Here is a 56390-nt window from a genome sequence, read left to right as displayed (position 1 = left end):
GGGCATCACCTCGCCAACGGAAGAGAAAGCGGCTTTGAAACGGGCGCTGATTGATAATGCCCGGCGTCGGGTGTTGCTGGCGGACAGCAGCAAATACGGCGCCTGGTCATTGTTCAACATTGCCCGTCTTGATTCTCTGACCGATATCATCACCGATGCGCAGCTCAGTGATGATATCCGCCAGCAGCTTGCGGCATTGCCTGGGCAGCTAACCATTGCTGGTTAACGGCGCGTCTTTTAGGGCAGTCGTGAAATATTCTCTTTGATCACGGCGACGGAGTGGTTAAATTTCGCCACTTCGTCACCTTCCAGCTGTAACTCAATAATCTGCTGAACCCCACTTTGCGCCAGAACCGCAGGCACGCCGATGGCCACGTCATTCACGCCGTATTCCCCTTCCAGCACGCAGGAAATGGCCAGCGCGCGGTGGCTGCCGGTAAAGATATTGCGGCAGATTTCGGCAATAGTCCCGGCAATCCCGTACTCGGTGCAGCCTTTACGGGCGTAAATCTCAAACCCGTGTTTGCGTACCTGCTCGGCGAGGGCATCGCAATCCAGTGGTTTACCGGTTTTACGCAGCCAGACGTCGGCAATCGGCGAACCGTACACCGAGGAGTGCGACCACACCGGGAACTGGGTGTCGCCATGTTCACCCAGAATAAAGGCATCAATACTCTGGGCGCCAATGTCGAGGGTTTGCGCCAGAGCGCGACGCAGACGGGTGGTATCAAGCCAGACGCCGGTGCCGATCACCTGATTGCGCGGCAGACCGGAGAGCTTCCATACCTGCCAGGTGATGATATCGCAGGGGTTGGTGGCGATAAGAAAAATACCCTTAAAGCCATTTTCCATCATCGGCGGGACGATATTTTTGACGATCCGCGCGGTGTTCTGTAACTCATCAAGCCGCGTCTGGCCGGGCTTAAGCGGGCCGCCTGAGACGGTGATAACTGCAATATCCACATCAGCGCAGTCGGTTGCATCACGACTGGAGATAGTCATCATGCCGGGCATATAGGCGGCAGCGTCCGCCAGATCCTGCACGTGTCCTTCGACCCGGTCACGGTTGAGGTCCACCAGGATCAACTCTTCAGCAATATTTTGATTGAGCAGGGCGTAAGCGGCGGATGCGCCAACGTTGCCGGTACCGATAATCATCACTTTGCGGGCTTTGGTATTCATTTCAATTCCGTCGTCTGGATTAATCTGAGCGTAAAGTACCGCCTGAGCAGAACCCTGTGCAATGTGGAGGGGGATTTATAAGTTAATTATATGGTTAAGCGGGCAGAGTTTGCGCGTAATTTAACAGAACAATAACAGGAGGATGCCATGTACACCGTGATACCCGCTTCGGCTGCGCAGCCAGAAATTCGCACCCTGATTGCCGCGCTAGATGCCTGGCAGTCGCAGCTTTACCCCGAGGAGAGTAATCATCTGCTCGATCTCGCCACGTTGCCCGCATCGACCCTGATCCTGCTCGCCATCCGCCATACCGGCGGTGAGTTCATCGGCTGTGGCGCGGTGGTGCTTAACGGCGATGGCACGGGCGAGATAAAGCGCGTCTATATTGACGCCCGTCACCGGGGGCAAAAGTTGGGTGAGCAACTGATGGCTGAGCTGGAGAAAACGGCGCTGGCGCGCGGTTGCCATACGCTGCGGCTGGAGACCGGTAACCAGCAACCGGCGGCGGTACGTCTGTATACGCGCTGCGACTACCAGATACGCAGCGCCTTTGCCCCTTACCAGGACGATCCCTTAAGCATTTTTATGGAGAAGGGTCTGACTGAGGATGTTCGTTTAACAATTCTATAAATGCATCGAGATGGCGGGTTTTGGCCCCGCGTCGCCAGACCAGCCAGGTGGTCAGCCAGCGCCAGTTTTCCGCCAGCGGCCAGGCGCCGACCTGATGATGACCGGGCATACTTTCCAGCATGCTGCGCGGGATCAGCGCCAGTCCTGCCCCGGCGATAACGCAGGCCAGCATACCGTGATAGGACTCCATCTCATGGATTTTGCCGGGCGTAGCCTGGTCGGCATGAAACCAGCTTTCGAAATGGCGACGATAAGAGCAGTTGGCGCGAAAGGCATAAATACTGGCCCCGTTGACCTGGGCTGCCCGGCTGACGGGTTCATGACCGTGAGGGGCGACGATCATCATCTCTTCGCGATAGACCGGAATGCCCTCCATGCCGGGGTGCATAATTGGCCCGTCAACAAAAGCGGCGCTGAGGGTGCCGTCCAGCACGCCGTCGATCATTTTGCCGGAAGGGCCGGTGGCCATATCAAACTGTATACGGGGATAACGCTGATTGTAGCGGGCAAGAGTCGCCGGAATACGCACGGCGGCGGTGCTCTCCAGCGAGCCTAAGGAGAATAATCCCTGGGGTTCATCGCCAGCGACCACCATCCGCGCTTCGTCGACCAGGGCCAGGATTTGCTGGCTGTAGCGTAAAAAGCTGTGCCCGGCGGGGGAAAGGCGCAGACGTTGGTTTTCGCGGATAAACAGATCCACCCCCAGGTCGGCCTCCAGCTGGCGGATACGGGTGGTCAGGTTTGACGGCACGCGATGCACTTTCTGCGCCGCCTGAGTAATACTGCCCGTCTGCGCCACGGCGTTAAACATCTCAAGCTGCGTTAAGTCCATGCCATTCTCTCATCGTGAACGGATTGCTTAATATTATTCACTTTTCATAAAGAGTAAACCCGGCGAGGATAATCTCAGTCCTGAACCAAGAGAGATAACCATGTCAATATCACCTGCTACCCATGCCATTTCCGTCAACCCGGCAACCGGAGAAACCCTGTCCGCTTACCCCTGGGCCAGCCGCGAAGATGTTGACGCGGCCCTTGAACTTGCCGCCCGTGGTTTTCAACAGTGGCGCTTGCAACCTGTCTCCCGGCGCGCCGAACTGCTGCGCAATCTGGGTACGGTGCTGCGTGATCACGCTGAAGAGATGGCCCAACTGATCGTCAGGGAAATGGGTAAGCCCGTTGCTCAGGCGCGGGGCGAAGTGAGTAAATCCGCCAGTCTTTGCGACTGGTATGCCGAGCACGGCCCGGCCATGCTGCAACCTGAGCCGACCCAGGTGGAAAACAATAAAGCCCGCATTGAATACCGGCCGCTTGGACCGATTCTGGCGGTGATGCCGTGGAACTTCCCGCTATGGCAGGTGCTGCGCGGGGCGGTGCCGATTCTGCTTGCAGGTAACAGCTATCTGCTTAAACATGCGCCGAATGTGTTGGGCTGCGCTGAGCTTATCGGGAAGATCTTCGCCGAAGCGGGCATTCCCGAGGGCGTGTTTAATTGGGTGAACGCCACCAATGACGGCGTAAGCCAGGCCATTAACGATCCACGTATTGCGGCTGTTACCGTTACGGGCAGCGTGCGTGCGGGAGCGGCAATTGGCGCGCAGGCCGGTGCGGCACTGAAAAAATGTGTGCTGGAACTGGGCGGATCCGATCCCTTTATCGTGCTTAATGACGCCGATATTGAGCTGGCGGTTAAAGCTGCGGTGACCGGGCGTTATCAGAACACCGGGCAGGTCTGTGCCGCGGCCAAGCGCTTTATTGTGGAAGCGGGAATTGCGGATACCTTCACTGAGAAATTTGTTGCCGCGGCAGTTGCTCTGCAACAAGGTTCGCCGGAAGACGAAAGCAACTACCTTGGGCCGATGGCGCGCTTTGATCTGCGCGATGAACTTCATGCCCAGGTTCTGGCAACCGTTAATGAAGGGGCAACCCTGGCGCTTGGCGGCGAGAAACCGGCGGGGGCAGGGAACTTCTATCCGGCAACCGTACTGACCCATGTCACTCCGCAGATGACGGCGTTTCGTCAGGAGATGTTCGGCCCGGTTGCGGCAATTACCGTCGCCCGTGACGCGGAACATGCCCTGGCGCTTGCCAACGACAGCGAGTTTGGCCTCTCTGCCACCGTCTTCACTGGCAATCAGGCGCTGGCCGATGAATTTGCCGCCCGACTGGAGTGCGGCGGGGTATTTATTAACGGTTACTGCGCCAGCGATGCGCGGGTGGCCTTTGGCGGGGTGAAGAAAAGCGGCTTCGGTCGTGAACTGTCACACTTCGGTCTGCATGAGTTCTGTAATGTGCAAACCGTCTGGAAAGACCGCCTCTGATCCAGAGCGCGCCCTTAGCGGGCGCGCACTTGAGGCCTGTCATGGTTCTGTCATTATTCTTTCGTAGACTCACGTAAATCGTAGGGTTATAGAAGAATATCATGAACTTAAATCAAATTTTTCGCCGCATTTTTCGGCGTATCACACCACGGGATTTTGGCTTGCTGGCCGGTATCTTCTGGGTTATTGGCCTGTTTTCGGCGCTGCAAATCGCCACCTCTATTCTGCTTTCCACCTCCCTTAACGACGCACGTTATAACGAACAGCTAAATCAACAGACCCACCTTCAGCAGGTCAAAGTCGATCAGGCGCGCGTTTCGCTGCTGGCCGCCAGTGACTTGCTCAATCGGGCGGGCGTCTATTTTATGCAGGATAAAGAGACCGGATCTGACGGTAGCTGGCATAGTCTGATGGATGAAACCCGGCAGGCGCTGGCCACCTCACAACAGGCCTGGCAGGCATGGCTTGCGCTTAACCCGCCAAAAGATGAGGCGCTGATCAACAGCTACCAGCTCTTTTACGGGGCCATTAAGGAGCAGGCGGACGGGCTGGTGAAAACACAGTCTATTGATGCCTTTTTTGCCGTGCCTGCCCAGGCGTTTCAGGCCGATTTTAATGACAATTACGCCCGTTTCCTGCAAGGGAGCGAAAAGCAGGCCGAGCAGGGGCGACAGGCGCTGATGGGCAATCTGGCGCAACTTCAGCATATTTTTGTGCTGGTGCCAGGGGTGCTGGTGCTGATAGCCGTGGTGGTCTGGGTTGCCATGTCGCGTTGGGTAATTACCCCCCTGCGGCGGCTGATTGCCCATATTAATACCCTGGCGGCGGGAGATCTCTCCGCTGCGTTACCGGACGTTAAACGCTTTAACCGCGAAATCGATCAAATTGGCCTGAGTATCGGCACCATGCAACAGGGGCTGCAACAGCTGGTCAGCCAGGTGAGCCACGCCACTACCTCGATGGTGAGCAATATCGACAGCCTGGCTGAGGGAAACCAGAAGCTTTATCAGCAATCAACCCGTCAGGCGCAGGAGCTGGCGGATGTCACCTCGCATATCGCCAGTCTTGAATCCCATGTTGAGGGCAATACCGGCTACGCCGAGCTTGCCAGTCAACGCGCCGATGAAGCGCGGCAGGTCGCTGCCGGGGGCGACAGCATGATGGATACCGTTAACCAGTCGATGCGTGCCATTGTCGATCGGGCGTCGGAGATGCGTGGCATTGTTGAGCTGATTGACGGCGTGGCGTTTCAGACCAATATTCTGGCGCTGAACGCGGCCATTGAAGCGGCGCATGCCGGTAACCACGGTCGTGGTTTTGCGGTGGTGGCGAAAGAGGTCGGGCTGCTGGCGCGTAAAAGCAGCCACTCGACGCAGACAATCCAGCAGATGATTAACCATTCCCTGCAGGGCATTGATGACGGCTCTCAGGCGGTGAACAAGCTGGAAAATAATCTGCAAAAAGTCACCGGCCTTGTGGCGAATCTGAGCGGTTTGCTGAATGACATTTCATCCGCCACCTTAAGCCAGGGGGAAAGTATTCACCATATGACCCGGCGGCTGCACTCCCTTAATCACGTGGCGCAGCGTACCGGTGAGCTGGTGAGCTCGGCCACCGAGGCTTCAGTACAACTGCATGAGGATTCGCATCGCCTGATGCAGGCCGTTTCCCGTTTTCGTCTCCCGGCCTGATATTTGCTATACTCGCAGCCCGATTATGGCCCGGGGATAAGGACGGAACGTGGCGAAAGTGATGGGAAATGAGATGCTGGATGCACTGCTTGAGCAAGTGCGTCCGCTGCTGGGTCGCGGGAAAGTCGCCGATTATATTCCTGCGCTGGCAAAGGTCAGTGGTGACAAACTGGGGATCGCCATCAGTACGGTGAACGGGGAACACTACCAGGCGGGCGATGCGGATGAACGTTTCTCCATACAGTCGCTTTCGAAAGTCCTGAGTCTCGCGGTGGCGATGAACCACTATGAAGAAGCGGAAATCTGGACGCGGGTGGGCAAAGATCCCTCCGGGCAACCCTTCAATTCCCTGCTCCAGCTGGAAATAGAGCAGGGCAAACCCCGTAATCCCTTTATTAATGCCGGTGCGCTGGTGGTCTGTGATATGTTGCAAAGCCGCCTGAGCGCCCCGCGTCAGCGTATGCTGGAAATTGTCAGACGTCTCTCTGGTTCACCAGATATCAGCTTTGACAGCGTAGTGGCCCGCTCTGAGTTTGAACACTCCGCGCGTAACGCGGCTATTGCCTGGCTGATGAAATCCTTCGGCAACTTTCATAATGACGTTACCACCGTACTGCAAAATTACTTTCACTACTGCGCCCTGCGCATGAGCTGCGTTGAGCTGGCGCGCACCTTCCTGTTTCTCGCCAGTCAGGGTCAGGCGTCGGCAAGTCAGATCCCCATGCTAAGCGCGCAACAAACCCGTCAGGTCAATGCGCTGATGGCGACCAGCGGTATGTACCAGAACGCCGGTGAGTTTGCCTGGCGCGTGGGGCTTCCGGCCAAGTCGGGCGTCGGGGGTGGGATTGTCGCCATTGTGCCGCATGAAATGGCGATCGCCGTCTGGAGCCCGGCACTGGACGAAGCGGGTAATTCACTGGCGGGCATCGCGCTGCTTGAAGCCCTGACCCAACGGCTGGGGCGCTCGGTTTACTGATGGATAATCACGATCTGCTGTTTGCCCGGCTGGCGCGCTCGACCTTTCGCTCGCGTTTTCGCCTCGGCGTGAAAGAGAGACAATACTGCGTGGACAAAGGCGCGCCCGTGATCGCCAGCCACGCGGCTGATTTTGTCGCCAGACGTCTTGCCCCGGCATTTCCTCCCAATGACGGCAAACAGACGCCAATGCGCGGTCATCCAGTGTTTATTGCCCAGCACGCGACCGCAACCTGCTGTCGGGGTTGCCTGGCGAAATGGCATAATATTCCGCCGGGTATTGCCTTAACGACCGAGCAACAAAGTTACGTAGTCGATGTCATTTACCACTGGCTGGTGCTGCAAATGAATTCATCGCGCTAATCATTCGTGGTATTAAGCCTGTTAGCAGGCTGTTATTAAAGCATTGCATGTTAAGCTCTGTGATAATTTTGCCACGCCTGAATGATTTGCATCGTCAATGAATGGATTGATATCTAATGCGTGCTTTGCTTGCTGAACCTTTCCGTCCCTTTCGGGAAGGCAGACCCGTTGTTAATGCAGCGCTTATTTTTATTGCCACTACGCTGTTTTATTTTATTGGCGCGATGCTGCGTCTGGTCGATGAACTGTCACTGTTCTGGCCGCTGAATGCCGTTATGGCAGGGCTTTTTGCACGCTATGCTTTTCTGAATCGCTGGTATCTCTACCTGCTGAGTTATCTTGCCATGCTGGCCTATGACGGCATCACCGCCAGTTGGGGAATGGCAAGCATACTGATTAACCTTTCTAATATGGTGTTTATCCTGAGCATGGCGACGCTGGTCCTGCGGGAAAAGCGGCGGATACGCCAGACGCCACAACCCATAAATGCCCTTAATCTTTTTAGCTACTGCCTGATCTCGGCGTTGCTGTGTGCATTGGTAGGGGCGACGGCTTCGGTCGGGATCGGTGGTCAGGGCTTTATCAGTTTGTTTTACGACTGGTTTAGCGAGCAATTCTCCACCGGGGTGTTGATTATGCCCTGTATGTTAACCTTCAGCTGGCCACGCGTTATCCCGGTGCTGAAAGGCCGTCATCTGCTACCGGTACTGGCGCTGGTCGCCTCGGTCGCGGCGTCGGTATGCATTGGCGGCGCAGGCAGTCTGGCGTTTCCTCTGCCGGCCCTTATCTGGTGCGCAGTGCAATATCCTATTCCGGTGACCTGCCTGCTGACGCTAATTACCGGGGGGCTGGAAATCATTTTAATGGCCAATGGCATCATCAATATCTTTGTTGCCTCACCGCTACAAATGCCTCGGATGTTTTCCGCCCGACTGGGTATCGCCACAATGGCGATTTGCCCGGTGATTGTCTCGGTCAGTGTGGCGACTATTAATCGCCTGATTCGCCAGGTTTCCCTGCGCGCCGATTTTGATTTTCTGACCCAGGTCTATTCGCGTTCCGGTCTGTATGAAGCCCTCAATCGTGACAGCTACGGCTTTGCCAAAAAACACCTGACGGTGATGCTGCTTGATATCGATTTTTTTAAAAGCGTCAATGACAGCTACGGCCATGAATGTGGCGATAAGGTACTGAAATCCTTTGCCCGTAAAGTACAGCAGGAGATTGGCGAGCAGGGCATGGTGGCGCGGATGGGCGGCGAAGAGTTTACCGTCGTGACTGCCACCCGCGATCCGGGTGAAGGCTATATCCTCGCGGAGAAAATTCGCCGCTCGGTAGAATCCCATCGCTTTATGTGGCAAGAACACGCCCTGAGACTGACGGTAAGCATTGGTATCAGTAACAGACAGGCGCATTCAGACTCAGTGACGGACGTCTTCAATAAGTTACTGGCGCAAGCGGATGAATATCTCTATCGCTCCAAGAAAGCGGGGCGTAACTGCACCAGTATGGCGATACCTGACGCGAAGACGAGCAGGGCAGTTATCAGCGGCCTGGATTGATTGCTAAAAAACGTACAGAAAGGTGAACTATAAGGGGAAACAATATCGATAACTTATTAAATTGCTTGCTACTAATTTTTAACGTCAATACTATGACGCAGTATAGGTTTTGGAATTAAATCGCGTCATGAATGGATCTGATCATTTGAAAAAAAGTTCACGGATAGCTGGCAGAAGTTTTGTCAGAAGAATGTACCTGATGCGTATCCTGGGAACATTTTTATGTTTCTTTCCCATCCTTTCTGTTTTGCTCGAGTTGCAACGGCCGCTGTGGCTGATGCTGTTACTCGGGGCCAATGCTTTTGTCTGGCCTGGCGTCGCTTATTTACGCGCGCGCTACTCGCCAACCCCTCTGAGTACTGAACACTACAACCTCATTTTTGATGCCGGTGTCGGTGGTTTCTGGATCGCGATGATGGCCGTCAATCCACTGCCTTCGGTGGTGATTGCCACTATTCTGCTCTCTGACCGCCTCTCCGCCGGGGGCTTTGAGCTGATGCGCAAAGCCGGGCTGGTGATGGTGGCTGTTTTCGCAGCCAGTTGGATTGCGCAGGGAATGCACCTTGAACCCATAGTGACTCAGCGCACGATGCTCGCCACCCTGCCACTGGTGGCTGTTTATATGCTGGCCCTCAGCGTGCTAACCGATACCATTGCCGTCAAGTTGCGCAGGAAAAGCCGCGAACTTGAACGGATAGCGATGATGGATCCGCTACTGGATATTGCCAACCGCCGTTTGCTGGAACAACGTATTCAGTACGAGCTTGAGCAGTTCAACCAGTCGCCGCGTCACTCGTCGCTGATGTTTATCGATATCGATAACTTTAAAGAGGTGAACGACCGTTTTGGGCATGAGGTGGGGGATGCGTTGCTGGTCTCAGTGTCAAAAATTCTTCATGCGGCGACCCGCAAAACCGACACGCCAGCGCGACTGGGGGGCGATGAGTTTGTGATTTTATTACCCAATACCACGCCGGAAGAGGCGCTGGTGGTGGCAACGCGCATTCTTGAAGCCGCAGCCTTAACCACCGTCAAGCCCGATCATAGCTTTCGCTGTACCCTCAGTATTGGTATCGCCAGCGCGGCGCCGGGGATGCACAGCGTGACGCACTGGCTTAAAGCGGCAGACGATGCCCTGTATAAAGCCAAACGGCTGGGTAAAAACCAGATCTACGCACACTGACAAACTTGCTGAATACGCTACGCTTTATGCTGAACCCGCGAAATTGACGCTGGACGTTTTTTAGACTCGCGGCCCATATCAGGTAAAAAATAGCGAGAAAGCAATCAATGAATACACCTGCCATACCTGCCAATGAGGAAGATCGTCTGCGGTCGCTCTACGACTCAGGCCTGCTCGATACCGGTATCAGCGAACTCTTTGACCGTCTGACACAGTTAGCGAAGCGACTATTCAATGTGCCTTATGCGCTGGTCACGCTGGTGGCGAAAGAGACGCTGCAGTTTAAAACCAGTGATGGCCTGGCTTACGAAAATTTCCCTCGCGATCTCTCTTTTTGCGGCCATGCCATCCTCAACGCCGCGCCGCTTATTATCAACGACTGCCAGAACGATACGCGTTTTGCCGATAACCCGGTGGTCAGTGGGGAGCCGGGTCTGCGTTTTTATGCAGGCTATCCCTTAAGTTTACCGGATGGGGCCATTGCCGGGGTCTTGTGTCTGGCTGATATCCAGCCGCGAGAGTTCACGCCGGGCGAGCTGGAAATCCTTAAAGATCTCGCATCGATTGTTGAAAACGAATTCGCCGTCCTGAGCGCCACCAGCACCGATGAACTGACAGGGCTTTTTAACCGCCGCGCCTTTGGTAGCCTGGTGAAATTTGCCATTTCCAGCGCCCGACGCCGGGCTGAACCCCTGACGCTGGCCCGGCTGGATTTAGCCGAATTGAAAAAGATCAATGCCGACTGGGGACGAACCGGAGGGGATGACGCTTTGCGCTCTCTGGCTGCGGTAATGCGGGCTAATTTACGTGACGCCGACCTGCTGGTGCGCTATGGCAGCAATGAATTCGTTATCCTGTTTTCCGATACGGATGAGAAAGGGGCGTGGATTGCGGTTAAGCACCTGGTTGAGCAGACTAAGGCCTGGAATCTGACGTCAGGTAAACCCTGGTCGCTGAGCTTTAACTGGGGAGTCAGCGAGTTTGACCATAACGGCGCAGGCGATGTTCAGGCCTGGCTGAACGATGCGAACGTGAAAATGATGGATATGAAAACCCATACCAGTCGAAAACCGCAGTAAGCACCTAAAAAACACGAATTCTGGTTGTTGTGTTAATCAGATGTAACCGCGATAGTGGTTGTTTTTAAGGACTAAAAATGACCACATCTTCTTCCCCACGCGCGCTCAGCGCTGATGAAATTTTGCTGCATATCGATGAACTCTGCGAAGTCCTGGAAAACTGCGTCCAGGGCGGCGCCTCCGTCAGTTTTATGCTGCCTTTTGATCGCGAGAAATCGCGCCCGTTCTGGCAACAGGTTGCCCAAAGCGTCGCCCGCGGCGAGCGACTGGTGCTGGTCGATGAAATTGACGGCCAGGGGATTGTCGGCACCGTACAACTTATTCTCAGTCAACCGGACAACCAGCCCCATCGTGCGGATGTGGCCAAACTGCTGGTGCATGACCGTGCACGACGCAAAGGGATCGCCGGTCGGTTGATGACGGCACTGGAAACACTCGCCCAGGATCAGGGCAAAACGGTACTGGTGCTCGATACCAGCACCGGCAGCGGGGCCGAAACCTTCTATTCGCAATGCGGTTGGCAAAAGGTTGGGGTGATCCCGCGTTATGCCCTGATGCCGGACGGGGAAATGACAGGAACGACGGTTTTTTATAAGTTTTTGTGATGAGGGTAGAATTTGTCTGCTCACTTTGATCAAAACAGGGGTTCATGGTTTAAAAGTCTGGTAAGTTATTACACCAATCTTCCTGGGTTGTATGACTAATCAAAAAAGGAACTCATTGTGAACACTCTAAACCGCCGCGATTTTCCCGGTGCAACTTACCCTGAGCGTGTGATTCAATTTGGTGAAGGCAACTTTCTGCGTGCTTTCGTTGACTGGCAAATCGATCTGTTAAACGAACACACTGACCTGAACGCGGGCATTGTGCTGGTGCGTCCGATCGACAGCACATTCCCCCCTTCACTGAGTACTCAGGACGGGCTGTACACCACCATCATCCGTGGTCTCAACGATGAGGGTGAAGCGGTCAGCGACTCTCGCCTGATCCGTTCCGTAAACCGTGAAATCAGCGTTTACAGTCAGTACGATGAGTTCCTGAAACTGGCGCACAATCCGCAGATGCGCTTTGTTTTCTCGAATACCACTGAAGCCGGTATCAGTTACCATGCCGGCGACAAATTCGAAGATGCGCCCGCCGTCAGCTATCCGGCCAAACTGACCCGTTTGCTGTTCGAACGTTTCAGTCACTTTGCCGGTGCTGCGGATAAAGGCTGGGTAATTATTCCGTGTGAACTGATTGATTATAATGGTGATGCCCTGCGTGAACTGGTGCTGCGTTACGCTCAGGAGTGGGCGCTGCCTGCGGCCTTCACCCAGTGGCTGAATGAAGCCAATACCTTCTGCTCAACGCTCGTTGACCGTATCGTCACCGGTTATCCGCGTGATGAAGTGGCGCAAATTGAGAGCGAACTGGGTTACCACGACAGCTTCCTCGATACCGCCGAACACTTCTATCTGTTTGTGATTCAGGGGCCAAAATCCCTGGCGCAGGAACTGCGTCTGGACAGATACCCGCTGAACGTGCTGATTGTGGATGACATCAAACCCTACAAAGAGCGTAAAGTGGCGATCCTCAATGGGGCGCACACTGCACTGGTTCCGGTCGCGTTCCAGGCGGGTCTTGATACCGTCGGCGAAGCGATGAATGACGCCGAAGTCTGTGCCTTCGTAGAGAAAGCGATTTACGAAGAGATTATCCCGGTGCTCGACCTGCCGCGTGATGAGCTGGAATCCTTCGCCAGCGCAGTAACGGGCCGTTTCCGCAACCCGTATATCAAACACCAACTGCTTTCGATTGCGCTCAACGGGATGACCAAATTCCGCACCCGTATTCTGCCGCAACTGCTGAAAGGGCAGGCGCAAAACGGCAAGTTACCGGCTCGTCTGACTTTTTCCCTCGCGGCACTGATTGCGTTCTACCGTGCTGAACGTCAGGGTGAAGCCTATCCGGTACAGGATGATGCCCACTGGATTGAGCGTTACCAGCAGCTGTGGAGCCAGCATGGTGATCGTCAGATCAGCACCAGCGAACTGGTCAAATCTATTTTAGCCGTCAGCGAGCACTGGGAGCAGGATCTGACCCAGGTTGCAGGATTGGTAGAACAGGTTTCACTGGACCTGGATGCCATTCTGTTACGCGGGATGCGTGAAGCAGTAAAACCGCTGTGCTAATCAGCGCAGTATAGCGAGTCAAAGGGGCAGCCAGTTTATGCTGCTCCTTTCTTTTACCTCATAATTAGTTACAACATACTATTCAGTTTGTTTAGAACCAGGAACCTCAACATCGGCGCATCTTCTTAAAAGTCAGGCAGGCTCGCCGTTGTGGCCTATAATTTACTCTGCCACACCCGTGTCGACCCGGTCGGCCAGGGAAACGTTGTTGTGACCATAACAGGTACAACCCGAACGAAGAGAGGGGGCAAAATGGACAAACTGGAAAAAAGGTTACCGCTTGTTGTTGGCCTGGTATTCAGTATCTCGCTTATTGCCACGGCCTGGGATATCTCATTCGTTAGTGCATTACCCTGAGTAAAAGCCTGATGGGGGCCAGCCCCTTCAGGCTTTATCTGCATTGATTGTCTCTTATGCGACTCTTTTTTACATAATGCGGCTATCACCTGATAATTGCTGCCTGTCCTCACGAATAAAGGCAATAAATGCTTTCAATCCTGCCGGAATATGTCGGTGACCGGGGTAATACAAACACAGGCCCTTAAAAGGCAGTGTCCACTCATCCAGCACGCTAACTAATTCCCCCGTTTGCAGCAGATCCTGAATATACAATTCGGGGAGAAAGCCCACCCCCAGACCCGCCTTTACCGCGCTGATTGACGTAAAGAGATCGGTGGTGGCAAGCCTCGCCGGCACAGTGATGGCAAATTGCTGACCGTGGCGTTCCATTTCCCAGCGATAAACACCGCCATGTGACATGCGCATGCAAATCCCCTGATGTCGGGTAAGTTCTTCCGGAGTCTGGGGGACGCCATGCCCGGCAAACCAGGCGGGCGTTGCGACAACACGCATACGGATGTCAGGCGTCAGCGGGACGGCAATCATATCCTGCGGGACAGACTCGGCCAGGCGAATACCCGCATCGTAGCCTTCCGCAACAATATCAATCATTCTTGCTTCACTGGCGACCTCAAGGCGTATTTGCGGGAAACGGCCAAGAAAACGGATGATCAAATCATCAAGAAACAGCCGTCCTGCCGCCTGGGGCACGTTAAGGCGCAGGGTACCTGAAGGCTCTTGCGGCTGGCTATGAATTTCATCGGCAGCGAGCTGGATGACCTGTAATGCCGGGCCGACACGATCGACAAAGCGCTGCCCGGCCTCCGTCAACGCCACGCTGCGTGTTGTGCGGTTAAATAACCGGGTCTCCAGGCGCGACTCCAGCCCGGCAATCGCATTACTGACCGCCGTTGCAGACATGCCTAATTCCTGCGCGGCTGCGCGAAAACTGCCCTGGCGGATCACCGCCATTACCACTTCCAGCTCTACCAGTCCTGAACGATGCATAGATTATCCCGATTTTCGAAACAACCCTTGCAGGATAGCGTGGATTATCGGCGCGATAAAGTTGTGCAACACTGAGGCCATCAATCAGGAGGTCAGTATGCAACAGCTCGAACAGCACTTTATTAACGGTAAATTTATCACCGCCCAGGGCAACGAGTATTACGATCTATTTAATCCGGCTAGCGCGCAGGTTATTGGCCGCGTGCGGCTGGCGAATGAGGCGGATGCTATCGCTGCCATTGCCGCGGCAAAAGCCGCTTTTGTCGGTTGGTCGCAAACCAGCGTCGCCGAACGTCTCGATGTCCTTGGCAGAATTCGTGATGCCATGGCGAGCTATCAGGATGAACTGCTGGAGAGCATTATTGTTGAATACGGCGCCCCGGTTTCACGTGCTAACTGGATGGCGCATTATCCGGTCGATGTGATTGAACAGGTGATGCGCGATGTGCAGCAGTTTGCCTTCACTACGTCGGTAGGGAAGGCGCAGGTACATATGACTGCGCTGGGGGTGGCCGGGCTTATCACACCCTGGAACAGTAATGCCGGATTTATCTGTGGCAATCTTGCCACCGCGCTGGCGGCGGGGTGCACCGCAGTGATTAAGCCCAGTGAAATGAGTGCCTTACAAACGCAGGTGGTGATGAAAGCACTGGATGCCGCCGGGCTTCCGCCAGGTATCTGCAACATTGTGACCGGGCGGGGTGACGTTGTGGGAGAAGTAATAAGCCGCCATCCGGATGTGGCAAAAATCTCCTTTACCGGTTCTACGCTCACCGGCAAAGCGATTTTGCGAAATGCTGCGGAAAGTTTTAAACGTGTGACCCTTGAGCTGGGTGGCAAATCGCCAACTATCATCCTTGATGATGCGGATCTGGCTACGGCTGTTCCCCTCGCACTGGAGGCCGGATTTATGAACAGCGGCCAGGCCTGTATCGCCGGAACGCGGATCCTGGTGCCGCGTTCACGTAAAACGGAGTGTGAAGTGGCACTGCAAGCGGCGGTGCGTCAAATTCAGTCAGGCGACCCAATTGACCCCCGCACAACTATTGGCCCGATGGTCAGTGATAAACAGTGGCAACGGGTGCAGGGCTACATTCGTATCGGCGTAGAGGAAGGGGCAAAGTTACTGGCGGGAGGAGAAGGGCGTCCGGAAAACAGCGGTCAGGGCTGGTTTGTTAAACCGACGTTATTCACTGATGTCAGCAATCAGATGCGCATCGCCAGAGAAGAGATTTTTGGTCCGGTATTATCAATCATCACTTATGAAAATGACGACGATGCCGTCGCCATTGCTAACGATACGGAATACGGGTTGAGCGCTCTGGTGCTGGGCGGTGATGCCGATCGCGCACAAGCCGTCGGGGCACGCATTCATGCCGGACGGGTGCAAATTAACACCCTCACTCACGAAGGTGGCGCGCCATTCGGCGGCTTTAAGCAATCTGGCATCGGGCGTGAGGTTGGGCGCTGGGGGATTGCGGCATTTATGGAGCCGAAAACGATCGTAAGCTGATCTGAAATGACGCCGGTTGCCCGGCGTCCGTAGCATCATTATTTAGTGAGCGTTATGCATCCGCAACTGGAAGTAGCGTACGGAATCACGCAGCATTTCACTCTGCTCAGTCATCGACTGCGCCGCAACGGCAGCCTGTTCGACCAGAGAGGCGTTTTGTTGGGTAACGGTGTCCATCTGATCGATGGCCATGCTGATTTCCTTAATACCCTGATGCTGCTCGGTGGAGGCAGCGGAAATCTCGGCCACAATATCGGTCACTTTATTTACCGAATTTACGATCTGCTCCATCGCCCGGCTGGCGGTATCCGCATAGCGTGAGCCGTCGGTGATCTTATCGACCGTCCCTTCAATCAGCTGTTTGATCTCTTTGGCGGCAGAGGAACTTTTCTGCGCCAGATTGCGAACTTCACCGGCAACCACCGCAAAGCCTTTGCCTTGCTCACCCGCGCGGGCGGCTTCAACTGCAGCATTCAGCGCCAGAATATTAGTCTGGAAGGCGATCCCTTCAATCACCGAGATGATATCGACAATTTTTTGTGAGCTGTGGGCGATTTCATGCATGCGTTTAAGCATGTCATCCACCTCTTTGCCGCCTTTGACCGCCGTCTGTGAGGTTTCACGCGCCAGTTCACTGGCTTTACGCGCGTTATCGGCGTTGCTTTTCACGTTCTCGGTGATCTGCTGCATATTGGAGGAGGTCTGCACCAGCGAAGCGGCTTGCTCTTCAGTACGCTGGGACAAATCGCTGTTACCCTGAGCAATCTCATTGGCGGCCAGCGAAATAGATTCACTGCCGTTAATTATGCCGTTAATAATATCAGCCAGTTTGCCATTCATTTCTTTGATGGTCGCCAGCAGACTGGTGTTGTCATTGTCTCTCAACTGGACATTGGCGTTCAGATTACCGGAGGCAATCTCCTGCATAATAGAGACCGCGTATGACGGCTCACCACCCAACTGACGGGCAAAGCTGCGGGAGATAAGCAGGGCGATGAACCCGGTTGCGACCAGCGCCAGCAGCAACAGGCCGGAGAAGGTATAGAGTGCCGTGGTGTAGGCGGCCTGCGAGGCTTGTCCTGCTTCCTCCCCGGTCGCTACTTCCCGGTCGACAAGTTTCGCCAGATCTTTCATCAGCTGTGAACGGTATTTTGACGACACCGCGCCGCTGATTTTTGACGCTTCTTCGAGATTTTCGTTGCTGACCGCTTCAATCACTTTGGCATTCACATCGACAAAGTTCTGGAAATTACTGGCAATGGTCGCAAACAGGGCGCGCATATCTTCCGGGGCATCCTGGCTGAGTTTTTCATACTGGCGCTGGGCGTTAAGGAAAGTCTCCTGATTTTGCAGCAGTTCAACCCGGTGTTGCTCGCGCTCTTTTGGGGTGACGGAAGCAATATACTGGGTTTGTTGCAGGCGCATTTCCGACAACACGCCACGCATTTCGAGGGTATAGCGAATCCCTGGCATACGGTTTTCGCGAAATTTATCGATATTATGGTTACTGGCGTTTAACTGATAAATAGCAACGCCACCCAGAATGAGCATCATCACGATAAGAATTGAAAACCCGGTGAGAAGCTTAGTTAAGACTGACGCTTGCGATAATTTGTTCATAGAGTGGTCTTTTTTTAATAAAGGGTAATATTAATAACGGCACCAGGGCGGGAAGATTGATTTTTTTTAATTGATCTGAGTCACACAATTTTATCGTTGTAGAATTGTGATAATGCACAAAGCAATAATTTTGCTTAAGTGCCGATTAGTTGTATGGAATATGTGAATTTTTTGCAAAAAAATAGATTCGCGACAACAATAAGCACTATTTCATGAGAAACAATTGCGCCGCGAAATCATATTAAAAAAGTAGTTACTTTTATTTTCCGAATCCAACAGGCAGTTCATCAGCCCATCGGGTTGCGGTATTCATCATGTCCATCACGACATTTTCCGAGAGCCCCAACTCACCGGCCATATCACTGGCTTCGACCCACAGACGCTGTTCATACAGCTGCGCCAGCAGCACATAACGGTAGAGCAAACCGTCCTGATGCTGGAGCGCTTTTATGACGTCCGGCGAGACAGCAATCTGCCCCATCAGCACGTCAAGCGGGGTTTCAAGGATCACGTCAAGCAGCGAGAACAGGCCGACCATAAAGGCTTCGCTCGACATCTGGTAAGACTGACTGCGCGAGGCCAGCAGTTCACAAAACTTCGCGCGGATCAAACTGAGGTAATAAATTTCTGCGGTTCTGACAGTTTCAAAAGAGGTCAGACAGGCCACGAGAACAAAACGGCGCAATTCATTAATACCCAAATAAACCACAATGTCCTTCAGCGACTGGTTGCGAAATCCGCTAATACCACTGGTGTTATAGAGAATATTTTGCGCATAACGCATTATTTTGAAAGACAGAGAAACATCGCGTTTGAGCAAATCTTCAATGCGATTTAAATTAGGGGACTCGATATTCACTTCCTGCATTAATTTCAGCGCGAATGCGCGATTATGCATCAGTTTGTTACTTTTATAGACAACAGGTTTGCTAAAAAAATAGCCCTGAAAGAGTCTGAATCCCATTTTTTTAAAAGTTTCATACTCCTCATTGGTTTCAATTTTTTCAGCCAATAAGACGGTATGCTGTAAAAGCTGGCGGTTTTTTTGAATGTAATGATCAATTTCCTGCTGACTATTTTTTTGCACATCGAATTTAATTACATTAATCCAGGGAATAAACACATCCCAGTCGGGACTCATGGTGAAATCATCCAGCGCAAGGCGAAAACCGAGTGTCTGAAGCCGTTTTACGGTTGACAGCAGGTGGTGGTCAGGTTCTGAAGTCTCCAGGATTTCGATGACGACGCGGTTCTTCGGCAGAGTTTCTGCCATCCCATCGACCAGTAATTGATGCGGGAAATTGACATACACCGAATTGTTTTCGTTTTTACGCCCGATGGGCGCGCCGAAAAACTGCTCTTCAATCAGTTGGGTTGTCGCCTGCTCAGATGAGACATCAGGGAATCGGTTGGTCATACTATCCCTGAACAGCAGCTCATAGCCGACGGTATTCATTTGACTATCGAAAATCGCCTGTCTGGCTACAAAAGCATACATTTGCCACCTCGTTTTTCCACACATACTCATAAGTCTACGTGATACAAGGTACATTAACAGCACAGTGAAATGAAACTGTTAATGCTGCAAAATATTTGCACATTAAATGTTAAAAAAGGGCAAACGGTGTGGAAACGTTGCCCATTGTCGTTAAAGTGAGTTAATTGTCTATTAATACACCTCAAAGCAGACCTGTCTTTCACAACAGGCGTCGCAGCTGGGGGAACGACACACTAATTCACCTTCTGAATGCAAACAGCGCTGGCGGTAGAAGAATTTCTTCCAGCGCATATTCTCGCTGTTCATCTCTACCAGTTGCGGGAAGCAGTCGGTCATCAACTCGCGTAATTCCTCCCGGGAGCTCAGCCCCAGATCCTGCCAGAGATGGTTAAAAGCCAGCGAAACGCTGGCAATGATATGTTGCATTGGGGCGGCATCCGGCTGCATATGACATTCCAGCCAGTCAGCGAGCTGGGCTTGCTCTTCCTTACGGGTGGCAATCAACTCGCTCATTAACGTGCGGCGCAGGACAATGTCTGACGGCGCGGTATAAGCCGGTTTGTCCATTTGTGCATCAAGGTTTGACCACAGCGGATCGCTCAGCCCCATCGAGAGCGGGTAGCAGCCTTCGCCGTGGGCGTAAAGATGCAGTAACCGGCGTAACCAGTATCGTTCATCCATCAGGCAACTCCTTGTTTATAGTCACTATCCTGCCATTTCTGCCGGTACAGATCCCACCAGCGAGTGAGGGCATGAGTCACGGGTTGCCAGGCATCGTCAACGCAGGGCTGGATCCCTTGCGCTTCCAGGCGTTGCCAGGGACCATAGCCAATACGTGAACAAAAAACGGCTTTCACATCCGCCAGCAGCGCCAGCATGGCGGCCATGCGGTCATCGCTGTCCTGAGGTTCGCATTCGTCACTGCCCTGGCAATATTTCGGGGTAAAGCGCTCATTGACCAGCACCACACCCGCCGCCGACAGGCTGTAAATACGAAAACGATCTGCATGACCAAAATGACAATCAATGACATCGCCCCGGGTCGAAGCAACTGCCACCAGGCAGGCCTCCGGCTCATCCGACTCGCCCTGGGTCGCAATACTGGCATGCAGCCTGGCGCGGCGTTGCAGCATCGGTAGCCAGGGTTGGGTCTCAGTGGGCAGCGGTGTTAACTGAAATTGCTGGCTGCGATCTTCACCTAACATCCCAATCGCATCGGCGCGACACTGCTGGCAGTGGGTCATCTGTGGCATTACTTCGCCACAGCGGGCGCGGGTTTCGGCAAGCATTGCCGCATCCGGCTCCGGCTGGCCGTTCAGGCCAAACACCGTGCCGTGCTCCGGGCGCGCAATCAGCGGCATAATATTGTGAATAAAAGCGCCGTACTGACGTAGCGTGCGGCTGACATCATCGATTGCTCGATCGTTAATGCCAGGGATCAGCACCGAGTTGATCTTTACCAGTACTCCTTTCTCCGTCAGTCTGCGTACGCCCTCAAGCTGACGGTCGACCAGAATTTGCCCGGCCTCCCGTCCGCTGTAGCGTTCGCCGTCAAGCCATAACCAGGCATAAATCCGGACGGCAATGTCCGGGTCAAGCGTATTGATGGTTACAGTGACGTGATCAACCCCGACATCAACCAGTCTGTCTACCGCATCCGGCAGCATCAGACCGTTGGTCGACAGACACAGCTTCAGGTCGGGCAGTTGCTCACGCACCAGTTCCAGGGTCTTAAAAGAGTGGGCGAGGTTGGCGAGCGGGTCGCCAGGACCGGCAATGCCCACCACTGATAGCTGCGGAATGGCCGTCGCCACCTGACGCACTTTCGCTACCGCCTGTTCCGGCGTGAGCAGGGAAGAGGAGACGCCAGGGCGTGATTCGTTACTGCAATCAAATTTTCGGTTGCAGTAGTTGCATTGTAAATTGCAGGCCGGGGCGACGGGCAGATGCATACGGGCGAAACGGTGGTGGCCGCTGCGGGAATAACAAGGGTGTGACGCCACCTTACCGGCAATAAAATCGCTCAGCGGAGCATCAGGCGCCTGGCAACCAGCGCTGCCAGCAGGAGAAGAGCAGGAAGTCATGAATATTCCTTGAGTTGCGTAATCATAACCTCCTGCTGCAAAAGCTGTACCGCACATTGCTCTTATAACTTACTGAAAAACAAAAAGATAAAAATACCACTCTGGCTGTTATTTGTCGTAATTGTGGCGTTTGGCTGACAATGTGTTGAATGTCACAATTTTACTCTTCAGATCCTCGGCAAGGTAATGTCCATGGTTTGAATACGATAGGCCACCTGGCGCGGCGTCATTCCAAGCAGACGCGCGGCCTTGGCCTGCACCCATCCGGCCTTTTCCAGCGCAGCAATCAGACGCTGACGTTCATCAAGGGAATTATCAAGCCACGAATCCTCTTTGACCGGGGCGGCGGGTTTGGGTCGCGGCATGTTTTCCTGGTGATGAAACATCACCACATCCCGGTCAATAAGTCCGCTTTCCGACATTACCGCGGAACGTTCCAGACAATTTTCCAGCTCACGCACATTCCCTGGCCAGCTGTAGCCCATCAGCAAACGGATCGCGCCATCGCTGATGCGCAGCGTGCGTCCCTGGTGCTGGGCGATTTTGCGCACCAGAAAATGCGCAAGTTCGGCGATATCTTCCTGCCGTTCCCGCAGCGGGGGCAGAGAGATGGGCATGACGTTCAGGCGGTAGTAGAGATCTTCGCGAAAATTGCCCATCCGCACCTCTTCCTCAAGGTTGCGGTTGGTCGCGGCAATAATCCGCACGTTGACGCGCAGCGTTTCATCACCGCCAACGCGCTCCATTTCGCCTTCCTGCAAAATACGCAGCAGTTTGGCCTGAAAAGAGGCGCTGCTTTCGCCTATTTCGTCAAGAAACAGGGTCCCGCCATCCGCCAGCTCAAAACGCCCCTTACGCTGACGCACCGCACCCGTAAAAGCGCCTTTTTCATGGCCAAACAGCTCGCTTTCCAGCAAGGTATCCGGCAGCGCCGCGCAGTTAAATTTGACGAAGGGTGCCGCCGCGCGGGGTGAGTTATGGTGAATGGCGTTGGCAATCAACTCCTTACCTGTACCGCTTTCGCCACGCACCAGCACGGTAGTGTCCCAGCGCGAGACCTGGCGAATGATCTCCATGGTCTGCTGCATCGCCGGGCTTTTGCCGACCATATTCTCAAAGCCGAACGGTCGTGGAGCATTGCATCCCCGCTGCCGTTCGACCTGAGCCACCACGGTTCGTGGGCTGGCAACCGTCGCGGCGGGCGTCATCAGCCGCACCGTTTGCGCCACCAGGTTGGCGACAGTTTCCAGAAAACGGGTGCAGGAGGGCAGTCGCTCTTCATAACGGGCCATGGGTTGCGCCGCCAGCACGCCAATCGGCGTCGAGCGCGGCCCCATCAGCGGCACGGCAATAAAAGGCAGGTTGTAATCATATAATCCCAGCCGGTCGAGAAAACGCTGGTCGTCGGCGACGCGCGGCAGCACCAGCGATTGCCCCTGAGATAATACTGTCCCCACCAGTCCTTCTCCGGGGCGATAGCGAATTTGCGAGCTGCCGGGGATCAGCTGCTGGTCGGCTTCCTGTAAGGCCTCAATATTGAGGATCTCATGCTGGCTGTCATACAGGCACAGCATGCCGTGCTGCATAAAGGCGTCGTTGTGTAGCACACACAACACTTCCTGTAACGTCTGGCTTATTTCGGTTGCCCGGCTCAGCACCACGCTAATGCGCTGCATAGCGGTGAACTGCTGGGACAAATCAAAACGCCAGACGGTCGTGCCCGACTCGGGTCGCTGGGTCATCGTGAGCCTCCGGTCAGTGAATGAAATAACGGGAATCGCAGGGTCAGGCAGGTTCCGCCTTCAGGACGGGAATTCAGTTCTATCGCGCCGCGATGATGAGCGACCAGGGTCTGGATAAGCCGCAGCTCCATCCCTTTGCCTGGGGCATTAAGCGCATCCGGCGAATGGGTGTAACGCACCTGAATAAGCGGCACATTGTCGCTTAGCCATAAAGAGAGCCATCCGTCCTCTTCCCTGGCATAGATCTGGGTATAAAGGGTGAAATCGCTCAGCTCGTCCGCCAGCGAGACGGTTCTGTCGAGCCACAGACTCAGACAGGCCAGTATCTGGGTGCGCTGGCCAAAGCCCACCAGATGCGGTGAATCCAGTTCAACGCTCAGATTCTGTCCGTCGTTATAGCGGGTGTGATAAAGCGCACGCAGGTCATCAAACAACGATTGCAGAGGCCAGATGTCGCTCTCTTCCTGTGCCAGAGAAGGGCGGCAGCGTTGCAGGCGCGCCATCGCTTCTTCCCCTTCGCGCCAGGCGGCATCAAGCGCCACATTATTACCGTCATTGCCGTTCAGTCGCCGGGCAGCGGCCAGCATATTGATAGGGCAGTTGAGTTGCACCAGCGCGGCATCCAGCGACTCGCGAATGGCGGCCAGCAGTTTGCCGGTGGTCATCTCCTGCTTGAGCCGGTCAAGGCGTCCCTGTTCCTGCTGTTGCTGCTGCTGAGTACAGTCGGTTACCACTACCAGCGTGCGGGGCAGTGCAGTATCAATAAAGTAACGGCTGGCCTCTTCACTGACGCCCGGCAGCGCCCAGCAGGTCACTGACAGCCAGCGCACATTGCCGCGCAGCACCAGCGGGAGAACCTGCCCGGCGTAGAGATCGGTTTTACGGGCAGAAAAATCCAGTTCGGTCAGCAGCTCTTTGCCGCCTAAGTCAGCGCAAAAGGTTTTGTAGGCGAGGTTATCCATCACAATGCGATCATTTTCATTGACCACCACCACCGCCGCCGGGATGTTGTTGAGTACCGACTCTGACATGGTCATATGATTGCGCAGCCGTTGTTCCAGGGCATAGCTGGCGCTGATGTCCCGCTGCATCGCCAGATAATGCTGCAATTCCCCACGCTCATTAACCACCGGGGTGATGTCGATTTCCGCCAGATATAAGCTGTTATCACGCCGCCGGTTGATAAGCTGACCGCGCCATGGCAGACGCTGTAACAGCGTTTGCCACATCTCCTGATAAATGACTTTAGGGGTTTGCTGACTGGCAAGCAGTCGATGATTTTGATTTAACAGCTGATCAAGGCTGTAGCCCGTCTGGCGGCAAAACGCCGGGTTTGCATAAAGAATGCTGGCATCGGGATCGGTCAGAGAAATGGCGATCGGAGCCTGCTCAACCATCGTGAAAAACAGTCCGGGATGTTGAAGAGACAGAGCGCCGGCAATCTCCTGCGGCGCGCTGGCATCCATCATCAAATTAAAGGCCATCACAAGCTCCTGTAGTCAGGTTCGTTAATGTCGCACTTGCAACAAATTGTGCAGGGTTGCGACATTCACCCGTTGAATATGTCGGGCGACATTAACCATGCAATCTGTAAGCCCTTTTGACCTTTTTCGCGCCTAAACCTTGATCCTGACTGGTAAAACAGGTGGATTTAGGACAAAACCCGCAGCAGCGGGAGAAAGCACGGCATCAGAATGCACAAAAAAGCGGCAGCGCTGGCGCCTTCGCAGCCCACTCTGGTGCAAATAAAGCACCAGGAAAACCTGGCATAACCTTCGCAATACCCTTTCAGACCACCGCCCTTTGTCGGCGGACTTTTCCTTATTGATGACAGGAGCGCGTATGGCTAACATCGGCATTTTTTTCGGCAGTGACACGGGCAAAACCCGCAAGATAGCGAAGATGATCCAGCAAAAACTGGGGGACGTGGCTGATGCGCCGGTCAATATTAATCGCACAAGCCTTGATGCCTTTCTGGCCTACCCGGTGCTGGTTCTCGGCACGCCTACCCTGGGTGACGGCCAGTTGCCGGGGCTGAATGCCGGGTGTGACAGCGAATCATGGGGTGAGTTTCTCGATCAACTGGCAGGGACCAGTCTTAGTGGCAAAATTGTGGCTTTATTTGGCCTTGGCGACCAGCAGGGTTATCCGGACAATTTCGTCAGCGGTCTGCGCACTCTTTATGATGCGGTGATTAGCAGCGGTGCTCAGGTGGTTGGTACGTGGCCCAACGAAGGCTACGAATTTTCGGCGTCATCTGCGCTGGAAGACGGGGAGTTTGTCGGACTGGTGCTCGATCAGGACAATCAATATGATCTGACCGAAGAGCGCGTGGATAGCTGGCTGGAACAGATTAAACCGCAAATTCTTTGATCCATTCGCCCGGTAGCGTTTTGCTTACCGGGCGAATGACTCCCGCCATCCGTCGATTACAAGAAAAGTGCCGGAGAAATATCAAATTTCACCGCCAGTTTTTTAATGTGCTCCAGTGTTAACTTCCGCTCACCGCTGAGGATGCGTGAGACCATTGATTTTGTACCAATTTCTTGACGGAAATCAGAGAGGGTTAAATTATGTGTGTCGATGAGCAGGCGCAGTAACGTTACACCTTCTGGCATCGCATCAGCTTCCGCTTTAAAGGCCACCAGTTCTGGCTGTTTTTCTTCCCAGGCTGAAATACGCGCGGTGAGTATTTCAACCAGAGGGTTATTAGGATCGTTCAATAGCAGATAATCCACCAGGCTAAGTGCGTCTTTGTAGTCCTGATCATTGGTGTTCTCACCCAAAAAAGGAACGGCAGCAACAAGAGCGTTACCTGCATTAATTGCCTGCGTAATATTCACTTTTTCTTCCCCTTGCTACGATGTTGCGCGATGAACCGATCATACTCTTTATGCGTAAAAATATGGCGGACATAAAATTTTTGGCTTTCGAAGAAGATCAGTGCGATTAGCCTTAGCTCATTGTTTGCCAGATTGATGACATAGTGTTTATCGAGATACTTGAAGTTATCCAGTGATGGAAAGACCTTGCGCAGCTCTTCCGGATTAGGGAAGTAGCCTTTTTCGATAAATTTACGCGCTTCTACGATTGCCATCCGTTGCTGAGGAAAGCGCTCTGCTGCATCCAGCAGATAGCGTGCTGTAATTAAGTGCATATAATCGTCATCCGTTGACTAATTGGCAACTAATTTATACCGCAGGCAAAAGAGAGTCAATGTTGTGGACTAGTCATTGTTGGAAGACGGGGAGTTGCTTGTTCTCTTCACCTGGCAGCGTTTTGCTTACCGGGCGTAATATTCTCAAACGATGAAATTAGCGGCGAGATTCGCTGAGGATTTTCACCGCGAGCGCGCTCAACACACCGCCCATGACCCAGCGTTGAATTAACGCAAAGGATGGTTTTCTGATTAAAAAACCGGCGATGGTGCCTGCCGATATAGCGATGAGGGCATTGACTGAAACACTGACCGTTATTTGCGTTATGCCAAGCATCAAAGACTGAGTCAGGACATTACCCTGCACCGGATCGATAAACTGCGGTAACAGGGAGAGATACATCACCGCAATTTTTGGATTTAAGAGATTGGTCAGAAATCCCATCATAAACAGCTTTTGCGGCGTATCTTTGGGCAAATCCCGAACCTGAAAGGGCGACTTTCCTCCCGGACGCACGGCCTGCCAGGCAAGCCATAGCAAATACATCGCGCCCGCTATCCGCACCGCATCGTAAGCGTAAGGAACCGCCATCACTATTGCGGTGATGCCGAAGGCCGCACAGAGCATATAAAAAACGAATCCCAACGCGACGCCGCCCAGTGAAATCAAACCGGCAACACGCCCCTGGCAGACAGACCGTGAAATCAGGTAAATCATGTTCGGGCCTGGGGTTAAAACCATTCCGAGTGAAAGCATGGCAAATGCGAGGAGGTGAGTGGTCTCGGGCATAGTTATTCCCTGTACAGAGCATTGAGATGATGTGAGTAGCCAATCATACCTGAGCGGGTTGGGATTGAATAATCAGGAAAAGATCTGTATTCCGGCCGGTGATGCCGTGAACCAGCAGAAAAATGCTCGTCCAATTTTCGGTTGTGAGCCGTACTGCTAAAAACGCACACTCAGGCCAGACCTCACAACCGGAGAACATCATGAACTTTCAGGCACTTCATCAACAAAACAGTCCCTTACAGCTTGCCAATGTCTGGGATGCAGGCAGCGCCCTGGCAGCAGGTCACGCAGGATATCAGGCCATAGGTACGTCCAGTGCGGCGATTGCCGCGATGCTGGGCTATGACGATGGTCAGAACATGGATTTTGACGCGTTATTGTTTATCGTATCGCGCATCAGAGCGGTGGTTGATTTACCGCTCAGCATTGACCTGGAAGCCGGTTACAGCGAGACGAACGACGGAATAATCGAAAATATTCAACGCCTTAAGAATGCAGGCGTGGTGGGTATTAACCTCGAAGACAGCCATGTGGTTAACGGGGAACGCCGACTTGATGATGCGGCAACCTTCGCCAGCACACTGCGCACACTGGTTCAGGCCTGTCCTGATATGTTCTTTAATGTGCGAACCGATACTTTTTTACTTAATCATGACAATGCGTTAGAACAAACGTTGTTCCGCGGGCAGTTATACGAAGAGCAGGGTGCCAATGGCTTTTTTGTCCCCTGCGTGACCCAGGCGGAGCACATCACCGCAATAGTTCGCGACGTTAAACTGCCCCTGAATGTCATGTGTATGCCTGAACTTGCGGACTTTGTAACTCTCGCTTCGCTGGGTGTGAAACGGATCTCGATGGGCAATTTCGTCCATAAGGGCATGCAGGCCAGGTTGCAGGACATGTTAAATACCATTCAACTGACTCAATCATTTAGTGACGTTTTTGCCCATGAAGATTACTGACATTTCCCAGTGTGATATCTGGTACCAGGCGTTGCTTAATCGGGCCGTTGAGTTTACCGGGGTCTTTTTTGTCGGCGTAAAAACGACGGGCGTTTTCTGCCTCTCTGTCTGCCGGGCGCGAAAACCAAAACGCGAGAATGTCGAATTCTACAGCGACCTGAAATCAGCGCTGGATGCCGGCTTCCGCCCATGTAAAGTCTGCCGTCCCACGGAAAACGCCAGTACAGCGCCAGGCTATATCGAACAGGCGCTGGCGCTGGTCCGGCAAACGCCGAAGCAACGTATCAGCGATACCGATTTGCGCCTGCATAACATTAGCCCGGAGCGTGTGCGGCGCTGGTTTTTGCAACATCACGGGATCACCTTCCAGGCATTTCAGCGGATGCAACGGGTCAATGTGGCCCTTCAGGAGTTAAAAGCAGGGCGCACGACAACGGATGTGGCATTCGACAATGGTTATGAATCACTGAGTGGTTTTGGTTACACCTGTAAAAAACTGACCGGTAGCGCCCCGAGCGAATCGCAACAGGTGATTTTGATCCACCGTTTTACCACGCCATTAGGGCCGATGTTTGTGTGTGCGACCGGACGCGGTGTCTGCCTGCTGGAGTTTGTGGACAGACGTATGCTGGAGACGGAATTCAGCGATCTTCAGCGTTTGTTCAACGCCAGGATTATCGCCGGGGAAAACGAGCACACCCGCCAGGCGCAGCGTGAGGTAGGGGAGTATTTTTCCGCTCAGCGCCAGGCCTTTGATCTGGCGCTTGACACCCCCGGCAGCGAATTTCAGCGCAGCGTCTGGGAGAAGTTAAAAGAGGTGAGTTTCGGCCAGACGGCTGATTATCAGTCGGTGGCGGTCGCAATGGGGAAACCCAACGCCATACGAGCGGTTGCGTCAGCCAATGGCGCCAATCGGGTGGCTTTGGTTATCCCCTGTCACCGTATTATTGGCAAGGATGGCTCAATGACCGGTTACGGCGGCGGTATTGCCCGCAAAAAATGGCTGATTGAGCATGAGGCGCGGATCGGCAGTAAAAATGTAACACTACAGCCATTGGCTTCGGAGTAATGTGCGAATATTTCTCAGGCTTTCATCCCTTGTAATCTACGTTTTGCTGCTGCTGTTTATTTTCCTTGTGACGGAAGATAAGTATTCCCTCATCTATAATTTAGACCCATCTATACCTGATGGGTCTTTTATTGATAACAGTGATGGCAGCGGCAAGGAGTTGGGGGCAGTTAGCCTGGGCGTAATCTTCTTACTGCAGGCCATCGTCTTCTGTTTTTCCCCTGACAAAAAATGGCGGGGCGCTGCGGTGCTCCTTGCTGCGCTGGCGGCCATTTTGTATATGGTCAGAGTCGGGTAGCGTAACAGAGTTGCTATCACGAGCGGCGAATTTGCCAGACAAAACAAGATGAACGATGTTTTTTATTCAATCTGGACAGAAAGTCATCGTTAAATTATGCTGTCAATGATAGCAATGCAGTCAATGGGGAGGTGTTTATGGCAACAATTACTATCCGTAATCTTGACGACGAATTAAAAGCGAGTTTACGTATAGCAGCGGCTCTTCATGGCAACTCAATGGAAGAAGAGGTACGCAATATTCTGCGCCAGGCGTTACAAACGCCACAACCCAAAGGAGGGCTGGGCAGTCGGATTAACCAGCGTTTCAGGAGCATTGGTGGCGTCGAACTGGACATTGCCCGACCTGACCTGCCCAGAGCTGCGGATCTTGAATAATGATTATTCTCGATACCAACATTATTTCCGAAGTGATGCGCAATCAGCCTGAACCTGCGGTACTGGCGTGGCTGGATGCACAGAATTCAGGTCAACTGTCGATTACTTCGATAACGGTAGCAGAAATATTGTACGGTATTGCTCGTATGCCTGAAGGCCGTCGTAAAAATCAGCTATTTACAATGGCTGAAAGTATGTTTGAAGAGGAATTTTCGGGGCGCTTACTGGCGTTCGACGAGCATGCTGCTGTCTTTTATGCAAAACTCGTTGCGCAAAGAGAGGCCAGCGGTCGGCCCGTCGGGATGGCAGATGCACAGATAGCAGCCATCTGTTGCTGCTATGATGCAACACTGGCGACTCGCAATATCAAGGATTTTGAAGCATCAGGGATTAGGCTGATTAATCCTTTCATTTCATAATGATCCGGACTGTGGGATTTTGCGTATCAGCCCGGTCTTCAGATTTTAACTACATCGTCGCCAGCAGGCGGGCCAGCCATTGCTGCTGCCACTGTTGCTGGCTCTGACGCCACAAAAATTCCCGCGCCTTGTCCAGTGCCTCAGCCTGGGGCATTGGCTGTGGCTGACGAATACCTTCACACCACAACAGATGCCAGCCCAGTTCGGTCTCAACCGGCGGGGTCACGGCGTTTTCGGCCAGCGCAAAGAGCGCTGACTCAAGCTGCGGGTAGAGCAAACCCCGGCTGATCCAGCCTAATCTGCCGCCTTCAAGGGCGCTCGGGCAGTGGGAATGGCGCTGGGCGAGACGGGAAAAGGCCTCGCGCGAGGTCTGGATCTCCCGGTAAAACTGCATTGCCTGGCGACGCAGCGTCTCCCGGTCATTGTCTGTCGTCAGCAGCAGGTGGTGGGTGAGTCGCTGCTCCGGACGCATAAATTTCTCCGGGTGTTGCTGATACCAGGCCAGCACCGTTAAATCATCAGGCACTGCCACCTGTTGCGTAATCCGTGAAAACTGTAATTCCATCAGGGCGTGATGATGAACCACCGCCTCGCGATCGGCCTGCACGAGACCGCTTTCATCAAGCAGCGTACTGAGTGACGCGGCGATGGTTTCGCACAGCGCTGGCGTAACCGTCAGCCCCTCGGCCTCGGCAATAATCGCCTGTTCCATAAAGCGCTGGCGCGACCAGGCCTGTTCAAAGGCCTCACGATCGGCGGGCGCAATATCATCAGGTTCACACTGCCAGCGCGTCCGGGCCAGTCGCCGCTGGCCGAACTGCTCCCAGGCGGCGCTCATTGCGCACTCTCCAGTAAACGCAGAGCCGTGGCGGGGACCTGAAACCAGCGTCCGTTAAACGTGACGGTGTAACTATTTCCGTCTTCGCCCTGGTCCGTTCCCTCGATACGCCCGACGTCGCCGGTAGCCACAACCACCTCGTTGTTAACGGCGAGAGGCTGCAGACTAGTGACGTTGTCACCAAATTGCAGCATCCCGGCATGCCAGGGATGGCTGGCAGGCAGCAGCTCCTGCTGGCGGCAACCCACCACTAAATCGCAATCCAGAAAATGCACCTGATAGATAATCTGATCCATCAAAAACGTTCCCCATTCCCGGACAAAGCCCGTACTTCCGCGGCGGATCAGGACCTCACCACGCTCAAAACCCTGCATGGTGCCATCATTACGGATAGCACGGGTCACCCGGACTTCATCGCCATAAGCAAAAAGATGCTTCATGCTTCACCGCCGTGTATTTGTTGCTGATAGCTTTCGCTCAGTAGCCGCCGGGCCAGTAACCAGGGGGCGCGTGGGTCGTCCTCCAGCAGATTGCGCAGGGGCACGTTGTCATGCAGTTTGCGATGAAAGGTGGTCAGCACGGGCAGGCAGCGGTTGCGCAGCGTCGTGGATTCATAGGGGACGGAGAAAAACTCAAAAAAGGATTCGGCGCTTTCCAGCTCATCAACGCCGGGGATCTGATAAAACCACTCCATATTCAGCCCCTCATGCACGCAGCGGTGTCGCCGCATAATGCGTCGTAAATCGCAATCAGCTCATCATCTTGCGGCGTGCGTTTCCAGCTTTCCGCAAAGCGGCGGATCGCCGGGAGCAGCGCGTCAATCTGCAGAGCATCAAGGTGATAGCCCATCCGGGTAAACACCCCGTCGACCGCCTGGCGGCCGGAATGCTTGCCCAGCACCAGCCGGTATTCGCGGCCCATCACCGCCGGATCAATGGCCTGATAACTTTCCCTGTCCTGCAACAGGGCAGCGACGTGCACCCCGGATTCATGGGTAAAGACCTGCTCGCCCACCAGGGGCTGCTGGGGATCAATGCGGCGCTCGGCGGCATCCGCTACAAACTGACAAAGCCCCGGCAACTGACTGAAATCAATGCCGCAATCAATGTTGAGGCAGCGGCTCAGACTAAGCGCCACCGTCTCCAGGGCCGCATTGCCGGCACGTTCCCCCAGCCCCAGCACCGTGGTATTGACGCTGGTTGCCCCGGCCCGCACCGCCGCGAGCGTGTTGGCGGTCGCCAGCCCCAGATCGTTATGGGCATGCATCTCAATTTCACCGGGCCAGAAGGTGCGCAAGGCCATAATGCGCGCTGTGGTACTGAACGGGTCGAGAATGCCTAAGGTGTCGGCAAAGCGCAGCCGTTGCGCACCGGAATGTTGCGCAACCTTTGCGATCGTCCGCAGGGCTTCGTCATCGGCACGGGACGCATCTTCACAGCCAATACAGACCCGCAGCCCCAGTGAGCGGGCAAAGGCGGTGAGGCTGCCTAAACGTTCAAGCAGCACCGGAAGCGATTCGCGTAATTTGTATTTTTGCAGCGTCGATGAGGCCGGAATAGAGATGTCCACCCAGTCCATACCGAGATCGGCACTCTGGCTGATTTCGTCGTGGCTCAGGCGGCACCAGGTCATCAGGGTTGCGTCAGGCAGATGACGGCGAACCTGGCCAATCCGGCTGCGTTCCTCTTCCCCCATCGCTGGCGTACCCACCTCCAGCTCCGGCACGCCAGCGGCATACAGCGCTTGCGCAATGGCGATTTTTTCCCTGGCGCGAAAAGCGACGCCAGGGCTCTGCTCGCCGTCGCGCAGGGTGGTGTCGTTAATGATTACCGGGGTCATCGCCACCTCCATGATTAACCGTAAACCGGGGAGAAACCGGCTTCAGCCGCAACAGGTTTGCCGTTCTGCCAGTAAGGAGAAAGTAACCGCAGCCGGTCAATGATCGGCGGCAGGCTGGCAATCACGTACTCAATCTCTTTTTCCCGCGTGTAACGTGAGAGTGAGAAACGAATGCTGCCGTGGGCGGCGGTGTAGGGAATGTCCATTGCCCGCATCACATGTGAGGGTTCAAGAGAGCCGGATGTGCAGGCGCTGCCGCTGGAGGCGGCAATCCCTAGCTGATTAAGCAGCAGCAGGATGGCTTCCCCCTCAATATATTCAAAAGCCAGATTGGCGGTGCCGGGCACCCTGGGTTGGTTGCCCCCCATCACCATTACCGAGGGGATAGCGCTGACCAGCTCCTCCTGAAGGGTATCGCGCAGCCGGGCGATGTTCGCCATACCGGGCAGATGGATCTGCGCCAGTTCGCAGGCGCTCCCCATGCCGACAATACCGGCGATATTCTCTGTTCCGGCGCGTCTGCCACGCTCCTGATGACCACCGCGCAGTAAGGGACGAAAACGCGTGCCACGGCGCAGATACAGGCAACCAACGCCTTTTGGCCCATGGAGTTTATGCGCCGAGCAGGAGAGCATATCGATACGGGTGCTGCTGAGCGCCAGCGGAATTTTGCCCACCGCCTGCACCGCATCGCAATGGAAGAGCGCGCCGTATTCGTGGGCCATTTCCGCCATAGTTTCTACCGGAAAGATCACCCCGGTTTCGTTATTGGCCCACATCACGCTGACCAGCGCCACCCGCTGACTGAGCACCTGCTGGTAGTGGGCCATATCCAGCGCGCCCTGGCTGTTCACACTGATACGATGGATAAGATAGCCCTGACGCTCCAGGTGTTCGCACACCTCAAGCGTGGCAGGGTGCTCAACGGTGGTGGTAATGATTTCCCGCCGCTCTGGCATCAGCTCGACGCTGGCGAGGATTGCCGTCGACGTGGCCTCGGTGGCGCAGGAGGTGAAAATGATTTCGCTGGCATGTTCAGCCCCCAACAGGCTGGCAACCTGCTGATGAGCACGCTCCAGCGCGCCGCGCGACGGAGCGCCAAAATCATGAATCGAAGAGGGGTTGCCATAGTGTTCGGTTAAAAAGGGCATCATGGCTTCCAGCACCATAGGATCGATGCGGGTGGTGGCATTATTATCGAGATAAACCTGTTTCATCGTTAATTTCCCCTAATGGCTAAGGTCACGCGGCTCAGGCCGCAACCACTTCCATAAAACACCCGGTACGCTCCATGAGTTTTTGCTGTAACCAGGCCAGCGTCATGTCGGTCATCATGCAGCCGGAGCAACTGCCGGAAAGGTTGACGGTGACTTTATGGTTGGCCACGTTCACCAGCGACATATCGCCGCCATCGGCCTGAATATGCGGGCGCAGCTCGGTAATGGCGTCCACCACTTCCTGCCAGTGTTCGTCTTTTTGTGCAATAAAAGTGATGGGGATGGCTTGCTGTTCGGCGAGGATATCCGCCAGCGCCAGCTCGATTTTTTCATGGCAGGAGGTGCAGCCGCCGCCGGCTTTGGTGTAGTTAATCACCTCTTCGAGGGTGGTCAGTCCGTTGGTCAGCACCGCCCGGCGGATATGGCCTTCATCAACGCCAAAGCACTTACAAATCAGTTTGCCTTCTTCGTGGTCGTCATCAATGGTTTCGCCACGGTAATCGGCGATGGCGGCCCGCAGCGCTTCCTGACCCATCACCGAGCAGTGCATTTTTTGCGGCGGCAGGCCATCCAGGTAGTCGGCGATTTGCTGATTAGTGACCGACTCCGCCTCTTGCAATGTGCGGCCGATAATCAGCTCAGTCAGCGCGGAGGATGAGGCAATGGCGCTACCGCAGCCGAAGGTCTGAAAGCCGGCTTCGAGGATGGTTTCACTTTGCGGATCGACCCGCAGCATCAGACGCAGCGCGTCACCGCAGCTGATGGAGCCCACATCGCCCACCGCGTTGGCATCAGCCACCACTTTGGCGTTGCGGGGATTAAAAAAATGATCTTTCACTTTCTCTGAATAATTCCACATGCTCAAAGCTCCCAGGATTATGACGGACAGCGCAGGGCGCATTACACCGCGTTAATCAACAGCGGGTACAAAAGCAAAGCAAAAGCGATACCAGAAAGGAAATATGATATTTATCATTGAGTTATTAGATATTCCTCACATAAACGCAGGTCCAGTGTCGTGGTTTATGTGAGGTTTGTCGCAGAAACGACACAATTGTTAGCGGGACTCCCGGTCATCTTCCTCCTGCCACTGGGTCTCCAGCAGCAGTTGAGAAAAGCGGTCAGGGTCGCGTTTATGGCTTTTTTTGCGCTGTTCTTTGTCGTACCAGTAATGCTGAATTTCCTGCAACAGCCCGAGAATGGGCGTGTCCTCCGGCACCCGTACCGCGCGCACTCCCACCTGTAAAAGCTGGCGAAACACCGCTTCGCCGATGGCCACGCAGTAGAGCGTGACGCAATCTTCCAGCGCCGCGACCCGACTGTTGAGCTTTTCGGTCTGGTGTCCGGCCTGCACGGTGAAATCCACCACCCGCAGCAGGCTGACATCATCTTCTTTGACGCCATAGACCACCAGTCGCGGCGTGGCGCCAAAGTGTTGATCCACATGGTGATAATCAGAGCTGGCGAAAGCCACTTTCATTGACCACTCGCTGGCGCAGATGGTACTGAACTGCCGGTTAAGATGTTGCATAGTCCTCTCCTGCGACCGGGGTATTGACGAAGTGCTGGCGAAGCGGGGAGCGATAAACGGCCATATGGTGGTGGCGATCGCGCATGATGTTGGCCAGCTCAAACAGGGTATCGCGGATCCCGGCGTAGCCCTGGCGCACCCGGCGAAATTCGCCCAGCCGGTCATACACCGGAAATCCGGCGCGGATCAGCGCCATATCAAACTGTTCGCACAGATCGGCGGCGTGGGAGTTGGCAACCAGCAGACTGGCTGGCGTCGCGCACAGCAAGTCCTGCATATCTTCAAGATCGCCAATCACCACGCGCTCAACGGGCAGTTGTTGCAGGCCGGGCTGGCTGACAGGGGCGATAATCGGGCCGGGACGCATCCCCTGGCTGCGGGCAAAATCACACCAGCCCGCAAGAAGATCGCCCTCGGCGGCCATCGCAATGTTGACGTCCTGCAACCACAGATGGCAATCGATCATCGCATCCTGCAACTGACCCCGCTGGCGCTCGATCCAGGCGGGCACCTCGCGGCCCGAAATCTGCTTCAGTTGATGGATAAACCGGTCGCATTCGGCCATGGTCATCATATGCGGCAGCGACACAACTTCACCCCGGCAGCGCTGAGCCAGCAGGGCGGCGGTGCGGGAGAGCGAGCGACCAATAACAAAGGTGCACAGACACTGGCCCATCTGTTCAATAAGCCGCTGCGCCGTGCCGCCCTGCGTCACCGGCGAAAAATCCCCGCTGGCAAGATGGCCATCGAGAGAAAGCGAGAGATCCGGCAGGATTACCGGTTGCAGGCCAAACGCCTCGACGTAGCCGCGTAACAACTCAATATCCCCAGGTGAGAGCAGATGGCTGACCACCAGATTAACGCGCCGGTTACGCCCCGCAGGCTGCGGCTTTTCCGGTAGCCATTGTTCAACAATGCTTTCCAGCACCGCGCTGTAGCCGTTTTCCAGGGTGCCGTAAAAATCCGGCGTGTTGACGGTGAGCAGGGCGATATTTTTGTAGCGCGGATAATCGGCACGAAATTCCCGCACCACGCGGCTGATATCGCTGCCCTGAGCTTCAGAAAGCCCGGTACTGAGCAGCACAATCGCCTTTGGATTGTTGCGCTGGCACAGGGTACTGAGGGCGGTCAGAATATTGTTGTCGGCCCCCATAATGGTTGAAGTCGGATCCATCGCGGTGGATTGCAGGGGCACCGGATCGTGAAAATGCTGAATAAAAAAGACCTTGGCAAAGGCGCTGCATCCCTGGGCGCCATGCACCAGCGGCATACAGTGTTCAATCCCCAGGCTTGCCAGAATGGCCCCCAGCGGCTGGCCGCTTTTTACCGGGCTGACGGCCAGCGGTTTGTGATTACGGATGATTTCTGCCATGACGAACTCCTTATTGCCACGGGGCGCGGGCGTGGGTTTGCGGCCAGACCGGGCTCTCAATGGTCTGACAAATCTGTTCAGCGAGGGTCACGATGCCGTGATAGCCGGCAAAGGCATGCTCGCGCTCCTGGTTAATATCCAGAAACGGCAGGCGGGCTTTGTACGCGGTATACATATTGCGCCCCCCGGCGATCATTAAATCGGCCTGGTAGCGATAAGAGACATCCAGCAGCGTGCGGGCGTTACCTTCCTCCAGCATCAGCGCATCTTCGCCCATCAACTCGCGAATACGCTGTTTATCCTCTTCGGTGGATTTACGCGTACCGGTGGCAACGACCGTCATCCCCAGATCCTGCAGCGCAGAAACCACGGACCAGGATTTCACCCCGCCGGTGTAGAGCAGGGCTTTACGCCCAGAAAGCCGTTCGCGCCAGGGGGCAAGTGCGCGTTCAGCCGCCGCTTCTTCACGGGCTATCAGGGCTTCGGTGCGGGCCATCAGGTCAGCGTCGCCGAGAAGGGCGGCAAGCTGGCGCAGGGCGTCCGAGGTGGCGCGCACGCCGTAAAAGCTGCCTTCAAACCACGGGGTGCCATAATCCTGCTCCAGCGCCCGGGCGACGTTAATCAGCGCCCGGGAGCAGACCAGCATATTGGCCTGCGCCCGGTGCATAGTCTGGATCTCTTTAAAACGCCCGTCGCCGGACAAACTCCCCAGCACCCTGATCCCCAGTTCATCAAGCAGAGGCTGAACATGCCAGAACTCCCCGGCAATATTGAATTCGCCGATCAGGCCGATATCGTGGCGGTGCTCCGGGGCAAAAGGGGTGTCCTGCGGCCAGGGTGCAGGGTCACGGCGGCCAATCACTTTTTTGACCATCACTTCGCCCGCCATGCGGTTGCCGAGATTTTTACTGCCGTAAAAACCGGCGGCATCGACGGCAATCACCGGTACGCCGGTGGCGGTTTCTGCCGCCTGGCACACGGCGTCAATATCGTCACCTTCCATTGCGGGTACGCAGGTGTTGTAGATAAAAACGGCCTCAGGGTGGTAGCGATCCACAATATGGCGCACGGCATGAAACAGGCGTCGTTCGCCACGGCCCATAATCACATCCTGTTCATTTAAGTCCGTGGTGAAGCCCAGGCGGTTAACCGACGGGCCGGAACTCATACTGCCCCGGTTATCCCAGGAGCTGCCGGTGCAGCCAATGGGGCCATGCACCAGGTGGGCGACGTCCGAGAGCGGCAGCAGGGTGATTTGTGCGCCATCAAAGGCGCAACCGCTGGCTGTTGCACCGGGTTTCGGCGCGCTACAGCCCGACTTTTGTTTGTGATTATGTTCGCAGGCAGGTTCATCCAGCAGCGCCAGAATTTCATTCCCCTTCATGGTTACCTCATTTTTTAAGTTGGGTTACCGATGAAGGTGCAATTCGCACGCCAGATTGACGCATTGATTTTTAAGGGAAAATTTTTGTGTGTTTTGCGACAAAGCAGACAATTGGCACGTTCAGGAGTGATGTGGCGGCCGGTAAGCTGCCGTTGACCACCGGAGCTGTATGTTCCCCCTCACCCCAACCCTCTCCCTCGATGGAGAGGGGGCAAACCGGGTCAAGTGCCGCTGACCCCCAGCATCAGATCCAGGTTTTGCACTGCGGCGCCCGCTGCGCCTTTGCCCAGATTATCAAAGACGGCGGTCAGTAGTATCTGGCCGTTTTCGGGGTTTGAAAATACGCCCAGCTCCATATCGTCGGTGCCGTTCATAGACTCAGGATTAATACGCTTTGCATCGTTTGAGATCTCATGCGCCAGTACTTTTACATGGCGGCCGGAGGCGTAATGTTGCGCAAGGCAGGAATGGATCGCAGAGGCCGTAGCATCCGCAGGCAACAGGCGTTGCTGTAAAGCTACGCTCAGCACAATTCCCTGGCGGTAAGCGCCGTAAGCGGGCAGAAAGAAGGGCGGAGCCGAGAGTTTTGCATAGCGGGCAATCTCCGGAACATGTTTGTGCTTCAGACCCAGGCCATAGACCTGAAAAGCTGGCCCTGAACCTGCTGTATCGCCTTCATACAGGTCAACCGCCGGTCTTCCGCCACCCGAATAACCGGACACCGCATGAATGGCAACAGGATAATCCGCAGGCAGCAGCCCGGCATTCACCAACGGGAGCAGAAGACCAATAGCGCCTGTCGGGTAACAGCCCGGATTGGTGACCCGTTTGGACTCTCTGATGCGCTCAGGTTGCCCGGCGCTCATCTGCGCAAAGCCGTATGTCCAGCCTTCCGCCACCCGATGTGCCGAACTGGCGTCGATAACACGGACGTGCGGATTTTTAATCATCGCCACCGCCTCACGCGCGGCCTCATCGGGCAGGCACAGAATGGCGATATCGCAACTGTTCAGCATCTCTGCCCGCCGGGCGGTGTCTTTACGCTGTTCAGCGGGCAGCGTCATCAGGGTTATGTCTGAACGCTGGCGCAGACGTTGGTGGATTTGTAAGCCTGTTGTGCCCTGTTCGCCATCAATAAATAGGTTCGTCATTGTCATTTCCTGAAAGCGGATCGAATGTCAGAGCAATGATGTTGTGCCAGGTTTAACTATGGGTAAAGTTGAATTATCCTAACGTCAAATTCAGTTTTTCTGATGGAAGCTTATGCGTGAGATTAACCTCGATCAGTTGCGTACCCTGATAACGATTGCCGACACAGGGTCGTTTGCGCAGGCCGCCCAGCAATTACATTTATCACCGCCAACGGTCAGCCTGCATATCTCCGAACTTGAGACCCGGGTGGGGGCGAAATTGCTCTCACGCACCCGGGGCAAAGTTAGTCCCACGGCGATAGGCGAAAATATGGTCAGCCATGCGCGGCGACTGCTTGCTGACGCCGCTTATGCTCTTGACGATATCACCCGCCGGGCCAAAGGCCTGACCGGGCAGGTAAGACTCGGCGCATCGACGGGCGCTATCGCCAATCTGTTACCTCTGGCAATCGAAAAGCTTGCGCTTTCCCATCCCAATATCGATGTGCACATTAGCGTGCTGACCTCTTTGCAAACCCTTGAGCAACTGAAATCCGGTTCGCTCGATATCGGCATTGTGGCGCTTCCGCAACCCCAGCGTGGCGGCCTGAGAATTGATGCCTGGCGGCGGGATCCGGTTGTCGCTTTTCTGCCGGCAAGCTGGGCGGTTCCGGAGGTGGTGACGCCAGAATGGATTATTGAAAAACCTTTGCTTCTCAATGGTTCTGGCACACATTTATCGCAACTGACCAGCAACTGGTTTGCTGAAACGGGCCATCGACCTGTTGCGCGCATTACGCTCGATTACAACGATGCGCTTAAAAGCCTGGTCGGGGCGGGTTATGGCGCCACGCTGTTACCGGCGGAGTCGGGGACGACGTTCTCCGGTGATAGTCGCACCGTCATTCGTCCGTTAAAACCGGCATTGTGGCGGGAATTAGGATTAGCCTGCCGGGAGAAAGAGAGTGAAAACGAACCTTCCACACAACACTTACTTGCCGTATTGCGGGATTTAAAACAAGACTGATTTTCCTGTTACTGCAATGCCCCCAGGCCAACGGATCCTGATGATCCCGGCGGATAAAACGCCTGATACCCTGACGAACGCCCGCGCCGCATATGCACCCTGATGGGGCATGCGGTGCACCATAAAAATCCTTCCATGCTCTTCTCAACCCGTAATCCTGCGCTGCCATACTGGGCGGCGTCTCTTTTGCGCCGTTATTTCGCTATTTAGCCATCTGTTTAAAAAGATATTCCCTTTCTACGGGAATGCATTTCCTTAAATCTGGCACAACCCCTGCAATATCCAGTAAACGCGACAGCAGAAAGGTTAGTAATAAATGGACATGATGCAGACCAACGCTGAGTCAGATGAACAGGTACCGACATCCGAAAGGGTGCTGATGGTGCTTCGCATTGTTGCTGAATACGGGCGTCCCGTCAGCGCCAGCGAATTAATCCAGGCTTCCGGCTTAAACAAAAGCACGCTGTATCGGCTTTTAGCCTCGTTGCGCCGCTGGGGATTTGTGATGGAGTCCGAGGCGATGTATGCGCCTGGTCCCGCCTGTCTGCAAATGGCGCTGAACTTTGATGCCGTTTCGCTGCTCTCGCTGCATGCCAACGACAGGATGATTGAATTGCGGGATCTGACGCAGGAAACCGTTGCCATCACCGTCGTCATGCAACAGGAAGCGGTGTGCATCAGCATGCTGGAACCCCGGCAGTCCCTACGTTGCTCCTTTGAAAAGGGGCGCAGTTTGCCTCTTCATCGCGGCGCAACGGCAAAATGCCTGCTGGCGCACCTGCCGGTGCCTGTCAGAAAGCATATTTTGCAGGCGCACTTCAGCAACATGTTCGAGCGTGAAGGGCAGGAGAAGGCGTTGGCAGCCATTGTTGAGCAGGGCTATGCCTGTAGTGAAAGCGAAGTGGATGCGGGAGTGTGGGGGGTCAGCGTCCCCATTCTTTCACCCAATCAACAATTGCTCGGAGCCCTGACGTTGATGGCGCCAGTGATCCGTACACAGAACCAGCACCAGCGCCTGATTGACGAAACGCTGAGTGCCGCCAGCCGTATTCAGGAGAGCCTGAATACCACATTTATGCAGGCATCCCCTGCTTTTCTTTATCAATCTTAATGTCAGGAAGTGAGCCTATGTCTTCATTTAAATACACCGTCAAACATGCTCTGTTATCGATGAGCTTACTGAGTATTTCAGCCGCCGCTCTGGCTGCCGGGGAACCTATCAGGGCGGTGACCGATGCCACTTTCCCGCCGATGGAATTTACCGAAAACCAAAAAATGACCGGGTTCGATATTGAACTGACGGAAGCCCTTGCGCACAAGCTGGGGCGTTCCGTGCAGTGGACCAACGTCGACTTTAAGGGATTGATCCCCAGCCTGACGGCGGGGCGTGCTGATATTGCCGTCTCTGCAATTTACATCACGCCTGAACGTCAGAAGGTGGTTAATTTCACGCAGCCTTATCTGGCTGGCGGTCTGGTTGCTCTGGTTAAGGAAGGCGATAACACCATCAACAGCGCTGATGATTTAAAAGGCAAAAAAGTCAGCGTGCAGACCGGCACCAAATCGGTTGAGTGGCTGCGTACCCATATTCCGCAGGCGCAGACGGTGGAAGTTGAGAAGAATCAGCAGATGTTCAATCTGGTCAGTATCGGACGCGTTGATGCAGCGGTCACCGGCAAACCAGCCGCATTCCAGTATGCGCGCACCCGCGGTGGGGTAAAAATTCTGCCCGGTTCGCTCACCACAGAAGAATACGGCATTGCGGTACGCAAAGATGAAACGGCACTGGTGACGGATATGAACAAGGCGCTGGAGCAAATGAAAACCGAGGGTAGCTACCAGCAACTGGTGGAGAAGTGGTTCCCGGGTTCAACCAAGTAATTCACTGGCGACAACACAGGATTAATGATGAGTTTAGATCTTAATTTCGCGCCCGTGTTTGCCAGCAGTGATGCTCTGCTGGCAGGGACGCTGGTGACCATTGAAATAACCCTCTGCGCGCTGATTCTGGGGTGTGTGCTGGGTCTGATCATTGGTATCGCCAGAATGAACCCACAACGCAAAGCCGCTTACGGTATCGCCAGTGCATATGTCGCCATTATTCGCGGCACGCCGCTGCTGGTACAGCTGTTTATCTGGTATTACGGTCTGCCGCGCCTGGGGGTGATGCTGCCATCATTTTTCTGCGGCGTCATTGGGCTTGGCCTTTATTCCGCAGCCTACATATCAGAGATTGTACGCGGCGCCATTACGTCCATCGATCGTGGTCAGAATGAGGCCGCGCGGTCGCTGGGGATGTCGGCGAAACAGGCGATGATGAAAATCATTCTGCCGCAGGCGGTGGTGCGTATGCTGCCGCCGCTGGGGAATGAATTTATTGCCTTAATCAAAAACTCGGCGCTGGTGTCTCTGATCACGATCCACGATGTGATGCAGCAGGGTAACACCATTATCAGCAATACCTATCGCGACCTCGAAACCTACCTGGTTATCGCCGTTATCTACTTTGTGTTGACCAGCCTGACCGTGATGGCCTTGCGCCATTTTGAAAAACGCCACCACCAGAGAGGAGTACAGTAATGTCGGATCCTCAAACGCCACAAATCAGCATCCGGGGCCTGCATAAGCGCTTTGGTAGTAACGTGGTGCTCAATGGTATCGATTTTGACGTGTTCAGCGGCCAGGTCATCGTCATTATCGGCCCAAGCGGTTCGGGGAAAAGCACCTTCCTGCGCTGCTGTAACGGACTTGAACTCCCTGAACAAGGCGACATCACGCTGTGTGGCACACCGTTAATCAGCAAGGGAAAGCCACTGCCTGAGAAGCAGCTAAACGAACTGCGCAAAGAGGTTGGCATGGTGTTTCAGTCGTTCAACCTGTTTCCACACCTCTCCGTTCTGGAAAATTTGTGCGTCGCGCCGGTGATGCTGCGCAACCTTAGCAAAGCGACGGCGCAGCAGAACGCGATGGCGTTGCTGGAAAAAGTCGGCCTGAGCGCCAAAGCGCATGCCATGCCGGGTAATCTTTCCGGCGGGCAAAAGCAGCGCGTGGCCATCAGCCGTGCGCTGGCGATGTCTCCGAGCGTTATGCTGTTTGATGAGCCAACTTCGGCGCTGGATCCTGAGCTGGTCGGCGAAGTGTTGCAGGTGATGAAGATGCTCGCCAGCGAAGGCATGACCATGATGGTCGTGACCCATGAGATGGGATTCGCCCGCGAAGTGGCTGACGTTGTGGTCGTGATGGATGGGGGCGGGATTGTGGAAGCCGGACCGCCTGAGCAGATTTTTGGCGCGCCGCAAAGTGAACGCACCCGCCAGTTCCTCAATGCCGTATTAACACGACAATAGCGTCAGAACTGAGAATAATCGCGTATGAGCACCCACCTGATTTTTGCCCGCCACGCCTGGCTTGAGCAGGGCTGGCAACGGGACGTACTGATCACCTGGAATAATGAAGGTCTGATTACCGCCGTAGATGTCAATGCCATTCCCCCTGAGGGGACGGAAGCTGTCGACTGGCTGCTGCCGGGCATGCCCAACCTGCATTCACATGCCTTTCAGCGCATTTTTTCAGGCATGACGGAATATCGTCAGGATCCCGCAGACAGCTTCTGGAGCTGGCGGAAACTGATGTATGCCTTTGCCCAGCACATCACGCCGCCGCAGCTCGAAATCATCGCCACGCAGCTTTACCAGGAGATGCTTGCGGCGGGGTATACGTCGGTCTGTGAATTTCATTATGTTCATCATCAGCCGGGCGGGGAACCTTATCCGCAGGCCATTGAAATGAGTGCGGCACTGATCCGCGCCGCGCAGCAAACCGGCATGGGCATGACGCTGCTGCCGGTGCTTTATCAGACCAACGGCTTTGGCAACCAGCCGCCTGAAGCCCATCAGCGCCGCTTTACCCATGAGAAGTCATCCTTCCTGGCCTTCTGGGATCGGCTGTTTGACCTGTGCCAGGCGACTGGCGTCAAACTGGGCCTTGCTCCGCACTCCTTACGTGCGATCAATCCCGCCGATCTTCAGGCGGTGCTGTCGCATATCTTTGCTGCTGATGCCACAGCACCCGTCCATATCCACGTTTCTGAGCAACAAAAAGAGGTTGATGACTGTCTTGCCTGGTGCGGAAAACGCCCGGTGCAGTGGCTGCTGGATAATGTCGATATTGATTCCCGCTGGTGCCTGATCCATGCCACCCATATGGATGAACGCGAATACCGGCAGGCGGCGGCCACCGGGGCGGTTATCGGTTTATGCCCGACAACGGAAGCAAACCTTGGCGATGGCATTTTTGATTTCCGTCAGTGGCAATCCTGGCAGGGCAACTGGGGGATTGGTTCGGATAGCCATATTGCGGTGAATGCCGCTGAAGAGCTGCTGCAACTTGAGTATTCGCAGCGGCTGATGCACCACAAGCGAAATATCTGCTGCGATGAGCGCGAGCCTGATGTTGCCAGCTACCTCTACCGCAAAGCATTACAGGGCGGCGCACAGGCGTCGGGGCGGTCAATTTCCGGCTTAGCAATCGGTCAGTGTGCTGATTTTATTGAACTTGATGCCACGCATCCCGCGCTGGCTGGCCTTGCTGCAGAGCATGTGCTGGCAGCCCATATTTTTGCCAGTTCGCGGCAATCGGCCATCAAACAGGTCTGGACCCGTGGAACGCGGCGTTATCAGGCGGCGAGCATGGCAACGTCAAAACAGCAGGAAGACATTGCGGCAATCCGCCAGCATGTGCTTGCCCGTTCTATCAAGGAATAATCATGACAGAAAGTGAAGATTACATTTTTCATCGTGGAACCGCGCCCTTATTTATCACGATGCCGCATGTGGGAACGGCTGTCCCGGAGGATATTGCCGGGCGTCTGACGCCAGAGGCTCGCACCGTGCCCGATACCGACTGGCATATAGAAAAACTGTACACCTTCGCCCGGGAGTTGGGGGCATCCATTTTACAGGCCAAATGGTCGCGTTATGTCGTCGATCTTAACCGCCCGCCGACCGGGGAGTCTCTCTATCCGGGCCAGGCGACCACGGGATTGTGCCCGGTGAACCGGTTTGATGGCGGCGATATTTATCTGTCGGGTTATGAGCCCGATCCTGCGGAGATCGCCCGTCGCCGCGAGCTGTACTGGCAGCCCTGGCATGACAAGCTTCAGGACACGCTGACTGAGTTGCGGGCTGAATTTCCCCGCGTCGTGATGTGGGATGCGCATTCAATTCGCTCGGTTTTGCCACAATTCTTTAGTGGAATATTGCCGGACTTCAATATTGGGACCAATAGCGGTTCGAGCTGCGATGAACAGCTTGAGCAACAGATTACGCAAATTGCCCAGCAGAGCACGCTGTTCACTGCGGTAAATAACGGTCGCTATAAAGGCGGCTATATCACCCGTCATTATTCGGATCGGCAACAGGGGATTCATACCCTGCAGATGGAACTCACGCAAAGTGCTTATATGCATGAAGTTCCCCCATGGGAATGGGATGCGAAACGGGCGGCCAGCATGCAAAAAACGCTGAAAACGATGCTGGAGAGCGCCCTTGTCTTTGCCAGGCACAGTTAAGCATTAAGCCGAAAAAGATCCCCTGTACACACAGGCGAAAACAGGGGATCAACGCAGGTCAGAAAACCCGTTCTTCCAGCGGGTTGGCTTTTTCAAGACGCTTCGCCAGCCAGGGCGGCAGACGACCGGTCAGTAAGGTTTTGATGGCTTCACACTGGGCGGGGATGGACATGCCCGGAGAGACCTTCATCGGATGGATATTATGGCGGATCAGGCGCGCCGCCGCCGGGCCGCCGATGGCTTCGCAAAACAGCAGATGGCAGTCATGCAGCAGCTGCGCCCGCACTTCATTGGCCTCTTTATCCTGGGGTGCTGAAGGGTAGCGGCGTAAATCATGCAGCCAGCAGCCGTTATCATCAAACGCATAGATAAAAAACAGACGCCCCTGGCCAAAATGACCGTTAATCAGCAGCCCGTCCTGCGAGCAGAAGGCCGCCAGCAGCTGCGGGCGACGGGCTGGCGCCTGTTTTTGCAAATGCCCCGGCAGCTTCCCGCGCAGACACTCTTTTACCCGCAGCCAGCGGGCCGGGGACATAATCGCCGTTTCCGACGGAAATGAGGCTTCCAGTTTGCGCACATCAAGCGACGCAAGGCGCTGCGGCGTTAAGGCGTCATCGCTTTCGCCGCTTAACCAGGCCAGAATTTGCGCCGGTTGCAACTCAGGCAGGCACTGGAACAGCGCTAACATGCGCCAGAACAGCGTATCGTTTTCATTCATCGCCTTCTCCTCAAAGCAGGGCGCTGCGCGTGGCGCGCAGACTGATGGGAAATGACGGACGACCAGGCTGGGGATTGACGAAGTACTGGCGTCCTCCCTCCAGAGAAATAGCGCCACCCCAGCTTTCCGGGGTGTCATGTTCGATGGCGATCACTTTGGCCTCAAGATCCTGTTTGGCGATGTAACACCACAGATCCGGCCCACGTTCACGAAAGATGACTACTGGCATAGTTTCTCCTTACGGCCCCGCACATGGCGGGGCGCGTGGTGGTTGGTTCAGGGTGGTTAACGCACAAGATCGAAGCTGTAATCGGTTTTGCCCAGTTTGATTGTCTCCCGATCGGCCTTCTCAAGTACCGCATTAACCAGGGTGGTCACGATATTCATCGCCCCTTCATAACCCCAGGTGGTCTGGCGGTGCAGGTGGTGACGGTCAAACAACGGGAAGCCTAAACGGATCAGCGGGACTTCAAACTGCTCGCCTTTGGCCAGGGTGTCGCGCTGAATAAACTTGCCGTAAGAGTTGCCAATCATAAAGTCCGGTTTGCGGGTGAACATCAGCGAACGGAAATGCCACAGATCGCAGTTGATAAACACTTCGCTTTCCTGACCATACGGCGAGGCTTCCAGCATTTTTTTCATCGCTTTCTGCCAGCGTTTGCTGCCGTTATGGCAAAGGATCACCGTCGGCTCGCAGCCCAGCTCCAGCAGGAAGCGGGTCAGCCCCATCACAAAATCCGGATCGCCGTACAGGCCAAAGGATTTGCCGTGCAGCCAGGTATGGGAATCGAGGATCATATCCACCAGCCGACCACGCTCCAGCGTCAGTTCGTCGCTAATGGGCTTGCCGGTCAACTCGCTGACCGTCATCAGCAACTCGTCGGTGCCGGTCAGCCCCATTGGGATTTGCACCTCGGTGGCCGGTTGATTCCACTGCTCCTGGACCACTTTTTTGGTTTTCACCAGATGCCAGGGCTGCAACAGTAAGGTATCGATAGCATCCGGCGCATCGCGCATCTCCTGCTGGGTGGTGCCGCCCGCGTACATGCGGTAGTGACCATCAGCCGGTGTGTCGAGCACTTCAGACGGATCGGAAAGCAGGCTGCACGGCACATCCATCTGCGCCATCATCCGTTTCAGTACCCGGAAATTGCCGAGATAGGTTTCGAACCCGGTCACCATATTCAGCTTCGCCAGTTTACCGGGCTGGGCCTCGTAATCAGCGGTAAAGGTGCGGGCAAAACCTTCGAACATGTTGTCCCAGCCGGTGATATGGCTGCCGATAAAGCTCGGCGTGTGGGCATAAGGCACCGGAATGGCGGCGTCGATAAAACCGTCTTTTTTGGCGTTGGCAATAAAGGCCTGTAAATCATCGCCAATGACTTCCGCCATGCAGGTGGTCGAGACCGCCACAATCTCCGGCTTATACAGCGTACTGGCGTTTTCTAACCCGGCATTGAGGTTGTTGTTGCCGCCGAACACCGCCGCATCTTCGGTCATGGAGTCGGAAACGCAGGCGATCGGCTCCTTAAAATGGCGGTTAAAGTAGGTGCGGAAGTAGGCCACACATCCCTGGGAACCGTGCACATAGGGCAGCGTATTGGCGAACCCCAGCGAACACAGTACCGAACCCAGCGGCTGGCAGGCTTTCGCCGGATCGATGGTCAGTGCTTCACGCTTAAAGTTCAGCGCTTCGTATTCCGCAGTGGTTGTCCACTCAAACACTTCCTGCACGCGTTTCGCGTCGTGCCCTTCCTCCATGCCGCGTTTATTGCTAAACAGCGTCTGGTACTCTTCCTGTTCAAACAAAGGATGACAGGTGACTATTTTCTCAGCAGTCTGGCTCATGATGGTCTCCTCCCGCGCCACAAATCGGTGAACTAACGGGATGTCAGGATAATATTCAGGCAGTTTTCAGCCAGGGCGCCGTCAGTTCATTCCACGCCGGGTTGTTGATCGTCATGTCCATATCGCGGGCAAAGATGGCAAAGCCGTCATAGCCGTGGTACGGGCCTGAGTAATCCCAGGAGTGCATCTGGCGGAACGGAAAACCCATTTTCTGGAAAATGTATTTTTCCTTGATACCTGAGCCGATAAGATCCGGTTTTAGCGCCTTTACAAAGGCTTCCAGTTCATAGCTGCTGGCGTCATCAAACAACAATGTGCCTTCTTTCAGGTCCGGCAGGGTCCGGTCGTAATCATCGTTGTGGGCAAATTCATAGCCCGCAGCGATGATCTCCATCCCCAGATCCTCATAAGCGCCAATTACGTGACGCGGACGCAGGCCGCCCATATAGAGCAGGACTTTGCGGCCTTCGAGGCGCGGGCGATATTTGGCGATAATCGCGTCGTTCTGCGCCTGATACCTGGCGATCACCGCTTCCGCATTGGCGCGAATGGTGTCATCAAACTGCTCGGCGATTTTACGCAGCGATTCGGCAATTTTGGTCGGGCCGAAGAAGTTGTACTCCATCCACGGAATACCGTGTTTCTCTTCCATATGGCGGGAGATATAGTTCATCGAGCGGTAGCAGTGCACCAGGTTCAGCTTGACGAATGGGGTGTTCTCCATTTCCACCAGGGTGCCGTCGCCGGACCACTGCGCCACTACGCGCAGCCCCATCTCTTCAAGCAGAATGCGCGATGCCCAGGCGTCGCCGCCGATGTTGTAGTCGCCAATGATCGCCACATCATAGGGGGTGGATTCGAAGGGTTTTCCCTCGCGGTTATCCAGCACCCAGTCACGAATGACGTCGTTGGCGATATGGTGACCCAGTGACTGGGAGACACCGCGAAAACCTTCGCAGCGTACCGGGATCACCGGTTTATTCAGTGCCTTGCGGCTGGCGTTAGCCACGGCTGAAATGTCATCGCCAATCAAGCCGACCGGGCACTCAGACTGAATAGAGATGCCTTTGGTCAGCGGGAACAGCTCTTCCATCTCTTCAATCAGTTTGGTGAGCTTTTTATCGCCGCCGAAGACGATATCGCGCTCCTGAAAATCAGAGGTGAAGTTGAGGGTGCCAAAGGAGTTAACTCCGCTGACGCCGGTAAAATAGTTACGTCGTCCGGCACGGGAATATTGCCCACAGCCCACCGGGCCGTGGGAAATATGGGCCATATCCTTGATTGGCCCGAATACCACACCTTTGGATCCCGCATAAGCACAGCCGCGCACGGTCATCACCCCAGGCTGGGATTTGCGGTTGGAAATGATGCATTTCCCGACGCTTTCCATCTCCGGGTCGGTCACCATCATGTGCTTTCTGCGTTCTTTACGCGTTTTCTCCGGGAAAATTTCCAGTACTTCCTGGATAAGTTCCAGATTACGCTCGCCAGTTGCATTGCTCATCGTAATGTTCCTTATGGCATGCCTTCTCAGGCCGCGTTTTCTTCGGCGGCGGTTTTACCGATGATGCTGGTGTCTTCCACATCCATAATGCCGAATTCCATCAGCAGCTCTTCCAGTTCATCCATGGTGCAGGGGACCGGAACCACCATTTTGGTGTTGTTGACGATCTTGTTGGCTAACGTGCGGTATTCGTCGGCCTGGTTACAGGTCGGGTCGTACTCGATAACGGTCATACGGCGAATTTCCGCGCGCTGCACGATGTTGTCACGCGGGACGAAGTGGATCATCTGGGTACCCAGTTTTTCCGCCAGCGCAATAATCAGCTCGTCTTCACGGTCAGTCTGACGGGAGTTACAAATCAGCCCGCCGAGGCGCACTTTGCCGGACTTGGCGTACTTCACAATGCCTTTGGAAATGTTGTTGGCGGCATACATCGCCATCATTTCGCCGGAGCAGACGATGTAGATCTCCTGGGCTTTGTTTTCACGAATTGGCATGGCGAAACCGCCGCATACCACGTCGCCGAGCACATCGTAGAAGACAAAATCGAGATCGCTGACGTAAGCGCCTTCTTCTTCAAGGAAGTTGATGGCGGTGATAACGCCGCGACCTGCACAACCCACGCCTGGCTCCGGGCCGCCGGACTCTGCACAACGCACGCCGCCGTAACCGATTTGCAGCACATCTTCCAGCTCCAGATCTTCGACAGAGCCGACTTCAGCGGCCATCTCCATAATGGTGTTCTGCGCTTTTGCGTGCAGGATCAGACGGGTGGAGTCGGCCTTGGGATCGCAACCGACGATCATCACTTTCTTACCCATCTCCGCCAGCGCGGCGACGAGGTTTTGCGTGGTGGTGGATTTGCCGATCCCACCTTTGCCATAAATGGCGCATTGACGCATGGTCATGGTGTGTTCTCCTGTTTGTGTGTTTGCCCGTTAATAAGTGCAGGGAACGTACCAGCCATGCCAGAATCATTAATTCATTGATTTTATTGATTATCTAAAAATCGCTGCTGTCAACGGCATAACAAAGGCTGAACAATAGACAGACCAATTGTTGCAAACAGGACAATTCAACCCTCCACCGGGCAGCCAGACATGTGGAGTGACACTTTGTTGGCAGTTCAACAGGATGTCGTTTCCCCTGTCTTGTTCCACCCAATGTCGGATTGTGCACATCAAGACACATAAGACTAATTGTCTGTAATTAAAGGAATAATTCACATTTTTTCGATATGGCACAGGCTGTGCAACGCAGGGGTATCACGGGTTGCTGCCATGGGTGGTAGTAACAATGCCTCTCACATTCGGGGAACGAGAAATGTCCGGAAAGATGAAAACAATGGATGGCAACGCTGCGGCGGCCTGGATCTCTTATGCCTTTACTGATGTCGCGGCGATTTATCCCATCACACCGTCCACCCCTATGGCTGAGAACGTTGACGAATGGGCAGCGAAGGGGAAGAAAAACCTGTTTGGTCAGCCGGTGCGTTTAATGGAAATGCAGTCCGAAGCCGGGGCGGCGGGGGCGGTACATGGCGCATTGCAGGCCGGGGCGCTCACCACCACCTACACCGCCTCTCAGGGGCTGCTGTTGATGATCCCCAATCTGTACAAAATTGCCGGGGAACTACTGCCGGGGGTGTTTCACGTCAGCGCCAGGGCGCTGGCCACCAACTCACTGAACATTTTTGGCGATCATCAGGATGTGATGGCCGTCCGCCAGACCGGTTGTGCGATGCTGGCCGAGAACAATGTCCAGCAGGTGATGGACTTATCCGCCGTGGCCCATCTGGCGGCCATTAAAGGCCGGGTGCCTTTTATTAACTTCTTTGACGGTTTTCGTACCTCCCATGAAATTCAGAAGATCGAAGTGCTGGCGCAGGAGGAGCTGGCCCCGCTGGTGGACCAGGATGCGCTTAACCGTTTTCGCCGTAATGCTCTGAACCCGGACCATCCGGTTATCCGCGGTACGGCGCAAAACCCGGATATCTACTTTCAGGAGCGCGAAGCCTCAAACCGTTTCTACCAGGCTCTGCCGGAGATTGTGGAAGGCTATATGGCGGATATTTATCGCCTGACCGGGCGCGAGTATCATCTGTTCGACTATTACGGCGCGCCGGACGCCGAGCAGATGATTATCGCCATGGGTTCAGTGTGCGACACCATCCAGGAGGTGGTCGATGCGATGATCGACAGCGGCGAGAAAGTCGGCCTGCTCTCGGTTCATCTGTTCCGGCCTTTCTCGCTGGCCCATTTCTTTGCCCGGATCCCGAAAAGCGTTAAACGCATTGCCGTGCTCGACCGAACCAAAGAGCCGGGCGCCCAGGCCGAGCCTCTGTGTCTGGATGTCAAAAATGCCTTTTACCACCACGAAGACGCGCCGCTGATTGTTGGGGGGCGCTACGCGCTTGGCGGTAAGGATGTACTGCCCTGGCATATTGTCTCCGTCTTTGAAAACCTGAAAAAACCGCTGCCGATGGACGGCTTTACGGTGGGGATTTTCGACGATGTGACCCACACGTCGCTGCCGGTTCCTGCTTATGACATTCACGTCTCCCGCGAGGGCATTACCGCCTGTAAATTCTGGGGATTAGGTTCAGACGGTACGGTGAGCGCTAACAAGAACGCCATCAAAATCATCGGCGACACCACGCCGATGTTCGCCCAGGCCTACTTTGCCTATGACTCGAAAAAATCCGGCGGGATTACGATGTCGCATCTGCGCTTTGGCAAGCGGCCCATTACCTCGCCGTATCTGATTCACAACGCCGATTTTATTGCCTGTTCGCAGCAGTCCTATGTGGACAAATATGATCTGCTGGACGGGATTAACCCCGGCGGAATTTTCCTGCTCAACTGCACCTGGTTTGGAGAAGAGGTGGAGCAAAATCTGCCCAACAAGATGAAACGCATTATCGCCCGCCAGGGGGTACGTTTTTATACCCTCAACGCGGTGGATATTGCCCGTAAACTCGGGCTTGGCGGGCGTTTTAATATGCTGATGCAGGCGGCTTTTTTTAAACTCACCGATATCATTGATGCCAAAACTGCCTCGGCGCACCTCAAAAAAGCGGTGGTGAAATCCTACGGCAGCAAAGGGCAGAACGTGGTGGATATGAATAATTCCGCCATCGACCTGGGGATGGATGCCTTGCAGGAGATTATTGTGCCGGACCACTGGGCATTCGTTGAAGATGACGAAGAGACCAGCAGCAAACTGATGCCGGACTTTATTCGTAATATTCTGGAGCCGATGAACCGCCAGACGGGCGACAAACTGCCGGTCAGCGCCTTTATCGGTATGGAGGATGGCACCTTCCCGCCAGGCACCTCAGCGTGGGAGAAACGCGGCATTGCGATGCAGGTTCCGGTCTGGCAGCCGGAGGGGTGTACTCAGTGTAATCAGTGCGCATTTATCTGCCCGCATGCGGCGATTCGCCCGGCGCTGCTCACCAGCGAAGAGCGTGACGTTGCACCCGCAGAACTGCTGAGTAAAGCGGCGCAGGGGGCGAAAACCTATGAGTACCATCTGGCAGTGTCGCCGCTGGATTGCTCCGGCTGCGGCAACTGTGTGGATATCTGCCCGTCAAAAGGTAAGGCCCTGGCCATGCAGCCGCTGGACAGCCAGCGTCATATGATCCCGGTGTGGGACCATGCTCTGGCGCTGGTGCCGAAGGAAAACCCATTCAGCAAAACTACGGTGAAAGGCTGCCAGTTTGAAACCCCGCTGCTGGAATTTTCCGGTGCCTGCGCAGGCTGTGGCGAAACGCCGTATGCCCGGCTGGTGACCCAGCTGTTTGGCGACCGGATGATGGTGGCCAATGCCACCGGGTGCTCATCCATCTGGGGGGCCAGCGCGCCATCTATTCCATGGACCACTAACCATAAGGGCCAGGGCCCGGCCTGGGCCAACTCTTTGTTTGAAGATAACGCCGAGTTTGGGCTGGGCATGATGCTCGGTGGCCGCGCGGTGCGCGAGCAACTGGCCAGTGATGCGATGGATGCGCTCACACAACCGCTGAGCGAGGGCTTGCAGGGCGCATTGCGTGCCTGGCTTGAACATAAAGATCTGGGTGAGGGCACCCGTCAGCGGGCAGAAGCTTTAAGTCAGTTGCTGGCAGCAGAGAAGGGCGAAGACCCGCTGCTCAACCGGCTGTATGACAATCAGGACTATTTTGCCAAACGCTCACAGTGGATTTTCGGCGGGGATGGCTGGGCCTACGATATTGGCTTTGGTGGGCTGGATCATGTGCTGGCCTCAGGCGAAGACGTCAACGTGCTGGTGTTTGATACCGAGGTCTATTCCAATACCGGCGGGCAGTCATCAAAATCCACACCGGTGGCGGCGATTGCCAAATTTGCCGCTGAAGGCAAACGTACGCGTAAAAAGGATCTGGGGATGATGGCGGTGAGCTACGGCAATGTGTATGTCGCCCAGGTTGCGATGGGCGCCGACAAAGCCCAGACCCTGCGGGCGATCGCCGAAGCGGAAGCCTGGCCAGGGCCGTCGCTGGTGATTGCTTATGCCGCCTGCATCAACCACGGGTTAAAAAAAGGCATGGGCCAGAGCATGCGCGAAGCCAAACGGGCGGTGGAGGCCGGTTACTGGCACCTGTGGCGCTACAACCCGCTGTTGCTGTCAAAAGGCAAAAACCCGTTTATCCTCGATTCCGAAGAGCCGGAAGAGGATTTCCGCGACTTCCTGATGGGGGAAGTGCGTTACGCCTCGCTGGGCCGTACCTCACCGGAGCTGGCAGACAGGTTGTTCAGCCAGACGGAAGAAGATGCCAAAGCGCGCTTTGCGCAGTACAAACGGCTGGCTGAAGATTAAACAGGTTTGTTATTAAAACACGATGCCCGATAAGCCTGCGCTATCGGGCATTTTTGTTACTCCTCATTACCCCATTGGTTGAGGAAATTGGCAATATCATCAATACGTTGTGGATCAATACCAGCATCTTTCGCCATTTCGCTCTGGGCTTCTTCGCTGATTTCTTCGTTATTCATTAAGCGGGTTATCAACAGCTGGAAATAGCGGGCAAGGGCATCGCGCTCCGCATCACTCACCGGCTTATCAGCCTCCGTCGCGTACTCATCCGCGATATCATAATATTTCAGAGGTATTTCTTCGTTCATCAGTCACTCCCAGGGCCAACGCCTGTGTCAGTACGGGTTAGGTATCAGGGCGGGATAATAGCATTGATTGTGGGTTGCGGGAGGTGCCGATACCAATCATACCCTGCAGCAGATTATGAGTATCGAATCCCCCAAAACAAAATCGGTGAATAATCTGTCAGCAAAGAATTGTTCTGGTTTGTTTTTCCAATAAAAATATTGATAATATGAATGGTTATTGTAATATGATTGTTATTAATAACTTTGATGTCAGAAAAACCAAACTCAACAGCAGGCACTCAATTGAAAATAAAAAAACATTTATTATTTATGTTACTACTCACTGGATGCGCTTCATCCCCTGAAAATAAACAATCCACCTTTAAACTAGAGGACTATCAAAACTTTTGCCCATCCGAAGCCAGAAATAAAGAACCCTCATCGAAGGATTATATTGTTTACAAAAGTAGCACAAGAGATTTCTATATACTTCCTGGGGATTATATACTTTCTGCATCTGAACTTGCCCGCATGCCACAAAGCAGTGTGGACAGTAATAAATCAACGGTAAAAATAACATCTATTCAGGATCTTAGTAACTATTTCAAAAGTCAGGCTGAGGATCTAAGAAAAATGGCTGGCGATATTGGGGCGGGAATATTCCCGACAGAAATAAAAAACAATTACCCGGACAAGAAATTAGCCAAAGAATTGGTTGTTGAAAAATACATCAATACAAAAGATCCTCAAATCGTATTTTGTGGATTAACATTAAAGTCTGATTTCACAGCAAACAAAAAAGAATATAAGAAATATATTGCAAAGCAAAACATCAATGAAAAATTGAATGATGACATTTATTCTGGTGATGCAGGGAAAAATTACTTCACATTAACCCCATACAACAAATAATGAGGTCGTGATGTAAACATGTGAACATCCCTAAAATCCAATTCAATGAGCATTTTATGACGGAACAGCAGGCTTACCACATAGGTACACCAGGCCAGCCCTGGACAGAATCTGAACTCCAGCAGTGGCGGAAATGTCAGACTCGCTTTCGTAGCTATCAGAACGACGTGCTTGATGCACTGGAAACTATCAAGTCTGTCTATGACGTTATCCAGTATGGAGAGCTAAGCTACGATGGCGAAATCTATCCATTGATGGCAGTAAAATCTAAGGAAGGTGCGATTTAATCGGTGGGGTTCAGTGGAGTCCTTATCTGTATTAGCCTTACCTTAGCTGAGCTGTATG

The 56390-nt window shown here is 54.5% G+C and carries 56 protein-coding genes (1 of these 56 running past the window's edge); 28 read left to right on the top strand and 28 right to left on the bottom strand.

Going from position 1 to position 56390, the window contains the following annotated elements; all coding sequences use genetic code 11:
- On the top strand, positions 1-226 hold the 3' portion of the coding sequence (locus tag ACSZO4_RS04505) for a DeoR/GlpR family DNA-binding transcription regulator (RefSeq protein WP_437887652.1). Its footprint begins 536 nt before the window's first position; only the last 226 of its 762 coding nucleotides appear in the window; its start codon lies off the left edge, out of view; its stop codon occupies positions 224-226.
- 11 nt (positions 227-237) lie between these two features.
- Here ACSZO4_RS04505 and ACSZO4_RS04500 read toward each other — a convergent pair whose 3' ends face one another.
- A complete protein-coding gene (locus ACSZO4_RS04500; protein WP_437887651.1) occupies positions 238-1182 on the bottom strand; it encodes an L-lactate dehydrogenase in 945 nt (314 codons plus the stop codon).
- A 147-nt stretch (positions 1183-1329) separates the two neighbouring features.
- On the opposite strand from ACSZO4_RS04500, the gene ACSZO4_RS04495 reads away from it, so the two are divergent.
- Entirely contained in the window at positions 1330-1812 is a 483-nt protein-coding gene (locus ACSZO4_RS04495) for a GNAT family N-acetyltransferase (protein WP_437887650.1), read from the top strand.
- Here the strand turns inward: ACSZO4_RS04495 and ptrR are convergent.
- A complete protein-coding gene (gene ptrR, locus ACSZO4_RS04490) occupies positions 1766-2644 on the bottom strand; it encodes a putrescine utilization regulator PtrR (RefSeq protein ID WP_437887649.1) in 879 nt (292 codons plus the stop codon). The two genes, ACSZO4_RS04495 and ptrR, sit on opposite strands and share 47 nt — an antisense overlap.
- A 100-nt stretch (positions 2645-2744) precedes the next feature.
- Between ptrR and sad the strand changes: the two genes are divergently transcribed.
- From sad to ACSZO4_RS04445, 9 genes are all read left to right on the top strand, one after another.
- Positions 2745-4133: a succinate-semialdehyde dehydrogenase gene (gene sad, locus ACSZO4_RS04485; RefSeq protein WP_437887648.1), complete on the top strand. Its 1389-nt coding sequence runs from the start codon at positions 2745-2747 to the stop codon at positions 4131-4133.
- A gap of 101 nt (positions 4134-4234) precedes the next feature.
- The gene (locus ACSZO4_RS04480; protein WP_437887647.1) at positions 4235-5824 is read left to right on the top strand and encodes a methyl-accepting chemotaxis protein; all 1590 of its coding nucleotides are present in this window, start codon (positions 4235-4237) and stop codon (positions 5822-5824) included.
- Positions 5825-5885: 61 nt separating this feature from the next.
- On the top strand, positions 5886-6800 hold the full coding sequence (glsB, locus tag ACSZO4_RS04475) for a glutaminase B (RefSeq protein ID WP_437887658.1): 915 nt from the start codon (positions 5886-5888) through the stop codon (positions 6798-6800).
- Positions 6800-7162 (top strand): DUF4186 domain-containing protein, encoded by a 363-nt coding sequence (locus ACSZO4_RS04470; protein WP_437887646.1) that lies wholly within the window; start codon positions 6800-6802, stop codon positions 7160-7162. Before glsB ends, ACSZO4_RS04470 begins: the two co-directional genes overlap by 1 nt.
- A 116-nt stretch (positions 7163-7278) precedes the next feature.
- Complete coding sequence (locus ACSZO4_RS04465; RefSeq protein WP_437887645.1) at positions 7279-8724, top strand: diguanylate cyclase; 1446 nt, start codon at positions 7279-7281, stop codon at positions 8722-8724.
- A gap of 190 nt (positions 8725-8914) precedes the next feature.
- Positions 8915-9907, top strand: a complete 993-nt coding sequence (locus ACSZO4_RS04460; RefSeq protein ID WP_437887657.1) for a diguanylate cyclase — start codon at positions 8915-8917, stop codon at positions 9905-9907.
- 107 nt (positions 9908-10014) lie between these two features.
- Positions 10015-10986, top strand: a complete 972-nt coding sequence (locus ACSZO4_RS04455) for a sensor domain-containing diguanylate cyclase (protein WP_437887644.1) — start codon at positions 10015-10017, stop codon at positions 10984-10986.
- Between the two features lie 77 nt (positions 10987-11063).
- Positions 11064-11591 carry an N-acetyltransferase family protein gene (locus ACSZO4_RS04450; protein ID WP_437887643.1) on the top strand — a complete coding sequence of 176 codons (528 nt, stop codon included), beginning with the start codon at positions 11064-11066 and terminating at the stop codon, positions 11589-11591.
- A gap of 117 nt (positions 11592-11708) precedes the next feature.
- Complete coding sequence (locus ACSZO4_RS04445) at positions 11709-13160, top strand: tagaturonate reductase (protein ID WP_437887642.1); 1452 nt, start codon at positions 11709-11711, stop codon at positions 13158-13160.
- A gap of 426 nt (positions 13161-13586) precedes the next feature.
- Here ACSZO4_RS04445 and ACSZO4_RS04440 read toward each other — a convergent pair whose 3' ends face one another.
- On the bottom strand, positions 13587-14507 hold the full coding sequence (locus ACSZO4_RS04440; RefSeq protein ID WP_437887641.1) for a LysR family transcriptional regulator: 921 nt from the start codon (positions 14505-14507) through the stop codon (positions 13587-13589).
- Between the two features lie 97 nt (positions 14508-14604).
- Here ACSZO4_RS04440 and ACSZO4_RS04435 point away from each other — a divergent pair, with 97 nt between their 5' ends.
- A complete protein-coding gene (locus ACSZO4_RS04435) occupies positions 14605-16020 on the top strand; it encodes an aldehyde dehydrogenase family protein (RefSeq protein ID WP_437887640.1) in 1416 nt (471 codons plus the stop codon).
- A gap of 42 nt (positions 16021-16062) precedes the next feature.
- Here ACSZO4_RS04435 and ACSZO4_RS04430 read toward each other — a convergent pair whose 3' ends face one another.
- The 6 genes from ACSZO4_RS04430 to nifL form a co-directional block, all read right to left on the bottom strand.
- A complete protein-coding gene (locus tag ACSZO4_RS04430; protein ID WP_437887639.1) occupies positions 16063-17640 on the bottom strand; it encodes a methyl-accepting chemotaxis protein in 1578 nt (525 codons plus the stop codon).
- A 259-nt stretch (positions 17641-17899) separates the two neighbouring features.
- Positions 17900-19138: an EAL and HDOD domain-containing protein gene (locus ACSZO4_RS04425; RefSeq protein ID WP_437887638.1), complete on the bottom strand. Its 1239-nt coding sequence runs from the start codon at positions 19136-19138 to the stop codon at positions 17900-17902.
- Positions 19139-19309: 171 nt separating this feature from the next.
- Positions 19310-19819, bottom strand: coding sequence for a nitrogen fixation protein NifQ (locus ACSZO4_RS04420; protein ID WP_437887637.1), 510 nt, complete (start codon positions 19817-19819; stop codon positions 19310-19312).
- Entirely contained in the window at positions 19819-21222 is a 1404-nt protein-coding gene (gene nifB / locus ACSZO4_RS04415; protein WP_437887636.1) for a nitrogenase cofactor biosynthesis protein NifB, read from the bottom strand. The genes ACSZO4_RS04420 and nifB overlap by 1 nt, the downstream gene beginning before the upstream one ends.
- 167 nt (positions 21223-21389) lie before the next feature.
- On the bottom strand, positions 21390-22964 hold the full coding sequence (gene nifA, locus ACSZO4_RS04410; protein WP_437887635.1) for a nif-specific transcriptional activator NifA: 1575 nt from the start codon (positions 22962-22964) through the stop codon (positions 21390-21392).
- Complete coding sequence (gene nifL, locus ACSZO4_RS04405; protein WP_437887634.1) at positions 22961-24448, bottom strand: nitrogen fixation negative regulator NifL; 1488 nt, start codon at positions 24446-24448, stop codon at positions 22961-22963. The genes nifA and nifL overlap by 4 nt, the downstream gene beginning before the upstream one ends.
- A 358-nt stretch (positions 24449-24806) precedes the next feature.
- Between nifL and ACSZO4_RS04400 the strand changes: the two genes are divergently transcribed.
- Positions 24807-25337, top strand: a complete 531-nt coding sequence (locus tag ACSZO4_RS04400) for a flavodoxin (RefSeq protein WP_437887633.1) — start codon at positions 24807-24809, stop codon at positions 25335-25337.
- Positions 25338-25393: 56 nt separating this feature from the next.
- Here the strand turns inward: ACSZO4_RS04400 and ACSZO4_RS04395 are convergent, their stop codons facing one another.
- From ACSZO4_RS04395 to ACSZO4_RS04385, 3 genes are all read right to left on the bottom strand, one after another.
- Positions 25394-25807 (bottom strand): helix-turn-helix domain-containing protein, encoded by a 414-nt coding sequence (locus ACSZO4_RS04395; protein WP_437887632.1) that lies wholly within the window; start codon positions 25805-25807, stop codon positions 25394-25396.
- Complete coding sequence (locus ACSZO4_RS04390) at positions 25804-26121, bottom strand: type II toxin-antitoxin system HigB family toxin (protein WP_437887631.1); 318 nt, start codon at positions 26119-26121, stop codon at positions 25804-25806. The genes ACSZO4_RS04395 and ACSZO4_RS04390 overlap by 4 nt, the downstream gene beginning before the upstream one ends.
- A 157-nt stretch (positions 26122-26278) precedes the next feature.
- Entirely contained in the window at positions 26279-26911 is a 633-nt protein-coding gene (locus tag ACSZO4_RS04385; protein WP_437887630.1) for a LysE family translocator, read from the bottom strand.
- Between the two features lie 200 nt (positions 26912-27111).
- Here ACSZO4_RS04385 and ACSZO4_RS04380 point away from each other — a divergent pair, with 200 nt between their 5' ends.
- The 5 genes from ACSZO4_RS04380 (at position 27112) to ACSZO4_RS04360 (ending at position 30036) form a co-directional block, all read left to right on the top strand.
- Entirely contained in the window at positions 27112-27873 is a 762-nt protein-coding gene (locus tag ACSZO4_RS04380) for an isocitrate lyase/PEP mutase family protein (protein WP_437887629.1), read from the top strand.
- The gene (locus ACSZO4_RS04375; protein WP_437887628.1) at positions 27860-28942 is read left to right on the top strand and encodes a bifunctional transcriptional activator/DNA repair enzyme AdaA; all 1083 of its coding nucleotides are present in this window, start codon (positions 27860-27862) and stop codon (positions 28940-28942) included. Before ACSZO4_RS04380 ends, ACSZO4_RS04375 begins: the two co-directional genes overlap by 14 nt.
- Before the next feature lies 1 nt (position 28943).
- Positions 28944-29240 (top strand): hypothetical protein, encoded by a 297-nt coding sequence (locus ACSZO4_RS04370; protein WP_437887627.1) that lies wholly within the window; start codon positions 28944-28946, stop codon positions 29238-29240.
- Positions 29241-29377: 137 nt separating this feature from the next.
- Positions 29378-29617: a FitA-like ribbon-helix-helix domain-containing protein gene (locus tag ACSZO4_RS04365; RefSeq protein WP_437887626.1), complete on the top strand. Its 240-nt coding sequence runs from the start codon at positions 29378-29380 to the stop codon at positions 29615-29617.
- Positions 29617-30036 (top strand): type II toxin-antitoxin system VapC family toxin, encoded by a 420-nt coding sequence (locus ACSZO4_RS04360; RefSeq protein ID WP_437887625.1) that lies wholly within the window; start codon positions 29617-29619, stop codon positions 30034-30036. The genes ACSZO4_RS04365 and ACSZO4_RS04360 overlap by 1 nt, the downstream gene beginning before the upstream one ends.
- Positions 30037-30085: 49 nt before the next feature.
- Here the strand turns inward: ACSZO4_RS04360 and nifM are convergent, their stop codons facing one another.
- From nifM to argC, 10 genes are all read right to left on the bottom strand, one after another.
- Positions 30086-30874: a nitrogen fixation protein NifM gene (gene nifM / locus ACSZO4_RS04355; RefSeq protein ID WP_437887624.1), complete on the bottom strand. Its 789-nt coding sequence runs from the start codon at positions 30872-30874 to the stop codon at positions 30086-30088.
- Entirely contained in the window at positions 30871-31314 is a 444-nt protein-coding gene (locus ACSZO4_RS04350) for a nitrogen fixation protein NifZ (RefSeq protein ID WP_437887623.1), read from the bottom strand. The genes nifM and ACSZO4_RS04350 overlap by 4 nt, the downstream gene beginning before the upstream one ends.
- Positions 31311-31568: a nitrogenase-stabilizing/protective protein NifW gene (locus ACSZO4_RS04345; RefSeq protein WP_437887622.1), complete on the bottom strand. Its 258-nt coding sequence runs from the start codon at positions 31566-31568 to the stop codon at positions 31311-31313. The genes ACSZO4_RS04350 and ACSZO4_RS04345 overlap by 4 nt, the downstream gene beginning before the upstream one ends.
- A gap of 2 nt (positions 31569-31570) precedes the next feature.
- Positions 31571-32713, bottom strand: coding sequence for a homocitrate synthase (gene nifV, locus ACSZO4_RS04340; RefSeq protein WP_437887621.1), 1143 nt, complete (start codon positions 32711-32713; stop codon positions 31571-31573).
- Positions 32714-32727: 14 nt separating this feature from the next.
- Positions 32728-33930 (bottom strand): cysteine desulfurase NifS, encoded by a 1203-nt coding sequence (nifS, locus tag ACSZO4_RS04335; protein ID WP_437887620.1) that lies wholly within the window; start codon positions 33928-33930, stop codon positions 32728-32730.
- Between the two features lie 34 nt (positions 33931-33964).
- Positions 33965-34789 carry a Fe-S cluster assembly protein NifU gene (gene nifU, locus ACSZO4_RS04330; protein WP_437887619.1) on the bottom strand — a complete coding sequence of 275 codons (825 nt, stop codon included), beginning with the start codon at positions 34787-34789 and terminating at the stop codon, positions 33965-33967.
- Between the two features lie 198 nt (positions 34790-34987).
- Complete coding sequence (locus ACSZO4_RS04325; RefSeq protein WP_437887618.1) at positions 34988-35461, bottom strand: NifB/NifX family molybdenum-iron cluster-binding protein; 474 nt, start codon at positions 35459-35461, stop codon at positions 34988-34990.
- Positions 35448-36833 (bottom strand): nitrogenase iron-molybdenum cofactor biosynthesis protein NifN, encoded by a 1386-nt coding sequence (nifN, locus tag ACSZO4_RS04320; protein ID WP_437887617.1) that lies wholly within the window; start codon positions 36831-36833, stop codon positions 35448-35450. Before nifN ends, ACSZO4_RS04325 begins: the two co-directional genes overlap by 14 nt.
- 10 nt (positions 36834-36843) lie before the next feature.
- A complete protein-coding gene (gene nifE / locus ACSZO4_RS04315) occupies positions 36844-38217 on the bottom strand; it encodes a nitrogenase iron-molybdenum cofactor biosynthesis protein NifE (RefSeq protein WP_437887616.1) in 1374 nt (457 codons plus the stop codon).
- Positions 38218-38438: 221 nt separating this feature from the next.
- Positions 38439-39368 carry an N-acetyl-gamma-glutamyl-phosphate reductase gene (gene argC, locus ACSZO4_RS04310; RefSeq protein ID WP_437887615.1) on the bottom strand — a complete coding sequence of 310 codons (930 nt, stop codon included), beginning with the start codon at positions 39366-39368 and terminating at the stop codon, positions 38439-38441.
- Between the two features lie 112 nt (positions 39369-39480).
- Here argC and ACSZO4_RS04305 point away from each other — a divergent pair, with 112 nt between their 5' ends.
- The 7 genes from ACSZO4_RS04305 (at position 39481) to hutG (ending at position 45943) form a co-directional block, all read left to right on the top strand.
- Positions 39481-40374: a LysR family transcriptional regulator gene (locus ACSZO4_RS04305; RefSeq protein WP_437887614.1), complete on the top strand. Its 894-nt coding sequence runs from the start codon at positions 39481-39483 to the stop codon at positions 40372-40374.
- Positions 40375-40690: 316 nt separating this feature from the next.
- Entirely contained in the window at positions 40691-41485 is a 795-nt protein-coding gene (locus tag ACSZO4_RS04300) for an IclR family transcriptional regulator (RefSeq protein ID WP_437887613.1), read from the top strand.
- 17 nt (positions 41486-41502) lie between these two features.
- Complete coding sequence (locus ACSZO4_RS04295) at positions 41503-42255, top strand: transporter substrate-binding domain-containing protein (RefSeq protein WP_437887612.1); 753 nt, start codon at positions 41503-41505, stop codon at positions 42253-42255.
- A 24-nt stretch (positions 42256-42279) separates the two neighbouring features.
- Entirely contained in the window at positions 42280-42954 is a 675-nt protein-coding gene (locus tag ACSZO4_RS04290) for an amino acid ABC transporter permease (protein WP_437887611.1), read from the top strand.
- A complete protein-coding gene (locus tag ACSZO4_RS04285; RefSeq protein ID WP_437887610.1) occupies positions 42954-43721 on the top strand; it encodes an amino acid ABC transporter ATP-binding protein in 768 nt (255 codons plus the stop codon). The genes ACSZO4_RS04290 and ACSZO4_RS04285 overlap by 1 nt, the downstream gene beginning before the upstream one ends.
- 24 nt (positions 43722-43745) lie before the next feature.
- A complete protein-coding gene (locus tag ACSZO4_RS04280; RefSeq protein WP_437887609.1) occupies positions 43746-45137 on the top strand; it encodes a formimidoylglutamate deiminase in 1392 nt (463 codons plus the stop codon).
- Between the two features lie 2 nt (positions 45138-45139).
- A complete protein-coding gene (gene hutG / locus ACSZO4_RS04275) occupies positions 45140-45943 on the top strand; it encodes an N-formylglutamate deformylase (RefSeq protein WP_437887608.1) in 804 nt (267 codons plus the stop codon).
- Between the two features lie 58 nt (positions 45944-46001).
- Here the strand turns inward: hutG and ACSZO4_RS04270 are convergent, their stop codons facing one another.
- Genes ACSZO4_RS04270 through nifH form a run of 5 tightly spaced genes read right to left on the bottom strand, consistent with a single transcriptional unit; the run spans position 46002 to position 50921 of the window.
- Positions 46002-46661, bottom strand: a complete 660-nt coding sequence (locus tag ACSZO4_RS04270) for a NifB/NifX family molybdenum-iron cluster-binding protein (protein ID WP_437887607.1) — start codon at positions 46659-46661, stop codon at positions 46002-46004.
- Between the two features lie 10 nt (positions 46662-46671).
- A complete protein-coding gene (nifT, locus tag ACSZO4_RS04265) occupies positions 46672-46890 on the bottom strand; it encodes a putative nitrogen fixation protein NifT (RefSeq protein WP_437887606.1) in 219 nt (72 codons plus the stop codon).
- A gap of 56 nt (positions 46891-46946) precedes the next feature.
- Positions 46947-48509: a nitrogenase molybdenum-iron protein subunit beta gene (gene nifK / locus ACSZO4_RS04260; protein ID WP_437887605.1), complete on the bottom strand. Its 1563-nt coding sequence runs from the start codon at positions 48507-48509 to the stop codon at positions 46947-46949.
- Positions 48510-48564: 55 nt separating this feature from the next.
- Complete coding sequence (nifD, locus tag ACSZO4_RS04255; RefSeq protein ID WP_437887604.1) at positions 48565-50013, bottom strand: nitrogenase molybdenum-iron protein alpha chain; 1449 nt, start codon at positions 50011-50013, stop codon at positions 48565-48567.
- A 26-nt stretch (positions 50014-50039) separates the two neighbouring features.
- Positions 50040-50921, bottom strand: coding sequence for a nitrogenase iron protein (nifH, locus tag ACSZO4_RS04250; RefSeq protein WP_437887603.1), 882 nt, complete (start codon positions 50919-50921; stop codon positions 50040-50042).
- A gap of 415 nt (positions 50922-51336) precedes the next feature.
- Here nifH and nifJ point away from each other — a divergent pair, with 415 nt between their 5' ends.
- Positions 51337-54849, top strand: coding sequence for a pyruvate:ferredoxin (flavodoxin) oxidoreductase (gene nifJ / locus ACSZO4_RS04245; protein WP_437887602.1), 3513 nt, complete (start codon positions 51337-51339; stop codon positions 54847-54849).
- 56 nt (positions 54850-54905) lie between these two features.
- Here nifJ and ACSZO4_RS04240 read toward each other — a convergent pair whose 3' ends face one another.
- The gene (locus tag ACSZO4_RS04240; RefSeq protein ID WP_437887601.1) at positions 54906-55154 is read right to left on the bottom strand and encodes a YmjA family protein; all 249 of its coding nucleotides are present in this window, start codon (positions 55152-55154) and stop codon (positions 54906-54908) included.
- 246 nt (positions 55155-55400) lie between these two features.
- On the opposite strand from ACSZO4_RS04240, the gene ACSZO4_RS04235 reads away from it, so the two are divergent.
- On the top strand, positions 55401-56045 hold the full coding sequence (locus ACSZO4_RS04235) for a hypothetical protein (RefSeq protein ID WP_437887600.1): 645 nt from the start codon (positions 55401-55403) through the stop codon (positions 56043-56045).
- A gap of 56 nt (positions 56046-56101) precedes the next feature.
- Positions 56102-56332, top strand: coding sequence for a hypothetical protein (locus tag ACSZO4_RS04230; RefSeq protein ID WP_437887599.1), 231 nt, complete (start codon positions 56102-56104; stop codon positions 56330-56332).
- Positions 56333-56390: the final 58 nt, after the last annotated feature.

This window comes from Phytobacter sp. V91 (assembly GCF_965644225.1).
Taxonomy (GTDB): domain Bacteria; phylum Pseudomonadota; class Gammaproteobacteria; order Enterobacterales; family Enterobacteriaceae; genus CBFFRJ01.
This window is presented reverse-complemented; position numbering and strand designations above follow the sequence as displayed.

Bases quoted from the DNA above. Each gene is read 5' to 3' on its own strand.
- ACSZO4_RS04495 (WP_437887650.1), top strand. From the start codon at position 1,330: ATGTACACCGTGATACCCGCTTCGGCTGCGCAGCCAGAAATTCGCACC.
- nifJ (WP_437887602.1), top strand. From the start codon at position 51,337: ATGTCCGGAAAGATGAAAACAATGGATGGCAACGCTGCGGCGGCCTGG.
- nifH (WP_437887603.1), bottom strand. From the start codon at position 50,921: ATGACCATGCGTCAATGCGCCATTTATGGCAAAGGTGGGATCGGCAAA.
- ACSZO4_RS04230 (WP_437887599.1), top strand. From the start codon at position 56,102: ATGACGGAACAGCAGGCTTACCACATAGGTACACCAGGCCAGCCCTGG.
- nifS (WP_437887620.1), bottom strand. From the start codon at position 33,930: ATGAAACAGGTTTATCTCGATAATAATGCCACCACCCGCATCGATCCT.
- ACSZO4_RS04430 (WP_437887639.1), bottom strand. From the start codon at position 17,640: ATGAACAAATTATCGCAAGCGTCAGTCTTAACTAAGCTTCTCACCGGG.
- nifB (WP_437887636.1), bottom strand. From the start codon at position 21,222: ATGACTTCCTGCTCTTCTCCTGCTGGCAGCGCTGGTTGCCAGGCGCCT.
- sad (WP_437887648.1), top strand. From the start codon at position 2,745: ATGTCAATATCACCTGCTACCCATGCCATTTCCGTCAACCCGGCAACC.
- ACSZO4_RS04390 (WP_437887631.1), bottom strand. From the start codon at position 26,121: ATGCACTTAATTACAGCACGCTATCTGCTGGATGCAGCAGAGCGCTTT.
- ACSZO4_RS04350 (WP_437887623.1), bottom strand. From the start codon at position 31,314: ATGAAGCATCTTTTTGCTTATGGCGATGAAGTCCGGGTGACCCGTGCT.
- ACSZO4_RS04425 (WP_437887638.1), bottom strand. From the start codon at position 19,138: ATGTATGCTTTTGTAGCCAGACAGGCGATTTTCGATAGTCAAATGAAT.
- ACSZO4_RS04235 (WP_437887600.1), top strand. From the start codon at position 55,401: ATGTCAGAAAAACCAAACTCAACAGCAGGCACTCAATTGAAAATAAAA.
- ACSZO4_RS04460 (WP_437887657.1), top strand. From the start codon at position 8,915: ATGTACCTGATGCGTATCCTGGGAACATTTTTATGTTTCTTTCCCATC.
- hutG (WP_437887608.1), top strand. From the start codon at position 45,140: ATGACAGAAAGTGAAGATTACATTTTTCATCGTGGAACCGCGCCCTTA.
- ACSZO4_RS04300 (WP_437887613.1), top strand. From the start codon at position 40,691: ATGGACATGATGCAGACCAACGCTGAGTCAGATGAACAGGTACCGACA.
- ACSZO4_RS04280 (WP_437887609.1), top strand. From the start codon at position 43,746: ATGAGCACCCACCTGATTTTTGCCCGCCACGCCTGGCTTGAGCAGGGC.
- nifL (WP_437887634.1), bottom strand. From the start codon at position 24,448: ATGGCCTTTAATTTGATGATGGATGCCAGCGCGCCGCAGGAGATTGCC.
- nifM (WP_437887624.1), bottom strand. From the start codon at position 30,874: ATGAGCGCCGCCTGGGAGCAGTTCGGCCAGCGGCGACTGGCCCGGACG.
- ACSZO4_RS04375 (WP_437887628.1), top strand. From the start codon at position 27,860: ATGAAGATTACTGACATTTCCCAGTGTGATATCTGGTACCAGGCGTTG.
- nifK (WP_437887605.1), bottom strand. From the start codon at position 48,509: ATGAGCCAGACTGCTGAGAAAATAGTCACCTGTCATCCTTTGTTTGAA.
- ACSZO4_RS04305 (WP_437887614.1), top strand. From the start codon at position 39,481: ATGCGTGAGATTAACCTCGATCAGTTGCGTACCCTGATAACGATTGCC.
- ACSZO4_RS04455 (WP_437887644.1), top strand. From the start codon at position 10,015: ATGAATACACCTGCCATACCTGCCAATGAGGAAGATCGTCTGCGGTCG.
- nifE (WP_437887616.1), bottom strand. From the start codon at position 38,217: ATGAAGGGGAATGAAATTCTGGCGCTGCTGGATGAACCTGCCTGCGAA.
- nifD (WP_437887604.1), bottom strand. From the start codon at position 50,013: ATGAGCAATGCAACTGGCGAGCGTAATCTGGAACTTATCCAGGAAGTA.
- ACSZO4_RS04400 (WP_437887633.1), top strand. From the start codon at position 24,807: ATGGCTAACATCGGCATTTTTTTCGGCAGTGACACGGGCAAAACCCGC.
- ACSZO4_RS04365 (WP_437887626.1), top strand. From the start codon at position 29,378: ATGGCAACAATTACTATCCGTAATCTTGACGACGAATTAAAAGCGAGT.
- nifV (WP_437887621.1), bottom strand. From the start codon at position 32,713: ATGACCCCGGTAATCATTAACGACACCACCCTGCGCGACGGCGAGCAG.
- ACSZO4_RS04380 (WP_437887629.1), top strand. From the start codon at position 27,112: ATGAACTTTCAGGCACTTCATCAACAAAACAGTCCCTTACAGCTTGCC.
- ACSZO4_RS04295 (WP_437887612.1), top strand. From the start codon at position 41,503: ATGTCTTCATTTAAATACACCGTCAAACATGCTCTGTTATCGATGAGC.
- ACSZO4_RS04325 (WP_437887618.1), bottom strand. From the start codon at position 35,461: ATGCAACATCTTAACCGGCAGTTCAGTACCATCTGCGCCAGCGAGTGG.
- ACSZO4_RS04465 (WP_437887645.1), top strand. From the start codon at position 7,279: ATGCGTGCTTTGCTTGCTGAACCTTTCCGTCCCTTTCGGGAAGGCAGA.
- ACSZO4_RS04470 (WP_437887646.1), top strand. From the start codon at position 6,800: ATGGATAATCACGATCTGCTGTTTGCCCGGCTGGCGCGCTCGACCTTT.
- ACSZO4_RS04360 (WP_437887625.1), top strand. From the start codon at position 29,617: ATGATTATTCTCGATACCAACATTATTTCCGAAGTGATGCGCAATCAG.
- ptrR (WP_437887649.1), bottom strand. From the start codon at position 2,644: ATGGACTTAACGCAGCTTGAGATGTTTAACGCCGTGGCGCAGACGGGC.
- ACSZO4_RS04270 (WP_437887607.1), bottom strand. From the start codon at position 46,661: ATGAATGAAAACGATACGCTGTTCTGGCGCATGTTAGCGCTGTTCCAG.
- ACSZO4_RS04385 (WP_437887630.1), bottom strand. From the start codon at position 26,911: ATGCCCGAGACCACTCACCTCCTCGCATTTGCCATGCTTTCACTCGGA.
- nifN (WP_437887617.1), bottom strand. From the start codon at position 36,833: ATGGCAGAAATCATCCGTAATCACAAACCGCTGGCCGTCAGCCCGGTA.
- ACSZO4_RS04285 (WP_437887610.1), top strand. From the start codon at position 42,954: ATGTCGGATCCTCAAACGCCACAAATCAGCATCCGGGGCCTGCATAAG.
- ACSZO4_RS04480 (WP_437887647.1), top strand. From the start codon at position 4,235: ATGAACTTAAATCAAATTTTTCGCCGCATTTTTCGGCGTATCACACCA.
- ACSZO4_RS04440 (WP_437887641.1), bottom strand. From the start codon at position 14,507: ATGCATCGTTCAGGACTGGTAGAGCTGGAAGTGGTAATGGCGGTGATC.
- ACSZO4_RS04290 (WP_437887611.1), top strand. From the start codon at position 42,280: ATGATGAGTTTAGATCTTAATTTCGCGCCCGTGTTTGCCAGCAGTGAT.
- ACSZO4_RS04450 (WP_437887643.1), top strand. From the start codon at position 11,064: ATGACCACATCTTCTTCCCCACGCGCGCTCAGCGCTGATGAAATTTTG.
- nifT (WP_437887606.1), bottom strand. From the start codon at position 46,890: ATGCCAGTAGTCATCTTTCGTGAACGTGGGCCGGATCTGTGGTGTTAC.
- nifU (WP_437887619.1), bottom strand. From the start codon at position 34,789: ATGTGGAATTATTCAGAGAAAGTGAAAGATCATTTTTTTAATCCCCGC.
- argC (WP_437887615.1), bottom strand. From the start codon at position 39,368: ATGACGAACCTATTTATTGATGGCGAACAGGGCACAACAGGCTTACAA.
- ACSZO4_RS04435 (WP_437887640.1), top strand. From the start codon at position 14,605: ATGCAACAGCTCGAACAGCACTTTATTAACGGTAAATTTATCACCGCC.
- nifA (WP_437887635.1), bottom strand. From the start codon at position 22,964: ATGACCCAGCGACCCGAGTCGGGCACGACCGTCTGGCGTTTTGATTTG.
- ACSZO4_RS04420 (WP_437887637.1), bottom strand. From the start codon at position 19,819: ATGGATGAACGATACTGGTTACGCCGGTTACTGCATCTTTACGCCCAC.
- glsB (WP_437887658.1), top strand. From the start codon at position 5,886: ATGGGAAATGAGATGCTGGATGCACTGCTTGAGCAAGTGCGTCCGCTG.
- ACSZO4_RS04345 (WP_437887622.1), bottom strand. From the start codon at position 31,568: ATGGAGTGGTTTTATCAGATCCCCGGCGTTGATGAGCTGGAAAGCGCC.
- ACSZO4_RS04240 (WP_437887601.1), bottom strand. From the start codon at position 55,154: ATGAACGAAGAAATACCTCTGAAATATTATGATATCGCGGATGAGTAC.
- ACSZO4_RS04500 (WP_437887651.1), bottom strand. From the start codon at position 1,182: ATGAATACCAAAGCCCGCAAAGTGATGATTATCGGTACCGGCAACGTT.